The following is a 57671-nucleotide window of genomic DNA, read 5'->3' on the forward strand; positions in this document are numbered from 1 at the left end:
GCGATCATCGCGATCGGGTTGGCAATGCCCTGGCCGGCAATGTCGGGTGCCGAGCCATGCACCGGCTCATAGAGCGCCTTGCGCTTGCCGCTGACACCATCCGGYGCGCCGAGCGAGGCCGAGGGCAGCATGCCGAGCGAGCCGGTGAGCATSGCSGCCACGTCCGACAGCATGTCGCCGAACAGGTTGTCGGTGACGATGACGTCGAACTGCTTGGGCTGGCGCACCAGCTGCATGCCGCCGGCGTCCGCCAGCATGTGCTCGAGCTGGACGTCGGAGTACTTCGCCTTGTGCGTCTCGGTCACCACCTGGTTCCACAACACGCCCGACTTCATGACGTTGCGCTTTTCCATCGAGCAGACGCGGTTGTTGCGGGTGCGGGCCAGCTCGAAGGCGACGCCGGCGATGCGCTCGATCTCGTAGGTGTCATAGACCTGGGTGTCGATGCCACGCTTCTGGCCGTTGCCGAGATCGACGATCTCCTTCGGTTCGCCGAAATAGACGCCACCGGTCAGCTCGCGCACGATCAGRATGTCGAGGCCTTCGACCAGTTCCGGCTTSAGCGACGAGGCGGCGGAAAGCGCCGGGTAGCAGATCGCCGGGCGCAGGTTGGCRAAGAGYTCGAGATCCTTGCGCAGRCGCAGCAGACCGGCTTCCGGGCGAACCTCGTAGGGCACCGCATCCCACTTCGGACCGCCGACGGCGCCGAACAGCACCGCATCGGCGGCAAGCGCCTTTGCCATGTCCTCTTCCGAGATCGCCTGACCGTGGGCGTCATAGGCCGAACCGCCAACCAGGCCCTCGTCCGTCACGAAGCCGGCACCAAGCTCGGCATTCATGTAGGCGATGATTTTGCGGACTTCCGCCATGGCTTCCGGGCCGATGCCGTCGCCGGGNCCCTCGTCCGTCACGAAGCCGGCACCAAGCTCGGCATTCATGTAGGCGATGATTTTGCGGACTTCCGCCATGGCTTCCGGGCCGATGCCGTCGCCGGGCAGAAGGAAGAGGTTGCGCACAGTCATGGATAGTCCTTCTCGCGGGGGGAAAACTCGGCCGCGTTCTAGCGCAACTTCGTATCGAGGGAAATCGGCGAAACGAAAGATTTGTGCGCGCCCGCGAGCGGAACGTTCCCTACGGAACAGCTGATCGGTCGAGGCACTGCGATCATGGCCCAGAAGCCGCGTACCTGCCTGGCCGTCGATCCCTCGAGGAGAAAAACATGCGCAATTTTGTTCACGCCGTCGCCGCCCATATCTGCGCCACGACCAAGAACCTGACCTTTACTTCCGGCAAGCGCTCAGCCGCGTCTTCCTATAGTTGGCTTAGCTTTCCTCTTGACTGAAACGGTGCCTCCGGATCGAATGCGGGTAACACAACTGGGAACCCGCCATGTCCGAGACGCTGCTGATTGGAGCCTTTCTCGCCGCCCTCTCCTACGTCCTTATTCCCGGACCGGCGTTTCTGGCGCTGCTCGGCATCGGCGCCGGCCAGGGGCGCAAGGCAGGCGCCTTGTTCATGGGCGGACACCTTGCCGGTGACGTTCTCTGGTCGACCCTGGCGCTGGTCGCAATCGTCGGCGCGCGCTCCGTCGGCACGACGATTTTCGATATCCTCGGTCTCTTCTGCGGCGCCTATCTCGGCTGGATCGGCTGGACGGCATTGCGCGCACGCCCCGCCGGCGAGAACCGCGCGCTCGTGACAGTCGAGCGTCCTTTGAGGCGCGGACTGATTTTTGGACTCACCAATCCCAAGGGCTATCCGGTAGCGCTCGCAACCTTCACGGCGCTGCTTGCCAGCTCGGCCAACGCGCTCGAGTTCGATGCGCTGCCGGCGCTGCTCGGCGTCTCGCTGATCGGATTTCTCGTGGCCGATCTGATCCTGATCGTCATCATCGGCACCTCCGTCGTGCGGCGTTTCTACCGACGCCACGAACTCGCGATCGTCCGGCTCTCCGGTCTCCTGTTCATCGGCTTTGCCGTTCAGGCGGTCTGGCACGCTGCCCCCGGGCTTCTCGGTTTGCGCAGGCCTTGACGGCAAGCCCCCTCACGACCACCTCCATTGCCTCCGCGTCCTGATGTCATAGATAAGCGACGCCCCTCCCCGGCCCCGCGTCGGACCGCATGCGAAAGGATTTCTGATGACCACCAGCACCCCGCTCAATCCCGCGCTCACCGCATGGACCGGCCACGAAGGCCTGCCGCGTTTCGACCTGGTGAAGGACGAGGATTTTGCTCCGGCGTTCGACGCGGCTTTCAGGGAACATGAGGCGGAGATCGACGCGATTGCCGAAAACCCGGCGGCGCCGACCTTCGAAAACACGATCATTGCGCTGGAGATCGCCGGTGACGAACTGTCGCGCGTATCCTCGATCTTCTGGAACAAGGCCGGCGCCGACACCAACGAGACGATCCAGGCGCTGGAGCGCGATATCGCGCCGAAGATGTCCCGGCACTATTCGAAAATTGGCATGAATGCGGCGCTGTTCAAGCGCATCGACACGCTGTGGGAAGGGCGCGCAGGGCTTGGCCTCGATCTTGAAGCGACGCGCGTACTCGAGCGCCACTGGAAGGGTTTCGTCAAATCCGGCGCCAAGCTCGCAAAGCCGGAGCAGGAGCGGCTGGCAGCGATCAACGAGAAACTCGCCGGTCTCGGCGCCAGGTTCGGGCAGAACGTGCTCGCCGATGAGAAGAGCTGGGTTCTGTTCCTAGAGAGCGAGGAACAGCTCGCCGGCCTGCCGGACTTCCTGCGCGACGCCATGGCGGCGGTTGCCGAAGACCGCGGCCAGAAGGGCAAGTATGCCGTCACCCTGTCGCGCTCGATCATCGAACCGTTCCTGACCTTCTCCGACAATCGCGAGCTTCGCGAGCAGGCCTTCCGCGCCTGGATCGCGCGCGGTGAAAATGGCGGCGACACCGACAATCGCGGGCTGATCGCCGAGATGCTGGCGCTGCGGGCCGAAAAGGCGAAGCTGCTCGGCTATGATAACTTCGCGTCGCTGAAGCTCGACGATACCATGGCGAAGACGCCCACTGCCGTGAACGGCCTGCTGATGCAAGTCTGGGAAAAGGCGGTTGCCCGCGCCCGCGAGGAAGAGGCCGAGCTTGCCCGGCTCGTTGCCGACGAGGGCCGCAATCACGACGTCATGCCCTGGGACTGGCGCCATTACGCCGAGAAGCTCCGCGCCGAGAAGTTCAATTTCTCCGAAGGCGAACTCAAGCCTTACCTGCAGCTCGAAAAGATCATCGAGGCCTGCTTCGATGTCGCCAAGCGTCTGTTCGGCATTACCGCGGCGGAGAAGAAGGGCATTGCCGCCTACCATCCCGACGTGCGCGTCTTCGAGGTCAAGGATGCATCCGGCAAGCTGGTGGCATTGTTCCTTGGCGACTACTTCGCCCGGTCTTCGAAGCGCTCCGGTGCGTGGATGAGTTCGTTCCAGTCGCAGCACAAGCTCAAGCTGAAGAATGGCGCCGAAGGCGAGCTGCCGATCATCTACAACGTCTGCAATTTCGCCAAGCCCGCCGAGGGCAAGCCGGCGCTGCTGTCGCTCGATGATGCCCGAACGCTCTTCCACGAGTTCGGGCACGCATTGCATGGCATGCTATCCAACGTCACCTACCCTTCGGTGTCCGGCACGGGTGTGTCGCGTGACTTCGTCGAGCTGCCGTCGCAGCTTTACGAACATTGGCTGACGGTGCCGGAGATCCTGAAGCGTTATGCGGTGCACTACCAGACCGGCGAGCCGATGCCGCAGGCGCTGCTCGACAAGGTGCTGGCGGCGCGAACCTTCAACTCGGGCTTCGCAACAGTCGAGTTCACGTCGTCCGCACTGGTCGATATGGCCTATCATACGGCCGCGGTGACGGCGGAACCGATGGCGCTCGAAGCCAAGAAGCTCGATGAGATCGGCATGCCGAAATCCATCGTCATGCGCCATCGCAGCCCGCACTTCCTGCACGTCTTCTCGGGCGACGGCTACTCGGCCGGCTACTATTCCTACATGTGGTCGGAAGTGCTCGACGCCGATGCCTTCGCCGCCTTCGAGGAAACCGGCAACGCCTTCGATCCGGCCATGGCCGCCCGCCTCAAGGACAACATCTATTCGGTCGGCGGCTCGATCGATCCGGAGGATGCCTACAAGGCCTTTCGCGGCAAACTGCCGAGCCCGGATGCGATGCTCGCGAAAAAGGGCCTGGCTGCCTGAGCCACGCGGAACTCCGATCACGCCATCCGGCGTGATCGGTTGTTCCAAAGTCCCCGCACTGTCTCGCAAGCAGCCTCGAAGTCGTCGTAATTGCGCAGACTGACAAGGGCGGCAGCCGCCGTCGTAATGATGGTGGTTTCCGCGCGCTCGTCGCGGGCAGCACCAGTCCAAACCGCCTGCCAGTATTCGCGGCTGCTCAAGCCGGTGCGCGGTTCGGCCGGCGGCGCGATTTTCGCGGGAATGATGACGTCGGAGGCTTCGCCGCCGACAAGGCGGAAAAGGGGCGTCTGGCGGTAGGGCGTGAACTCAGCGTGGTCGCGGGTGTTGCCGAGGATCGTCAACTCTCTCGTGCCGAGCAGCATGGCGATGTCGCGGCTGAGCGTGCGGCTCGAGGGATTGGCGACGCCGAGCAGGCTTGTCCGTCCGCCCATCGGATTGATGAGGTGTATGGCGGCGTTTAGCGGCATGCGCATCTCCATCAGCCGATAGAGCCCCAGCAAGCGATAGACCTGCGGCGCAAAGGCCGAGAGCGGCAGATAGGCGATGCCTGCCGACCGAAGCGCTGTCTTGGCGGCCGTGATCGACGTGCAAACCGGGATGCCGGCTGCGGAAGCGGCCACCTCCAGCTTGTGCCGATCCGTACCCTCTTCACCGTAGCTTCCATGCAGCACGACGCGATGCCCGGCATCGACGACAAGCCGTGCCGCATGCAGGAACCAGGGCGCAGTCTTCAATTTGGGCGAGAGGTAGCAGGGCCAATCGAGGTCGGCGATGCCGTTTCCCGGTTCAATTGCGCCGATATGGCGGCGCATGGCGCGCACGAAACCGGCCACCTCCACCGCCGTCGGTCCGCGATAATGCAGCACCGTCATCAGCGCACCGATCTGCACCGGGTCCGCTTCGCCGGCAAGGATGATCGCCAGCGCGTCCTCGGCCTCCTCTTTGCTCAAGGGGCGGCTGCGGCCGGCGCCGGTGCCGACAGTCGCGATGCAGCGAGCCAATCGTCGTTCAGGGGCGGCATCGTCGCCGATTTCGGCCAGCTTTGCGGCGAACTGTTCCGGTGCCGGCTCCCCCTCAAGCAGGCGGCTTGGCCGGACCGCCAGCGGTGGTGCGTCGGTCAGTGCCTGCCCTTCCCAGCCGGCGTGACCTGTCTGTGTGGGTGCGGACGCGGAGCCAGCGGCGCGTGCGTCAAGCAGGGCTTCGGTCTCTGCGGCAAGAGCGCGCACGCGTAGCCGCAGAGACTCGGCAAGCGGGGTCGGGCGCAGGCCATGACCTGTGCGCAGGAACAGCGGATCGGCATAGTCCTCACGCAATTGACCGAGCAAGCGGCTCATTGCCGAGGGCTGCAGACCGACGCTTGAAGCGGCACGGCTGACGCTGTTTTCGCGTAGCAGTGCGTCCAGCGCCAGGAGCAGGCGCAGCTTGCTCAGATCCGTCTGACGTTCGTTGGAGGCCGACGCGCCTCCTGTCACGCTCGCCGTTGCTTTCGCCATGGTTCCGTCCCGCCTTTCTGTCTCATCCGGCATATTCGCGGGCGCTGTTTTGCGTCGTTTCGTATTTGGAACGGTTCCAAAACAGCGTCGTTGACCGTCTCCCTCGCCAATAACTAAGTGGAGTTCATTACTCAAGATATATGCGGGGCGAAGATGATGAAGCGGATGGGGCCTGAGACCGAAACCGAGGAGCAGCGGCAAGGGGACCGCTGGAACCGGTGCGGCTCGGCCGGATGGTCACATCGTTTCGTCTGCGCCTGCCTCGCCGGCACGGCGCTGACGGTGCCGACGGAAGCCTTGGCACAGAAGGCCAAGGAAAAGGAGAAGGCGACCGAACTCGAGCAGATTGTGGTGACGGCGACCGGGTTCGAGCAAAACGTCAAGGATGCGCCGGCGAGCATCACGGTGATCTCGGGCGAAGACCTGCAAAAGCGGTCGTTCCGCGATCTCACCGATGCGCTTCGCGACGCGCAAGGGGTTGCGGTGACCGGTGTCGCCAACGAGCGCGACATCTTCATCCGCGGCCTGCCCGGCTCCTACACGCTGATTCTTGTCGACGGAAAGCGCCAGAGCACGCGTGACGCGCGCACCAATGGCAACTCCGGTTTCGAGCAGAGCTTCATTCCGCCGGCCGCCGCCATCGAGCGTATCGAGATCGTCCGTGGGCCGATGTCGTCGCTCTACGGTTCCGATGCCATGGGTGGGGTCATCAACATCATCACCCGCAAGGTCGCCGACAGCTGGACCGGCTCGTTTACCACCGACGGCACGATGCAGCAGCACAAGCAGTTCGGCAATTCGGGCCAAATGTCGTTCTATACCAGCGGGCCGATCCTGAAAGACACGCTCGGCGTACAGATCTGGGGCCGCGGCCTGAAGCGCAGTGAGGACAGGTTCCTTTCCGGCATCACCGGTTCGAAGGAACACGATCTGACGGCGCGGCTTTCCTATACGCCGAACGAGGATCATGACTTCTTCCTCGAAGGCGGGACCGCACGGCTTCGCCGCGATGCCAATGTCGGCAAGACGATCGAGCCTGGACCGCGCGCGGTCAGCACCTACAACGACAACGACCGCGATCACTGGTCGTTCTCCCATACGGGGCGCTGGGGACCGACGACGTCTGACTTCTCCATCCTGCAGGAATGGGCGGAGCGCCGGACCTACAACTACAGCCACGCAGACGGTCGCTTCGTCAAGCAGCCGCGCGCGCCCGAGGTGCGCAACACCGTCATCGACGGCAAGTTCACCACTCCCTTCGATCTCGGCGGCAGCCACACGCTGGTGACTGGCGGGCAATATTTCGAGGCGCGGCTTTCCGACAGAACCCGGGTCGACGCACGGGCTTGAACGAGACCTTCTCGGCGACGCAATGGGCGCTGTTTGCCGAAGACGAATGGCGCATGGTCGATGACTTCGCGCTGACTACGGGCTTGCGTCTCGATCATCATGAGGAATATGGCTACCACTTGAGCCCGCGCATCTACGGCGTCTGGAACGCGACCGACATGCTGACGGTAAAGGGCGGCATTTCCACCGGCTTCCGTGCGCCCGATATCCGCAGCATCGCGCCGGGTTATGCCTATACGACCGGCGGTGGCGGTTGCTCCTATGGTCCGACCGGCACCTGCGGCGTGATCATCGCCGACCCGAACCTGAAGGCCGAATCGAGCACGAGCTATGAAATCGGCGCGGTTTGGGACAATGGCGACGTCATTCTCGGCGGTACCTATTTCTATACGGATTTCCGGGACAAGATCTCCAACTCGATGGTGCTGGATTCGGCCGGCAATCCGGTGCGCTGGAGCGAGGACCCGAACTACCGCCTCTGGTACAACTACAATATCGACGACGCGATCATTCAGGGCGTCGAGCTGACCGCGACCTGGAATGCGACGCCGGATCTGACACTTCGCGCGAGCTACACCTACACGCAGTCCGAACAGAAGACCGGTACCTTTGCCGGCTTCCCGCTGGCGCGCACGCCGGAACACATGGCCAATCTCAGGGCTGATTGGTACACGCCGGTCGAAGGGCTAGAAGCTTGGGCTTCCGTCAACTATCACGGCGAAGAGATCGCCGCCGGTCCGCGCATCGGCACCAACGGCAAGCCGGTGACGATCAACGGCCAGCAAGGCCGCAAGTACGACGCCTATACGACGGTCGATATCGGCACGAAATATGATGTCGGCGAGGGCCTGACGCTGAACGCTGCGGTCTACAATCTCTTCGACAAGGAAGTCGAGCAGACCGATTTCAACACGGTTATGGAAGGCCGCCGCTTCTGGATGAGCCTAACGGCAACATTCTGATCGTCCGGCCGGTCCCTGCCCGGCTCCCGATCGAAAACAGACGGCGCCCGGAAGGCGCCGTCTGTCATTTCTCAAGCGCCGCTCTTTCTCAGGCGCTTTGGTCCACGCCGAGGGTCGATAGCAGGCTTTTCATTCTCTGGAGCGCCAGTTCCGGCCGGTCGAGCACATTGGCGCGGTCGGCGAGGCGGAAGATATCGGCGTAGTGCAGCACCCCGCGGGCGGACTGCATGCCGGCGGGCATGGTGAAGTGGCGCTGGTGGCCGTTCAGCCAGGCGAGGAGAACGACGCCGGCCTTGTAATACTGTGTCGGTGCCTCGAAGATCTTGCGGGACAGGGGCACGGTCGGCTCGATCACGCCGCGGAAGGTGGCGAGATCGTCCTTCGCCAGCGCCGCGAGTGCCTTGGAGGCGGAGGGCGCCACCGCATCGAAGATGCCGAGCAACGCGTGGCTGTACTTCGTGCCGTCGCCCTCGATCAGTTCGGCATAGTTGAAGTCGTCGCCGGTAAAGCAGAGCACGCCTTCGGGCAGGCGATTGCGCAGTGCCACTTCCTTGGCGTTTTCGAGCAGCGAAATCTTGATGCCTTCGACCTTGTCGCGGTTGGCTTCGATGATCGAGAGCACCGTATCGAGCGCCTGGTCGAAATTCTCCGAACCCCAATAGCCCCGAAGTTGCGGATCGAACATGTCGCCGAGCCAATGCAACACCACCTTGTGCCTGGTCTGGCCGAGGATGCGGCCATAGACGAAGCGATAGTCGTCGGCCGATTGCGCTACGCGGGCGAGCGCCCGGCTTGCCATCATGATCGCCCTGCCCCCCTCGCCTTCGACGAAGCCGACCTGTTCCTCATAGGCGGCAATCACATCGTCAAGCGAGCGCGCATCGGTGGGCGCAAGATGGTCGGTGCCGGCGCCACAGGCAAGATCGGCGCCCGCTACCTGCCGCGCATCGCTGAGCGAGCGGCGGATCAACTCCTGCGCGCCCGGCCAGGCAAGGCCCATGCCGCGTTGGGCGGTGTCCATCGCCTCGGCGATTTTGAAACCCAGGCTCCAGAGGTGATGGCGAAACGCCATCGTCGCATCCCAGTCGATCGCCGGGTTGCCCCAGGGATCGAGATCCTTGAGCGGATCCGAGACCACATGGGCGGCCGCATAGGCGATGCGGTTGAAGGTCGGCGGCGTGTTGGGCCGTTCAATCGGCGTTCCGGTCAGGCGATACTGTTCAAGCGAGCCGTCTTGGCGCGGCAGCGTCAGGCTTGTCATTGGGGTTGGTCTCCTCCGCGGACGTTTGCCTTGGAATACTTTGGATCGTTCCAAATGGCAAGCGGCAATGTTTTTCAGGCGAGGCGATCCTCCTCCAGACGATTGCGGATCTCCGATAATGTCATTTAAATTCAATTAAATAATCCGTCAAACCGCAGGTCGCTACGCTTCTCGAGGTGCCTTTTGCCTGCACCGAACGCGGCCGGACGTGAAAAAAGTGATCAGCCAACTCTTGACGAAATTGGAACGTTCCAATTATGAAAGAAGAAAGCAGGCAGAAGAATTCGGGAGGATGCTGTGGTCAAGGAGAGGGTAACGGTCATCGATATTGCGCACGCTGCCGGCGTGTCGAAGTCGACCGTGTCGCTCGTTCTTCAGGGCAGCTCGCTCGTCAATGAGGCGACGCGCGCCAAGGTGAATGCCGCCATCCGCGATCTCGGCTATGTCTATAATCGCGGCGCTGCCAATCTTCGGCAATCGAAGTCCAAGATCATCGGCATCGTCGTCAACGATCTCACCAACAGCTTCTTTGCGGAACTCGCCGTCGGCGTCGATGCGGTCGTGCAATCGGCAGGCTTCGTGCAGTTTCTTGCCAATACCGGCGAAAAGATCGAGCGCCAGCGCGAAGTGGTCGCGTCGATGCGCGAGCATGGCGTTTCCGGCCTGATCATTTCGCCGGCGCGTGGCACCGAAGCGGCCGATCTTGCGCCTTTGGTCGAGAGCGGCATTCCCGTCGTGCTCGTCGTCCGCGACATTGCCGGGGCAAATGTCTCTTCGCTGATCTCCGACAACCACGCTGGTGCCGTGGCCGCGGTGCGTCATCTGATCGAACGTGGTCACCAGCGCATCGCCTTCCTCGGCGGTTTTTCCGACACCGCCGTCTTCGAGGCGCGCATGCGCGGCTACCGCGATGCGCTCGTCGAGGCCGGCATGCCGGTTTCGGAATCGCTGATCATCGGTTCGGCGCCGTCGCGTGCCGGCGGGGTGACGGCGGTGGAGCAGGCGATGATGCTCGCCGACCGGCCGACGGCCGCACTCTGCTTCAATGATGCGGTCGCTTTCGGCGTCTGCGATGGCCTGAGGGCCCGGCGGCTTGAGCCGGGTGCCGATTTCGCCGTTATCGGTTTCGACGACGTGATCGAGGCGAAGACAGCAGTTCCGGCGCTGACGACGGTGTCCGTCGATCCACAAGGCATGGGCCAACGGGCGGCCGAGCTGCTGTTGAAGCAGATCAAGGCCGGTAAGGCGGAGCCGGAAGCGATCGTCGGTTCGGTTCGTCTCGTCGTTCGCCAGAGCTGCGGCGCAGCAGTCGAGAGAAAAAGGGAGGCACTGGCATGACACGGTGGGGTCTGATCGGCGCAAGCACGATTGCGCGCGAATGGGTGATCGGCGCAATCCGCGCCGCCGGAGGCGAGGTCGTCTCCGTCATGAGCACGAGCGCGGAGCGCGGCGCGGCTTACGCCGAGGAGAACGGCATCGCCAAGTCGGTGACCACTGTTGCCGAACTCGTCGGCGATCCCGATGTCGACGCCGTCTATGTCTCCACCACCAATGAACTGCATCGCGAGCAGACGCTGGCGGCGATCGCTGCCGGCAAGCATGTGCTCTGCGAGAAGCCGCTGGCGATGACGCTGGAGGATGCGCGTGACATGGTGAGCGCAGCGCAGGAGGCGGGTGTCGTTCTTGCTACCAACCACCACCTGCGCAATGCCGCCAGCCACCGCGCAATGCGCGATGCGATCGCCGAGGGCAGGATCGGCCGGCCGATTGCAGCCCGCGTCTTCCACGCCGTCTATCTGCCGCCGCATCTCCAGGGCTGGCGACTGGAGAGGCCGGACGCCGGCGGCGGCGTCATTCTCGACATCACCGTGCATGACGCCGATACGCTGCGCTTCATCCTCAACGACGATCCGATCGACGCCGTTGCCATCAGTCACAGTGCCGGCATGGGCAAGGAAGGCCTGGAGGATGGTGTCATGGGTGTCATCCACTTCCGCTCCGGCGTCATCGCACAGTTCCACGATGCCTTCACCACCAAATACGCAGAGACCGGTCTTGAGGTGCATGGCACCGAAGGATCGCTGATCGGCCGCAACGTGATGACGCAGAAGCCGACAGGCACGGTGACGCTGCGCAACGCCGATGGCGAGAGCGAGCTGACGCTCGACCACCGCAATCTCTACGAAACAGCGCTTTCCGCTTTCCATGCCGCTGCCCAGGGCAACGGCCGTCCATCTGCGACGGGCGAGGATGGCGTCTGGTCGCTGGCAACGGGCCTTGCCGTCGTCAAGGCGGCGGCCACCGGCCAGGCCGTGGCGATCGAAACGGGACTTTGAACTCATGTCGATGAACAAGCACATCTCGCCGGCCGAAGCGGCTGCCCTGATCCCGGATGGCGCGGTGGTTTCGGTCTCCTCGTCCAGCGGCCTCGGCTGCCCGGATCTGATGCTCAAGGCGATCGGCGAGCGGTTCGAGACGACCGGCCACCCACGCGACCTGACGACGCTGCATCCGATTGCCGCCGGCGACATGAGCGGCATCAAGGGCGTCGACTATATCGCCAAGAAGGGTCTGCTGAAGAAGATCATCGGCGGCTCCTATCCCTCGGGTCCGTCGAGTGCGGAACCGCCGTTGATCTGGCAGATGATCGGCGCTGACGAAGTGGCAGCCTACAACGTGCCCTCCGGCATCCTCTTCGACATGCACCGCGAGGCGGCGGCCAAGCGCCCGGGCGTGATGACCAAGATCGGCCTCGACACCTTCGTCGATCCGTCGCGCGAAGGCTGCGCCATGAATGCTTCGGCCGCGGCTGAGCCTGTGGTGAAGAAGGTCTCGTTCGAAGGCGAGGACTGGCTCTATTTCAAGGCGATCGCGCCGCAAGTGGCGATCATCCGCGCGACGACGGCGGACGAGCGCGGCAATCTCACCTATGAGCACGAGGGCGCCTATCTCGGTGGTCTCGACCAGGCGCTCGCTGCCCGCAACAATGGCGGCATCGTCATTGCCCAGGTCAAGCGCATCACCAAGGAAGGCTCACTGAAACCCCACGACGTGCGCGTGCCGGGCGTGCTGGTGGATTATGTCATCGTCGATCCCGACCAGAAACAGACGACCCAGACGCTTTACGATCCGGCGATTTCCGGCGAGATCTTCCGGCCGCTCGACAGTTTCCGGGTGCCGGAATTCAATATCCAGAAGGTCATTGCCCGCCGCGTGGCGCAGGAGCTTGAAGCCGGCAGCGCCGTCAATCTCGGCTTCGGCATTTCGGCCAATGTGCCGCGCATCCTGCTCGAAGAGGGGCTGCACGGTGCGGTCACCTGGGTGATCGAGCAGGGCGCTGTCGGCGGCGTGCCGCTGCTCGACTTCGCCTTCGGCTGCGCGTCCAATGCCGATGCCTTCATGCCCTCGCCCTACCAGTTCACCTATTTCCAGGGCGCCGGCTTCGATGCCTCGCTGCTCTCCTTCCTTGAGATCGATCGCAACGGCTCGGTCAACGTGTCGAAACTCTCTTTCCGCCCGCATGTGACGGCCGGCGCCGGCGGTTTCGTCGACATAACGGCACGGGCGAAGAAGATCGTCTTCTCCGGCATGTTCAATGCCGGCGCCAAGCTCGCGGTCGCCGACGGCAAACTGGTGATCGAAAAGGAAGGCAAGCTGAAGAAGCTGGTCAACGAGGTCGAACACGTCACCTTCTCAGGCCGTCGCGGTATCGAGCAGGGCCAGGACATCACCTATGTCACCGAGCGCTGCGTGATGAAGCTGACGCCCGAGGGCGTGATGCTGACCGAGATCGCGCCGGGGGTCGACCTGCAGGCGCATATTCTCGACCAGTCGGAATTCCCAATGATCGTTTCCGACAGACTGAAGACCATGGATGCGGGTCTGTTCCAGGATGCATTGCTTGGTCTTGAACTGCCGAAGAAGCCGGCGCGCCGGCTTCAGGGAGGCGACCGTGGCTGAGGGCCGTATCCGCATCGGCGTCGACGGTGCTGTCGCGATCATGACGATCGCCCGTCCGGAAAAGCTCAACGCTTTCGATATCGACATGCTGAAGGCGTTGGCATCGGCTTGCGACGAGATTGAAGCCGACCGCAATGTGCGTGTCGTCATCCTCACCGGCGAGGGCAAGGCATTTTCGGCCGGCGGTGACATCAAAGCCTGGGGCGGCATGGATGCGCCTGCCTTCGGGCATGACTGGGTACGGTTCGGTCATCGCGTGTTCGAGCGGCTGGCGACGCTGCGCATGCCCGTCATCGCCGCTCTTAACGGCCATGCGCTTGGCGGCGGGCTGGAACTGGCGGCGGCGGCCGATATCCGGCTGGCCGAAGCGCAGATCAAGATCGGCCTGCCGGAAACGAGCCTCGGCATGGTTCCCGGCTGGTCGGGCACGCAGCGCCTCGTCTCTCGCTTTGGCGCCCAGATCGTCAGGCGCATGGTGCTTGGCGGCGAGATGTTCACCGCCGAGGCTGCTCTGCGCGAAGGTCTGGTCGATGCCGTCGTCGAGACGGGCACGGTGCTGGCCGCTGCCCGCGATTACGCGGCGCGTGTCGCCAAGCGCGGGCCTGCGGCGCTTGAGATTTCGAAACTGATGCTCGCTTCGGCGAATGGCGAAGACAACGGATCCGCAGTCGAAGCGCTCGGCTCGATCCTTGTCGCCAAGACCGGCGACCTCAAGGAAGGTGTCGCCGCCTTCTCCGAAAAGCGTGAAGCCCAATTCAAGGGAGAATGGTAATGACCGTGCTCGTGAAACCCAAGCCGATCGAGGGCCAAAAGGTTCGCGCCTTCCAGATGCTGATCGACGGCAAATGGGTGGACAGCGCCGAGGGCCGTACGATCGAGCGCGTGGCGCCGGGCCACGGCGTCGTCGTCAGCCGCTATCAGGCGGGCACCAAGGCCGACGCCGAAAAAGCGATTGCTGCCGCACGCCGTGCCTTCGACGAGGGCACCTGGCCGCGCATGACCGCTTCGCAGCGTTCGCTGGTGCTTTTGCGCGCAGCCGATATCATTGCCGAGCGCGCCGATGAGCTTGCCTATCTCGATGCGATCGAATCCGGCAAGCCGATCAGCCAAGCCAAGGGCGAACTCGGCGGTGCCGCCGATATCTGGCGCTACGCCGCGGCTCTCGCCCGCGATCTGCATGGCGAAAGCTACAACACGCTCGGTGACGGTACACTTGGCGTCGTGCTGCGCGAGGCGATCGGTGTCGTCTCGATCATCACGCCCTGGAATTTCCCGTTCCTGATCGTCAGCCAGAAGCTGCCCTTTGCGCTGGCCGCTGGCTGCACCACTGTCGTCAAGCCGTCCGAGCTGACCTCGGCCTCGACGCTGCTGCTCGGTGAAATCCTCGAAGCCGCCGGCGTTCCCGCCGGCGTGGTCAACATCATCACCGGCACGGGGCCGGAGGTCGGCGCGCCAATGACGACGCATCCGGATGTCGACATGGTGTCCTTCACCGGCTCGACCGGCGTCGGCCGCCTGACCATGGCCAATGCTGCCCAGACGCTGAAGAAGGTCTCGCTGGAACTCGGCGGCAAGAACCCGCAGATCGTTTTCCCCGACGCCAATCTCGACGAATTCATCGATGCCGCCGTCTTCGGCGCCTATTTCAATGCCGGCGAATGCTGCAATGCCGGCTCGCGATTGATCCTGCACCGTGACATCGCCGACGAGGTGACGCGCCGCATCGCCGAGCTCTCGGCCAAGGTGAAGGTCGGCGATCCGCTCAATCCGGAAACCCAGGTCGGCGCAATCATCACGCCGCAGCATCTGGAAAAGATCGCCAGCTATGTTTCTGCTGCTTCGAAGGATGGCGCTGCGGTTGCCCATGGCGGCACCGCGCTCGATCTCGGCATGGGCCAGTTCATGGCTCCGACGATCCTTTCTTCCGTGCGCCCGGACATGGCGGTGGCGCGCGAGGAAGTGTTCGGCCCGGTTCTCTCGGTGCTGACCTTCGAGACGACGGAAGAGGCGATCGGCATCGCCAATGCGATCGACTATGGTCTTTCGGCCGGTGTGTGGAGCCGCGACTTCGACACCTGCCTGACGATCGGCCGCCGCGTGCGCGCCGGCACCATCTGGATGAACACCTTCATGGATGGCGCGTCGGAACTGCCCTTCGGCGGCTACCGCCAGTCCGGCCTCGGCCGCGAACTCGGCCGGCATTCGGTCGAGGATTACACCGAGACCAAGACGCTCAACATGCATATGGGGCCGCGTACCGGCTGGTGGATGCCGCGCTAAGGCTGAAACAGGGGAGGAGAGGACATGCGGACGATGGGGAGAACATTGGGGCAGGAGGCAGCGTCACGTGACGCCGCCTTGCGTACCGTGTTCGCCCGCTCAGCCGGCCGCGCCGAAGCTCGATGGGATCTGCGGACAGAGCAGCAGCTGCAGCTTGCTGACGTCGCTTTCTCCGCCGATCTTCTGCAGGAGCACCCGGCCCATGTCCTCGCCGGTCGCCGTCAGGTCCTCGTAGATCGTCTCGACCTGCGGCTGGATGGCGCTCAGGAGATGCGAGGTCTGCTTGGCGACGATGTCGTATTCGCGTCCGAGCGTCAGCCCGCAATCGCTCATGCCGGTGATGGTTGCGAGCGCGCAGACTTCGCCGCCGCACATGAAACTGTCCGGCGGATCGGGCTCGGCATAGCGCTGGCGCACGCGGTCGCGGATGGCGCCTGCCGGGCTGTCGAGATCGATGCCCGAGAGGATTTCGTAGGCGCAGCCCGCCTCGCGCACGGCGGTCATGAAGCCGTGCTGAAGATGGCCGGCAAAGGTGAAATCGGCGGGGCCACTGATCAGTGCGGGCTTGCGCCTGCCCTTGGCGATCAGGCGCTTCGTCGCCTGGTAGGAAAAGGTGAAGTTGTCGTAGTCGACATAGGGATGTGGGGTGGAAAGCTCCGTGCGCCCATGGGTGACGAAGGGAAAGCCGAGATCGGACAGCAATCGGACCCGGGGATCGAGCGGTTCCGTGCGCGAGAAGATCAGGCCATCGGCCATCGCGTTGCGGGTGATGTAGTTGACCGCTTCGACATTGGTCGAGTTCAGGAAGTTCGGCATGACGATCAGGTGGTAGGCCGTGCCCTGAAGTGCCTTGGCGATGCCACTCATGATCGAGGTGCCGTAGCCGAGGATTTCCTCGTGCGGGTCGAGCAGCACGCCGATGACATTGGTGCGGCCGGTCTTCAGGCGCTGGGCGGCGCGGTCGGGCGAATAGCCGATCTCGTCTGCGACCTCGCGCACTCGCTTGCGGGTATCGAGCGAGATCTGCGGCGCATCGGAAAGGGCACGCGAAACGGTGGTGACCGCAAGGCCGGTGATTTCCGCGATCGTGCGAAGGGTCGGCTTGCCGCGCTTGACGGCAGAACCAATGTCTTCGGCGTGGGCGGGCTTGGAGGGATCGGCCAATGCTAGTCTTTCTGAACGCGGGCGGGAGCGGTGTTTGTATCGTGGTGCGAGGGCTTAGGCAATCGAATCATGAAAACGTTTTAAATCTCGCATCGCGGCATGGTGTGCTGCACTGCAATAGCTAATGTGAGCTATATAATTCAGTAAATTCAAACGGTTCCGAAGGTGCTAAAATACAAAATGGCGGAATGCTTGACTTGCTGAATTTATAACGTTTTAAATGGCCAGCCGCTGGCTGAAGCGGCGCGAATTCCGGGGTGGAGGAGGTTCCGCCTCGTTAACTTGCAAACGGGAGGAAAACGATGCGCAAGTTGATGACGACGACGGCCGTTGTGGCGCTGATGATGGCGGCCACCGCCGCGCGCGCAGCCGAAAATGTGGAAGTTCTGCACTGGTGGACATCCGGTGGCGAAGCCGCCGCACTCGACGTTCTGAAGAAGGACCTGGAAAGCAAGGGCATCACCTGGACCGACATGCCGGTTGCCGGCGGTGGCGGTACGGAAGCGATGACGGTTCTGCGCGCTCGCGTCACCGCAGGCAACGCTCCGACCGCCGTGCAGATGCTCGGCTTCGACATTCTCGACTGGGCCAAGGAAGGCGCACTCGGCAACCTCGACGAGACCGCTTCCAAGGAAGGCTGGGACAAGGTGATCCCGACCGCCCTGCAGCAATTCTCGAAGTATGACGGCCACTGGATCGCAGCGCCGGTCAACGTGCATTCGACCAACTGGGTCTGGATCAACAAGGCCGCCCTCGACAAGGCTGGCGGCAAGGAGCCGACCAACTGGGACGAACTGGTTGCCCTGCTCGACAACTTCAAGGCCCAGGGGATCACCCCGATCGCCCATGGCGGCCAGCCCTGGCAGGATGCGACGATCTTCGACGCCGTCGTGCTTTCGCTCGGCACCGACTTCTACAAGCAGGCTTTCATCGATCTCGACCCGGCAGCGCTCGGCGGCGACAAGATGAAGGAAGCCTTCGACCGCATGACGAAGCTGCGCTCCTATGTCGACGACAACTTCTCGGGCCGTGACTGGAACCTCGCCTCCGCCATGGTCATAGAGAACAAGGCCGGCCTGCAGTTCATGGGCGACTGGGCCAAGGGCGAATTCCTGAAGGCCAAGAAGGTGCCGGGCACCGATTTCGTCTGCATGCGCTTCCCGGGTACGCAAGGGTCCGTGACCTTCAACTCCGACCAGTTCGCGATGTTCAAGGTTGCCGACGACAAGGTTCCGGCCCAGCTCGCCATGGCTTCGGCGATCGAAAGCCCGACCTTCCAGTCGGCCTTCAACGTGGTCAAGGGCTCGGTCCCGGCCCGCACCGACGTTCCGGACACGGACTTCGACGCCTGCGGCAAGAAGGGCATCAAGGACCTGGCAGAGGCCAACACCAACGGCAAGCTCTTCGGCTCCATGGCCCATGGCCATGCCAACCCGGCTGCCGTGAAGAACGCGATCTACGACGTCGTGACGCGCGAGTTCAACGGCGAACTGACGTCCGAAGAGGCCGTCAAGGAACTGGTCTCGGCCGTCGAGGCCGCGAAGTAACGGGCTCGCTCCGGGGCGCACTCTAGGCGCCCCGGACACCCCATTCCGACATGCAGGCGCCGTCGAACCGCCGTGGCCAACAGGACACGGGGAGGGGCGCTTTGATACCCAGAACCTCGCGCGGATGCCGATATCAGGGATTTCCCGACGGCCGCGCCAGAAGTGGTGAACGTTCATGGATAGCCGCAGTCGCCTGCAGGACCTGATACCGAAGCTGGTGCTTGCCCCGAGCTTCCTCATCGTCCTGATCTTTGTCTATGGCTTTATTGCCTATACCGGCTTTCTGTCGATGACGGACAGCAAGATGCTGCCGTCCTACAATTTCGTCGGGTTAAGCAATTATTCGAAGCTGTGGGCGCTGCCGCACTGGTGGCGGGCGGTGAGCAACCTGGCGATCTTCGCCGCGCTCTATATCGCCATCTGCTCCGTGCTCGGCCTTGGGCTGGCAATCCTGCTCGACCAGAAGATCCGGGCCGAAGGTTTCCTGCGGCCGATCTACCTCTACCCGATGGCACTCTCGTTCATCGTGACCGGAACGGCCTGGAAGTGGTTCCTCGATCCCGGCATCGGCCTTGAGAACACCATGCACCTCTGGGGCTGGGAGAGCTTCTCGTTCAACTGGATCAAGGACCGCAACTACGCGATCTACTGCGTCGTCATTGCCGCGGTCTGGCAGTCGACCGGCTTCATCATGGCGATGTTCCTTGCGGGCCTTCGCGGCGTCGACAACGAGATCATCAAGGCAGCGCAGATCGACGGCGCCAAGACCTCGACGATCTATCGCCGGATCGTCATTCCCCTGATGCGGCCGGTGTTTCTTTCCGCATTCGTGGTGCTCGCGCATCTGGCGATCAAGGCCTACGACCTGATCATCGCGCTTACCGGCGGCGGCCCCGGCCAGGCGACCGAACTGCCGGCGACCTTCATGTATTCCTACACCTTCACCCGCAACCAGATGGGCATCGGCGCGTCCTCGGCGATCATCATGCTGGTGATGATCTTCTCGATCATCGTTCCCTATCTCTATTCCGAAATCCGGGGAGCACGACGCTGATGAGCGCTCCGAGCCCAGACAACATCATTTCGCACAACCGCCTCACCCGCGCGTTGATCTACACCGCGCTGATCCTCTTTGCGCTCTATTCGCTGTTGCCGCTCTACGTGATGCTGGTGAACTCGGTGAAGCCGCTCGACGAGATCCGCCAGGGCGGCATGCTCAACCTGCCGCAGACCTTTACAGTCGAGCCGTGGCTTCAGGCCTGGTCGACGGCGCAGATCGGCGTGCAGCCGACCGGCCTGAAACCCTTCTTCATCAACTCGATCCTGATGGTCGTGCCGGCCGTGGCGATCTCGACGATCATCGGCGCACTCAATGGCTATGTGCTGACGAAGTGGCGCTTCCCCGGTGCCAACATCTTCTTCGGCATGCTGCTGCTCTCATGCTTCATCCCGTTCCAGATCGTGCTGATCCCGATGGCACGCATCCTCGGCATCCTTGGGATAGCCGGTTCGATCTGGGGCCTGATCTTCGTCCATGTGATCTACGGCATCGGCTTCACGACGCTCTATTTCCGCAACTACTACGAAGCGTTCCCGACCGAGCTGGTGCGCGCAGCGCAGATCGACGGCGCCAGCTTCTTCCAGATCTTCTGGCGCATCCTGTTGCCGTCCTCCGGTCCGATCATCGTCGTCTCGGTCATCTGGCAGTTCACCAACATCTGGAACGACTTCCTGTTCGGCGCGTCCTTCTCAGGCCCCTATTCGACGCCGATGACGGTCGCGCTGAACAACCTCGTTTCGTCCTCGACAGGCGTCAAGGAATACAACGTCCACTTCGCGGGCGCGATCCTCGCCGCCCTGCCAACGCTCATCGTCTACATCGTGTCCGGCCGCTACTTCGTTCGCGGGCTGATGTCGGGCGCCGTGAAAGGATAAGCTCATGTCTTTCTTGAAAATCAGCAACCTGCGCAAATCCTATGGCTCGCTCGAGATCCTGAAGGATATCAACCTGGAGATCGAAGAAGGCGGCTTCCTGGTGCTGGTCGGCCCCTCCGGCTGCGGCAAGTCCACACTTCTCAACACCATTGCCGGTCTGGAGCCGATCACATCGGGCGAGATCGCCATCAACGGTCGCTCGGTTGCCGATCTGCATCCCTCGAAGCGCGACATCGCCATGGTGTTCCAGTCCTACGCGCTCTACCCGAACATGACGGTTGCCGGAAACATCGCCTTCGGCATGGAAATCCGCGGCGTGCCGAAGGAGGAGCGCGAAAAGGCGATCAAGCAGGTCTCGGAAATGCTGCAGATCGGCCATCTGCTCGATCGCAAGCCGAGCCAGCTCTCGGGCGGCCAGCGCCAGCGCGTCGCCATGGGCCGAGCGCTGGTGCGCAACCCGCAGGTCTTCCTGTTCGACGAGCCGCTCTCCAACCTCGACGCAAAGCTGCGCGTCGACATGCGCACCGAAATCAAGCGGCTGCACAACCGCATGAAGACGACGATCGTCTACGTGACCCACGACCAGATCGAGGCGATGACGCTGGCGACCAAGATCGCGGTGCTGAAGGACGGCGTGCTGCAGCAGTTCGGGACGCCGGCCGAGATCTACAACAACCCGGCCAACATGTTCGTCGCCGACTTCATGGGCTCGCCGGCGATGAACCTGCTGACGGCGCGGATCGAAAAGAGCGGCTCCGACATTGCGGTCACGCTGACGCGTCCGAATGCCGAGCCGCTGAAGCTTGCGGTGCCTCAGGCCAACGGCGCACTGTCTGCCTATGCCGGCAAGGACGTCGTCTTCGGCATCCGTCCGGAAGCGCTGACCGATCCTGATGGCGCCGACCGCAATGCCAAGGTGGTCGCCGAGGGCGAGTGCCTGATCGAGGTGGTCGAGCCGGCCGGCTCCGATACCTTTGCGGTCACCCGTCTCGGCGGCAAGGAAATCGTTGCCCGGCTGAGAGCCGATGCCCGCATCGCGCCCGGGCAGACCTCGCGCCTTGCCTTCAATCTCGACAAGGCGGTGTTCTTCGATCCGCAGAGCCAGCAGCGGATCGCGTAACCAACGATGCAGGAGCAGCCGGACATCGTCATTATCGGGTCGGGGATCGGCGGCTCCACGCTTGCGGCGGGGCTTGCCGGCTCCGGCGCCCGCATCGCCATCCTCGAGCGTGGCGACCGCCTGCCCGATACGCCGGAGGCGCGCAGCTACAGCTCGATCTTCGTCAAGGGCCACTTCCGCCCGAGGGAGATGTGGCGCGAACCCGACGGCACCGAGTTCAACCCCGGAAACTTCTACTTCGTCGGCGGCAATTCCAAGCTCTTCGGTGCGGTGCTCCTGCGATACCGGGCCGAAGATTTCACCGAGATGCAGCATCTCGGCGGCGTTTCGCCGGCGTGGCCTTTCCCTTACGAGGAGCTGGAGCCCTGGTACGGCAAGGCCGAGCAGCTGTTCGAGGTGCGCGGCGAATTGGGCGACGACCCGACGGAGCCGTTCCACAGCTCGCCTTACACTTTCGGCCCGGTGCCGGACGAGCCGGCGATTGCGCGGGCCCGTGCAGAGCTGAAGGCGCAGGGGCTCAATCCGGCAACGCTGCCGCTCGGCGTCGACATCGACGCCTGGCTTGCCGGCGGGCGCACGCCCTGGGACGGGTTTCCGAACACCGGCAACGGCAAGATGGACGCTGAAACCGCATCGCTCGCTTCCGCACTGAAGGATCCCAATATCGAGCTGATCACCTCGGCGCATGTCGACACGCTGGAGGCGGGACCCGGCGGCCGGATCGAGGCGATCCACTACACCCACAGGGGCGAGAAGAAGAAGCTGTCGCCGAAGCTGGTAATCCTGTCGGCGGGCGCGATCAATTCGGCCGCCATCCTCTTGCGGTCCGGCGACGGCAAGGGGCTCGCCAACGCCTCCGACCAGGTCGGCCGCAACTTCATGAACCACAATTGCAGCGCCATGCTGGCAATCAACCCGTTCAAGCGCAACGACAGCATCTACCAGAAGACGCTGATGCTGAACGACTATTACCTCACCGGCAGCAGGGATGGCCTGCCGCTCGGCAACGTCCAGCTGCTCGGCAAGATCAACGGCGACATCCTCAAGGCCAATGCGCCCCTCTGGGCGCCGCGGTTTGCCTTCGATTTCATGGCCGGCCATGCGGTCGACTGGTACATGATGACGGAGGACCTGCCGAACCCGGAAAGCCGCATCATGGTCGACGGCAACGGCATCATCATGCAGTGGCGACGCTCGAACACGGAGGCGCTGTCCGGGCTCGAAGCGAAGATGCGCGCGCATTTCAAGGCAGCCGGCTATCCGATCGTGCTGTCCCAGGCTTTCGACAAACGCACGCCGTCACACCAGTGCGGCACGGTGCGGATGGGCAAAGACCCGAAGCATGCGCCGCTCGACACCTACTGTCGCGCCTACGACCACCCGAACCTCTTCGTCGTCGACGCGAGCTTCCTGCCGACATCGGCGGCCGTCAATCCGGCGCTGACCGTTGCTGCCCAGGCGCTCAGGGTCGCCGACCATATCGCCACTAGGGAGTTTCGATCATGACGTCATCGACGCGCCCCGTCGCCATCGTCACCGGCGGCCGCCGCGGCATCGGTCTCGGCGTCGCCCGTGCGCTCGCCCGCGAGGGCTTCGATATTGCGCTCACCGGCCTCGGTGCGGCGGACGCGACGACCGCCCAGACGCTGTCGGAACTTTCCGGCGACCACGGCCGGGCGATCTACATCGAAGCGAACCTTGCCGATATCAGCGGCCATGCGGCGACTGTCGAGCGTGTTCGCGCCGAGCTCGGTCCGATCCGCTGCCTCGTCAACAATGCCGGCATCGCCTCGGTGATGCGGGGTGATTTCCTCGATCTGCTGCCGGAAAATTTCGACACGATCGTCGCCACCAACCTGCGGGGAACGGTATTCTTCACCCAGGCCGTGCTCGTCTCGATGCTGACGGATCCGGCTGATGTAGCACCGCGGTCGATCATCAACATCACCTCGGTTTCGGCAACGATGACGTCGCCCGAGCGGCTCGACTATTGCATGACCAAGGCCGGCCTTGCCGCCTTCAGCCAGGGGCTGGCGCTCAGGCTTGCCAATACCGGCATCTCGGTTTTCGAGATCCGGCCGGGTATCATCCGCTCCGACATGACCGCCGGCGTCTCGGCGAAATACGATGGCTTGATTGACGGCGGGTTGGTGCCGATGCGGCGCTGGGGCGAGCCCGATGACATCGGCAATATCGCGGCCGGGCTTGCCGGCGGCAAATTCGCCTTTGCCACCGGCTCGGTCATCCAGGCGGATGGCGGGCTTTCGATCGGCCGTCTCTAGGAAACGCGCAGGATTATTGAGGCTCGCAAGCGGGCAGGATTTGAATTGAACACGTCGAAAATTTGGAACGTTCCAAATTGGTGACGGCGGAGGGAAGACAGGGAATGAGCTACGACTACATCATCACCGGCGCCGGCCCGGCCGGCTGCGTTCTCGCCAATCGCCTCTCCGAGGATCCATCGGTCCGTGTCCTTTTGCTGGAGGCCGGTGGCGGCGACTGGAATCCGCTGTTTCATATGCCGGCCGGTTTTGCCAAGATGACCAAGGGCGTTGCCAGCTGGGGCTGGGAGACCGTGCCGCAGAAGCACATGAAGGGCAGGGTGCTACGCTATACCCAGGCCAAGGTCATCGGTGGTGGCTCGTCGATCAATGCCCAGCTCTATACCCGCGGGAACGCCGCCGACTACGACCTCTGGGCGTCCGAAGACGGCTGCACCGGCTGGGACTATCGCAGCGTGCTTCCCTATTTCAAGCGCTCAGAAGACAACCAGCGCTTTGCCGACGACTATCACGCCTATGGCGGCCCGCTCGGTGTCTCGATGCCCACGGCGGCGCTGCCGATCTGCGACGCCTATATCCGCGCCGGTCAGGAACTCGGCATTCCCTACAATCACGATTTCAACGGTCGCCAGCAGGCGGGCGTCGGCTTCTATCAGCTCACCCAGCGCAATCGCCGCCGCTCGAGCGCATCGCTTGCCTATCTTTCGCCGATCAAGGATCGCCGCAATCTGACGGTTCGCACCGGCGCGCGCGTGGCGCGGATCGTGCTTGAGGGTACACGTGCCGTCGGCGTCGAAGTCGTCACCGGCAAGGGCAGCGAGATCATCCGGGCGGAGCGCGAGGTGCTGGTAACTTCCGGCGCCATCGGTTCACCCAAGCTCTTGTTGCAGTCCGGCATTGGGCCTGCCGATCACCTGAAATCGGTGGGTGTCGCGGTAAAACATGACCTACCGGGTGTCGGCGGCAACCTGCAGGATCACCTCGATCTCTTTGTCATTTCCGAATGCACCGGCGACCACACGTATGACGGCGTCGCAAAACTCCATCGTACGCTATGGGCTGGCCTGCAATACGTGCTCTTCCGCTCGGGCCCGGTGGCGTCGTCGCTGTTTGAGACCGGTGGCTTCTGGTATGCCGATCCGAACGCCCGCTCGCCCGATATCCAGTTCCATCTCGGTCTCGGCTCGGGCATCGAGGCGGGCGTCGAAAAGCTGAAGAATGCCGGCGTGACGCTGAACTCCGCCTATCTGCATCCGCGCTCGCGCGGAACGGTGCGGCTTTCCTCCTCCGATCCGGCGGCAGCGCCGCTGATCGATCCCAACTACTGGGAGGATCCGCATGATCGCAGGATGTCGATCGAAGGCCTGAAGATCGCCCGCGAGATCATGCAGCAGGCGGCGCTAAAGCCCTTCGTGCTGGCGGAGCGCCTGCCGGGCAATTCGGTCGTCAGCGACGAGCAGTTCTTCGACTACGGCTGCGCCAACGCCAAGACCGACCATCACCCCGTCGGCACCTGCAAGATGGGCACGGACGCGATGGCGGTGGTCGGGCTCGATCTCAAGGTGCGTGGCCTTGAAGGCCTGCGCGTCTGCGACAGCTCGGTGATGCCGCGCGTTCCCTCTTGCAACACCAACGGGCCGACGATCATGATGGGGGAGAAGGGCGCCGACATCATCCGCGAGCGCCAGCCCCTGCCGCCGGCGATCTTCGCCCACGAACGCAACGACAGCCGCCCGCGCGCCCGCGCCGATATCCGTTGAGGTCCCCATGATCCGCCATTGTGTCTTCATTCGCTTCCGCCCCGAAATCTCCAGCGAGGAGAAGGCGGTGATCTTCGGGGAGATTGCCGCGCTGAAGGCCCGGCTACAGGGATTTCTTGCCGCCCATATCGGCGCCAATGTCAGCCCGGAAGTGGGCATGGACAAGGGCTTTGCCGAAGGCTTCATCGTCGACTTCACTGACGCGGCGGCGCGCGATGCCTATCTGGAAGACGAGGAGCACCGCAAGACCGGCGCCAAGATCGTTGCTGCGGCCGAGGGCGGCATTGCCGGCATCTTCGTCTACGATCTCGAAATCGCCGGCTGAGGACGCCATGATCGATGCGCGCCTCTTCCTGACCCGGCTTTTCGAGGAAGCCGTTCGAGCCGCCGATCCTTATGAGGCGATCAAGGCGCATCTGCCCGCCCCGCCGAAAGGGCGGACGGTGGTCGTCGGCGCGGGCAAGGCGGCAAGCCAGATGGCCGCCGCCTTCGAGAAGCTCTGGAAGCATCCCTTCTCCGGAACGGTCGTCGCCCGTCATGGACCGATCGAACAGTGTGAGACGATCACTGTGCTGCAGTCGGCTCATCCGGTGCCGGATGAGGCGGGGCTTGCTGCCTCGGATGCCTTGCTGAAGGCCGTGGCCGGTTTGACGGCGGACGATCTGGTCATCGCGCTGATTTCCGGTGGCGGCTCGGCCCTGCTCCCGGCGCCGCCTGAGGGTTTGACGCTCGCCGACGAGATCGCCGTCAACAAGGCGCTGCTTGCCTCCGGCGCGCCGATCTCGGCTATGAACGTCGTTCGCAAGCACGTGTCGCGGATAAAGGGCGGGCGGCTCGCTGCAGCCGCCTTTCCGGCGCGTGTCGTTAGTCTGGTCGTTTCGGACGTACCCGGCGACAACCCGGCCTTCGTCGCTTCGGGGCCGACCGTTCCGGATCGCAGCATGGCGGCCGAGGCGCTGGAGATCGTTGCCCGCTATCGCATGGAACTTCCCGACCAAGTGGTGACGCATCTGCGCTCGGAGGCCGCTGCAGCGCCCGATCCGGACAATCCGCGGTTTGCCGCGCATGAGTGTCACGTCGTTGCTTCGGCAAGCGTTTCGCTCGAAGCGGCGGCGGCCAAGGCGCGCGAACTCGGCATCGAGGCGCATATACTCTCGGACGCGATCGAGGGTGAAGCGCGCGATATCGGTCGCATGCATGCAGCGCTTGCCCGCGAAGTGGCGCTGAGAGACCGGCCGTTTGGCAAGCCGGTCGTACTGCTTTCCGGTGGTGAGACGACGGTGACGATTTCGGGCAAGGACTACGGCAAGGGCGGGCGCAACAGCGAGTTCCTGTTGTCGCTGGCGCTCGATATCGACGGCGTGTCGGGGATCGATGCGCTTGCCGCCGATACGGACGGCATCGACGGCTCCGAAGACAATGCCGGTGCCTTTGCAAATGGGCAGAGCATTGCCCGCATGCGGGCGGCTGGCATCGATCCACGTCTACATCTTACCCGGCACGACGCCTGGTCGGCCTTTGACGTGAGCGGCGATCTCTTCGTGCCCGGACCGACCGGAACCAACGTCAACGATTTCCGGGCGCTGTTGATTCGTTAGGACGCGCCTCGCGCGTAGAGACGTTAGCCGGATTCAGGTGTGCAATCGAAATGCAGACGCCGCCGCCGAGATCTTCGGCGGCGGCGTTGCCTTGTCGTGCGTCGCTTGGGCTTACTTGGCGCGCTTCAGCGCATCGCCGAGGATCGAGACGATCTCGCCAAAATGTTTCTCTTCGGCGATCAGTGGCGGCGAGAAGGCTATGATGTCGCCGGTGACGCGGATCAGCAGGCCCTTCTCGAAGCAATCGACGAAGACGTCGTAGGCGCGGGCGCCGATTGCGCCGTCGCGCGACTGCAACTCGATGCCGGCGATCAGGCCGATCGTGCGGATGTCGATGACATGAGGCAGGCCCTTCAGCGAGTGCATGGCGTCGTGCCAGGCGTCCTGCAGCTCGACGGCGCGGGTCATGAGGCCCTCGTCGCGGTAGATGTCGAGCGTGGCGATACCGGCAGCGCAGGCGGCCGGATGGCCGGAATAGGTGTAGCCGTGGAAGAGCTCGATCGCGTTTTCGGGCCCATGCATCAGCGCGTCATGCACCTTGCGGCTGGCAAAGACCGCGCCCATCGGGATCGCACCGTTGGTGAGACCCTTGGCCGCCGTCACCATATCCGGGGTTACACCGAAGAAGTCGGTGGCAAAGGCGGCGCCGAGGCGTCCGAAGCCGGTGATGACTTCGTCGAAGATCAACAGGATGCCGTGCTTGTCGCAGATGGCGCGCAGACGCTCAAGATATCCCTTCGGCGGGATCAGCACGCCGGTTGAGCCGGCGACCGGCTCGACGATGCAGGCGGCGATGGTTTCGGCGCCATGCAGCGCCACCAGCCGCTCGAGATCGTCGGCAAGCTCGGCGCCGTGTTCCGGCTGGCCCTTGACGAAGGCGTTCTTCGCGGGGTCATGCGTGTGGCGCAGGTGGTCGGAGCCAGGAAGCTGCGGGAAGACGCGGCGGTTGTTGAGGATGCCACCGACCGAAATGCCGCCGAAGCCGACACCGTGATAGCCGCGTTCTCGGCCGATCAGGCGCGTGCGGGTGCCCTGGCCGATCGCGCGCTGATAGGCGATCGCCATCTTCAGGGCCGTGTCGACCGATTCAGAACCCGAACCGGTGAAGAAGACGCGGTCGAGCTTCTGGCCTTCCGGACCCGGCGCGATTTCGGCGAGGCGCTCGGCAAAATCGAAGGCAATCGGATGGCCCATCTGGAACGAGGGCGCAAAATCCATCGTCGACAGCTGGCGCTCGACGGCAGACGCGATCTGACGGCGGCCATGGCCAGCGTTGACGCACCAGAGCCCGGCAGTGCCGTCGAGGATCGTGCGGCCGTCGGTGCTGGTGTAGTGCATGCCCTCGGCGGACGCGAGCAGGCGCGGAGCCTGCTTGAACTGCCGGTTGGCGGTAAACGGCATCCAATAGCTGTCGAGAACGGGGGCGTTGGGTTTGGTGTGCTGGTTCATGGCATCCTCCTGAGTTCGGCGATTGACGCCATGATTTGATTTGCCAAACAAGTCCTTTTCTGCTGTCAGTTAAGTCATTGAAATTTATTGTACCGTTGTAGCGTGTTTGCGCTATTTCGAACAACCTGAACACCAAGGGTTCGGATCATATGACCGTCGATATCGGAAGCCGGCTTCGTCATCTCCGCCTGATGCACAATCTGTCGCAGCGCGAACTGGCCAAGCGCGCCGGCGTCACCAATTCGACGATCTCGCTGATCGAGTCGAACGCCTCCAATCCTTCCGTCGGTGCGCTGAAGCGTATTCTCGACGGCATTCCAATCGGGCTTGCGGAATTCTTCTCCTTCGAGCCGGAACGACCGCGCAAGGCGTTCTATGCGGCGGAGGAACTGGTCGAGATCGGCAAGGGGCCGATTTCGTATCGCCAGATCGGCGAAAACCTCTTCGGCCGCAGCCTGCAGATCCTGAAAGAGGTCTATCAGCCGGGCGCCGATACCGGGAAAGTGCCGCTGGTGCATGACGGCGAGGAAGGGGGCATCGTATTGTCGGGCCGCATCGAGGTCACCGTCGACGATGAGCGGCGGATCCTGGGACCGGGGGATGCCTATTATTTTGAAAGCCGGCGGCCGCATCGTTTCCGCTGCGTTGGGCCGGTGCCTTGCGAAGTGATCAGCGCCTGTACGCCGCCGACGTTCTAGGAGCGGACGGCGCCTCGGCGCCGTCCGGAGTTCGTCAAGAAAGCCGAGCGCAGGCGTCGGCGATGCGTTTGAGCGCTTCCTTCAGTTCCGCTTCCGAGGTCGCATAGGAAATGCGGAAGAACGGCGAGAGACCGAAGGCCGAGCCCGGAACAACGGCGACGTGGGCGTCGTCGAGGAGGTAGGCGCAGAAGTCCGTATCCGTTGCGATTGCCTTGCCCGAGGGCGTGACCTTGCCGAGCATGCCGGCGCAGCCGGAGAAGGTGTAGAAGGCACCTTCCGGGACGCGGCAATCGAGGCCGTCGATGGCATTGAGGCCGGTAACGACGAGATCGCGGCGGCGCTGGAAGCTGGCGGTCCGTTCCTTCAGGAACTCCTGCGGACCAGTCAGCGCGGCAACCGAAGCGGCCTGGCTGACGGAGGAGGGGCAGGAGGTCGCCTGGCTCTGGACAACAGCCATCGCCTTGATCAGGTCGCGCGGACCGCCGGCATAGCCGATGCGCCAGCCGGTCATGGCATAGGCCTTGGAGACGCCGTTGACCGTGAGCGTGCGGTCCTTGAGGCGGGGCTCGAGCTGGGCCGGGGTGACGAAGCGGAAGCCGTCATAGACGATGTGCTCGTACATGTCGTCGACCAGCAGCCACACATGCGGATGCTTGAGGAGCACGTCGAGCAGCGGCCGGTAGTCGCTCGCGCTGTAGGCGGCACCCGACGGGTTCGAAGGCGAGTTCAAAAGCACCCAGCGCGTCTTCGGCGTGATTGCGGCCTCGAGCTTGTCGGCGGTCAGCCGGAAGCCGGAGGAGGCGTCGCAGGGGATCAGAACCGGCTTGCCTTCGCAGATCTGGACGATATCCGAATAGGAGGTCCAGTAGGGCGTCGGGATGACCACCTCGTCGCCCGGATTGATCGACGCCATCATGGCGTTGAACAGGATCTGCTTGGCGCCGGTCGAAACCGTGATCTCGTCCTGCTCGTAGGCAAGGCCGTTTTCACGCTGGAACTTTTCGCGGATCGCCTTCTTCAGTTCCGGCGTGCCGTCGAGGGCGGTGTACTTGGTGTCACCGCGCTTGATCGCCTCGCAGGCGGCGTCCTTGACGAAGTCGGGCGTGTCGAAATCCGGTTCGCCCGCACCGAGGATGATGACCGGCTTGCCTTCGCGCTTCATCGCTTGCGCGCGAGCGCCGATCTTCAGGATTTCGGACACCCCGATCGAGGAGATCCGCGAGGCGGGCTCAAAGCCCGCCTCCTTGACCGTTGCGTTGATGGTCATGGTCTCTACCTACCTGGGTGCGCCGATTATTCGATGTCGAACGACACGCCCTGCGCCAGCGGCAGGGCCTTCGAATAGTTCACCGTGTTGGTGGCGCGGCGCATGTAGGCCTTCCACGAGTCCGAACCGGATTCGCGGCCGCCGCCGGTTTCCTTCTCACCGCCGAAGGCGCCACCGATTTCGGCGCCCGAGGTGCCGATGTTGACGTTGGCGATACCGCAATCCGAGCCATCGACGGCGAGGAAGCGCTCGGATTCCTGCATGTCGCGGGTGAAGATCGAGGACGACAGGCCGGCTGCGACCGCATTGTGGTCGGCAACGACGGCGTCGAAGTCGCTGTACTTCATGACGTAGAGGATCGGCGCGAAGGTTTCTTCGAGAACCGGTCCGGCCTGCTTGGGCATTTCGACGAGAGCGGGCTTGGCGTAGTAGCCGTTGTCATAACCGAGCTCGACGCGCTCGCCGCCAGTGACGGTGCCGCCATGCGACTTGGCTTCGGCGATTGCCTTCTGCATGCCGTCGAAGGCAGCCTTGTCGACGAGCGGGCCGACGAGGGCGGTGGTTTCGAGCGGGTTACCGACAGAGACCGAACCGTAGGCCTTCTTCAGGCGCGGAACGAGCTGGTCGTAGACGCTTTCATGCACGAACAGGCGGCGCATGGTGGTGCAACGCTGGCCGGCGGTGCCCATGGCGCCGAAGGCGATGGCGCGCAGCGCCATGTCGAGATCGGCCGACGGGCAGACGATGCCGGCATTGTTGCCGCCGAGCTCGAGGATGGCGCGGGCAAAGCGCTTGGCGAGGCGCGGACCGACGTCGCGGCCCATGCGGGTCGAGCCGGTGGCCGATACGAGCGGAACCTTGGGGTTGTCGACGAGAACTTCACCGACGGTGCGGTCACCGATCAGGACCTGCGACAGGCCTTCCGGCGCATCGCCAAAGCGGGCGAGCGCGCGCTCGAAGATCGCCTGCGAGGCAAGCGCCGTGAGCGGGGTCTTTTCCGACGGCTTCCAGACGACGGAGTTGCCGCAGACGAGCGCCAGTGCGGTGTTCCACGACCAGACGGCGACCGGGAAGTTGAAGGCGGAGATGACGCCGACGACACCAAGCGGGTGCCAGGTTTCCATCATGCGGTGGCCGGGACGCTCGGTGGCGATCGTCAGGCCATAGAGCTGGCGGGAAAGGCCGACTGCGAAATCGCAGATGTCGATCATTTCCTGCACTTCGCCGAGGCCTTCGGAGGTGATCTTGCCGGCTTCGATCGAAACCAGGCGGCCGAGGTCTGCCTTGAAGGCGCGCAGTTCTTCGCCGAGCAGGCGGATCAGTTCGCCGCGCTTCGGGGCGGGAACCAGGCGCCAGGCCTTGAAGGCTTCATGCGCCTGGTCGATCTTGGCGGCGGCTTCAGCGGCCGAAACCGTCTTGAGGGCCGCGATCTTCTCGCCGGTGACCGGGCTATAGGACGGCATGTCGCCGCCGGTGTAGAGTTCCTTGGCGACGCCCATCTTTTCGAGAAGCGCCGCGGCTTCCTTGGTCACGTCGACTTTCTTGGTTGCGATGTTCATGGTCTGACTCCCGTTTTATTGGTTTAGATCATTCGTTGGAGCGAAATGTCGGCGGAAGACCGCACACACTTTCCTCATTCCGCTCTGGCCTATCCGAAACGCACACTGCCGAGCTTTCCCGGCGAGGTCAGCGTCTTCAGGCCCGCGGCCATGTCCTTGAGTTTGTCTGGTGTATAAAAGTCGTAATAGGCCTGATTGCGGCGGCCGATCGCATGTTCCGCGCTGAAGCTGCCGTGATATTCCTCGACGGCGACGGCGAAAACCCATTCGCGTAGCCGGGGTTCGAAAGTCTCGTCCTTGAGAAGATCGCTGTTCTTCGGCACGACGAGGTTGAAGTGCACGCCGCCGTCGCCGATATGGCCGAAATCGCAGACGGTCACGTCGGGGAATTTCGAGGGCATTTCGGCCTTCATATGGTCGCAGAAGGCCATGATGTCACCCCGGCGGAAGGAGACATCGAAGGCGATCAGCTTGCCCAGGTGCTTGACGCCCTCAGACAGCGCGTGGCGTAGCGCCCAGATTTCGTGCGGCGGACCGACGAAGGCGTCGGCGAGCGGTGCCTCCTCCATCTCCCAGATTTCGGCCAGCGCCGTTTCCAGCACGGCGTCGAGCGACTGTTCGCCTTCGCGCGGTGCCCAGGTGCGGCTGATCTCGGCGAGAATGACGTAGTCGGGGACTTGGCCAGCCTGGAACGGGTTTTTCAGCGACGGCACGTGGGCAAAGGCTGCCTTGACGGCATTGCTCGACATGCCCTCGAAGGCCGAAAGGTAGGCGCCGAGGCGTTCTTCCATGGCGCGCAGCAGCGGCATCACATGGGCGCCGCTCGCCGGAACCAGCAGTGCCGTTGCCGTCTGCTGCGGCAGGCGCTCGAGGTTGAGCACGCATTCGGTGACGATGCCGAAGGCGCCCGAGGTGCCGACGAAGATCTGCTTCCAGTCAACGCCGGTGTTGTTCTTGCGCAAGTCGCATTGCAGGTCGAGCACGGTGCCGTCCGCGTCGGCCAGCACCACCTTGAGGCCGAGCGTGTTTCGGCGCACGTCGCCGTATTTTAGGAAGCGTGAGCCGCCGGTATTGGTGGCGATCATGCCGCCGATGCGCGGGTCGGCGCCGAGATCGATCGGGAAGAACAGGCCGTGCTCTTCCAGCCGCCGGTTGAGATCGGACAGCCGGAAGCCGGCGTCGAGCCGAACCGAGCGGTTGTCGAGGTCGAGTTCGAAGCGTTTTGCCAGCCGGTCGAGGCTGAGGATGGCTTCGTCGCCCGACTGATCCGGCGTCGAGCCGGAGACGAGGCCGGTGTTGCCGGACTGCGGGATCAGCGCGATGCCGTTGGTGACGCAATAGGCGACAGCGGCGGAAACCTCTTCGGTCGTCGCCGGCCGCAGCACGAGCGGCGTCCGGCCGCGATCATAGCGCGCGCCGGTCTCGTAGGCTTCCAGGTCTTCCGGACGCGTGACGACACCCTTGTCTCCAAGGATGTCGGTGAGCGCGTCGATGTGCAGTTGGTCGATCATCAGGGAAGCATCATTCCGCAGCGATGGCGCCGGTCAAGGCCTGAATGCAGCTTTCGATCGAAGCCTGCTCGATACCGGCATAGTGATCGAACTCGTTGAGCACGGTCGCACCGAGATCGGCCTCGAAGCGCTTCTGGTTCGGGCTGGCGACGAAATCCTGCTGCGCCCCGTCGCCGAGGTTCGACTGGAAGATGCCAGCGGCGCTGACCGGCAGGAAGTCTTCATAGACGATCGCGTCGAACTGGACGAGGCCAGCGGCGATCAACGCTTCGATGTCGTGCTTGCTGGAGACGCCGGCCTTGCGGCCTTTTTCCGTCAGCGAATAGCTGAAGTAGCCGAGCCCGGCTTCGCGGATGCCTGCCCAGGTGTCCGGGAAAGGCTCGAAAGCCCCGGCAAGTGCCGCTTCGTATTCGCGCGCGTTGGAACCGTCGGCCGCCGGGCGGACGATCTTGCGCGAGGCGTCGAGCAGTTCGTCGTAAAGCGCGCGGCCCTTGGGTGTCAGCGCGATGCCGCGCTGTTCGATCTCGCCGAAGCGGGCGGTGTGCGAGCCTTCCTTCCAGGTGCCGTCGGCATCCTTGAAGGAAACCGGCTCTTCGAGCGCCTTGAACGAGGTCTGGCGCAACAGGATCGGGCACTTGCGGGTCGGCGGGCCCTCGACGACGGCCTTCGGGGCAATCGCGTATTCCGGCATCAGCGCCTGCACCTTGTCGATGTCGAGCGTGCGCGGCGTCAGGTGGTTGATGTGTGGGCCCTTGAAGGAGACGACGTCGGCGATCAGGCGATGGGCGTCATGCAGGCGCTTGTACATGTCGGGGCTGACATTGGCCTTGTCGTGCCAACGAAATGTTTCGAGCACTTCCGAGACGAAGCGCTCTGCATCCACCTTGTCGAGACCGCCGTCGCGCTCGGCCTTTTCCGTGAGTTCGACGGCGCCGGCGGTGAAGATCTGGCGCGCGGCCAGAATAACTTCGGCTTCGGCACGCAGCGTTTCATCGGCGATGAGGTCGAGACGGAGCAGCGAGGTGAAGACGCGGAACGGATTACGCTTCAACGCGGCGTCGCCGACCGGGCGGAAGGCGGTCGAATGCACGGGAACGCCAGCGGTCGAGAGATCGTAGTAGCCGACCGGGTACATGCCCATGACGGCGAAGACGCGGCGCATCATAGCGAGTTCGGCGGGGGTGCCGAGCCGAATCGCGCCGTGGCGCTCCTCGGAGATGCGGTCGAGCGAGTCCGTCGCGTCGAGGCGCTCCTTCAGCTTGGGGTCGGCGGCGAGCGTATCGTCGTTGACCTTGGCGACCAGCTCCATCAGCGTGCCGTAGGCCGGCACCTCTTCGCGGTACATGACCGACATGGCTGCGGAAAAGGCCGAGCGGATGTCGTCGGCGGATACGAAACTATTCTCTTTCACTGGGGCTCGCCTCGCGCTATGGGTGAAGGACAAGGTCATTCTCATTTCGGATCATATCCGATCGAACTGGCCATTGATCGCGTTGCTTCTGACTATGTTGATGCGAGGGCGGAATGAAGTTGAGCCGAAGACTGGTTCCCGACGTGACGACGCTGCAGGCGTTCGAATGCGCGGCGCGACACGGCAGCTTCACGCAGGCCGCAGCCGAGTTGAACCTCACGCAGAGCGCCGTCAGTCGCCAGATCAAGGATCTCGAAAACCAGCTCGGGGTGCTCTTGTTCGAGCGCGTGCGTCAGCGGGTGATCCTGTCGGATGCCGGGCAGAAGTTTCTGCCGGAGGTGCGTCGCCTGCTCAACCAGACCGAGGAACTGATGGTGCGGGCGATGGCGTCTGCCAGGGCGGATTCAACGCTCTCGATCGCGTCATTGCCGACTTTCGGCAGCCGCTGGCTGGTACCGCGTCTTCCCGATTTCCTCAAGCGCCATCCGGACACGGTGATCAACATCGCCTCGCGCTCTGCGCCGTTCGATTTCGAGGAGCAGAATTTCGATCTGGCTATCCATTACGGGCAGCCGGTCTGGGCGCGCGCGACCTGCAGTTATCTCTGCAGTGAGATCATCGTGCCCGCCGCAAGTCCCGCCATGCTGGCAACCCATCCGGTTGCCTCCCCTGAAGATATCGTCACGGGGCCGATGCTCCATCTCGCCACGAGGCCAAAACTCTGGGCGCAATGGTTCGAGGCCAACGACATGGACGGGCGCGGCGCTTATCGCGGCAACCGTTTCGATCAGTTTTCCATGGTGATCGAGGCGGCGACCGCCGGGCTCGGCTTTGCTCTTTTGCCACGCTACCTGATCGAGCAGGAAATTGCCGCCGGCACGCTGCAGATCGTGCTCGACCGGCCGATGCAGACGGAAAACAGCTATTACCTCGCCGTGCCCGAGGGCAAGCTAGAAAACCCGATCAGCCTGGCGTTTCGCGAGTGGATCACCGAGCAGGTGGGCTGACCTGTGGTGCTTTTGTCGAAAATTCGTGGGAACCTTCCTCGCCCCATCACGTTTCGCCTCGTCTGCCACCCGCGATGAAGCTTGAAAGAGGGCATTTGAAAGAGTTGTATCGAAGTGCCACTGGGGGCGCGCACAGCGGCCGGTTCCGGCTTGATTCGGCTGTGCGCAAAACGTCCGATCTTGTATGAGCAATCCTTGCAAGCTGTTGGCACCACGGCTAAAAAATGCCATTTTCATGCATCACCGCGGCCTTGAAAACCAATGCGCCGCCGGCTTTGCGATCTCCGATGCCCAGTCGAGGGCGGTGCCTGTTACCGCCAGATCCCGGTTTCCCGGGAAATGACGGTGGATGGGAGGACACATGACCGTGTCTAGCAACGCGCCGGCTCAGCCTGATTTCTCAGGACCGCAGCCAACCCGGCACCCCGACGAGGGCCGGGCCGATCAACCCCGGTTGGATTCAGAACCCGTACCCATGCAGCTCCAAACTACGCCGCCCACCTCACCGCGCGAACCGGAAGCGAAGCAGATCGATTACAACGATTCGATCCGCTCCACCTTCTTTTCGATGGAGGACCTCCGGCAATGCGGCGAGGATCTCGCGGCCAAGGGTGTCTCCTCGCTGCCGGGCTTCTTCCCGTTCGAGTTCCGTCCGCGGCATCGCGAGAACGAGAACGAGATCCTGCGCGTCTACCGGGCGACGGCCGCGGACGTCGAGGCCGGGGCAACGATCACGCCGGCCGCCGAATGGCTGCTCGACAACCATCACGTCGTCGAAGAGGCGATCCAGGAAGTGCGGCGCGATTTCCCGCGCCGGTTCTATCGCCAGCTCCCGACGATTTCGGTTTCGGGCACGGTGATCCCGCGCACCATGGCGCTCGCCTGGCTCTACGCTGCCCACACCCACAGCACGGTGACCCGCGAAAGCATCACGGCGATGGTCGAGGGCTTCCAGAAGCACGAGACCTTCAAGATCGGCGAACTTTGGGCCTTGCCGTCGATCCTGCGCTTCGTGCTGATCGAGAACCTGCGTCGGATTGCCATCCGCGTTGAACGCTCGCGCGGCATGCGGCGCAAGGCAAACGACGTCGCCGACCAGATCATTCGCCTCAGCGATCCGGAAAAGTCGCGCACGCTGCTTGCGGAATCGGAAGCGCTGGCGGCCGACAACACCTTCGTCGCGCAACTGCTCTACCGCATGCGTGACGGGTCGCAGACCTCGGGCGCCGTGATCGGCTGGATCGAGGATCAGCTCGAGAAGCGCGGCAGCGATGTCGAAAGCGCGCTGGTCGCCGAGCAGAACCGTCTGTCGTCCGGCAATGCGACGATGAGCAACATCATCCGCAGCCTGCGCGAGATCGACGACACCGACTGGGCCGTCTGGTTCGAAAGCGTCAGCAAGATCGATGCGGCGCTGCGTGAAGGCTCCGATTATGCGGCGCTCGATTTCGGGTCGCGCAACAAGTACCGCGACACGATCGAAAAGCTGGCGCGCCGTTCGGGGCACAGCGAATTCGAAGTGACGCAAATCGCCATCCAGATGGTGCGCGAGGCGGAAGTCGTGGCCGAGACGGAAGCGCCGCTGCAGCAGCCGAATGTCGGATCCTTCCTCGTCGGCAAGCAACGCAAGCTTCTGGAAAAGAAGATCAGCTACCGGCCGTCGGTGCTGCAGACCATCATTCGCCTCAGCCGCAGGCTCGATTGGTTTGCGATCGCCGGGCCGAACATCCTTCTGACCATCCTGGCGATGATTGCCGTCTACTCCTTCGTCAGCCCGATGGCGATCCCGAGTGGCGCGAAGCTGATCATGCTGCTGCTTTTCGCGCTGCCGGCCTCGGAAGGCGCGATGGGCCTGTTCAACACGCTGGTGACGCTGTTCGTCAAACCGTCGCGACTGGTCGGCTACGAGTTCCTCGACGGGATCCCCGAGGACGCCCGAACGCTCGTTGCGGTGCCGTGCCTGATTTCCAAGCGCGATCACGTCGACGAACTGGTGCGCAATCTCGAGGTTCACTATCTCGCCAACCCGCGCGGTGAGATCTACTTTGCACTGGTCAGCGACTGGGCTGACAGCAAGGACGAGGAATCGAGCACCGACGCCGATGTGCTCGATTATGCCAAGCGCGAGATCGCTCAGCTCTCGGCGCGTTATGCCTATGACGGCAAGACCCGATTCTACCTGCTGCATCGCCGCCGCCTGTATAACGAGCAGGAAGGCGTGTGGATGGGCTGGGAGCGCAAGCGCGGCAAGCTGCACGAGCTGAACATGCTCTTGCGCGGTGACCGCGACACCTCGTTCCTGCAGGGCGCCAACACGGTGCCGGACAACGTTCAGTACGTGATGACGCTCGATTCCGACACGCGCCTGATGCGCGATGCGGTGACGAAGCTCGTCGGCAAGATGTACCATCCGATCAACCGTCCGGTTGTCGATCCGAAGACGCAGAACGTGATCGCCGGCTACAGCCTGCTGCAGCCGCGCGTCACGCCGTCGCTGACGACGGGCAGCGAAGCCTCCGCCTTCCAGCGCATCTTCTCCTCCAACCGCGGCATCGACCCTTACGTCTTCACCGTTTCGGACGTCTACCAGGACATTGCCGGCGAAGGCAGCTTCACCGGCAAGGGCCTCTATCATGTCGACGCCTTCGAGGCGGCGCTGAAGGGGCGCATCCAGGAAAACGCCGTTCTCAGCCACGACCTGCTCGAAGGGTCCTACGTGCGCTGCGCGCTGGTGACTGACGTCGAACTCGTCGAGGACTTCCCGACCCGCTACGAGGTGGAAATGTCGCGCCAGCATCGCTGGGCGCGCGGCGACTGGCAGCTGCTGCCCTATATCTTCAATCTGTCGAACGGGCTGTCGATGCTCGGACGTTGGAAGATGTACGACAACCTGCGCCGCTCGCTGATCCCGCTTGCCTGGCTCGTCGCCTCGGTCATGGGCTGGTACTACATGGAGCCGACCGAAGCGCTGATCTGGCAGATCGTGCTGATCTTCAGCCTGTTCGTGGCGCCGACGCTGTCGCTGATCAACGGCCTCCTGCCGCGCCGCAACGACATCGTTGCCCGAGCGCACCTGCATGCGGTGTTGAACGAAGTCCGTGCCGCCAACGCGCAGGTCGCGCTGCGCATCGTCTTCATCGCCCACAATGCGGCGATGATGGGCGACGCCATCGTGCGTTCGCTCTACCGCACGTTCGTCAGCGGCAAACTGATGCTGGAATGGCGCACGGCCGCGCAGGTGCAGAGCGCCGGCCACGGCACCATTGGCGACTATTACCGCGCCATGTGGGTTGCGCCGGCGCTGTCGGCGATCTCGCTGGCCCTTGCGGCGATTTCCGACACCGGCCTGCCCTTCATCGGCATTCCCTTTGCGCTGCTGTGGGCCCTGTCTCCAGCCGTTGCCTGGTTCGTCAGCCAGTCGGCCGAAACCGAAGACCAGCTCGTCGTTTCCGATGAGGCGATCGACGAGATGCGCCTGATCGCGCGCCGCACCTGGCGATACTTCGAGACCTTCGTCACCGCCGAGCAGCACTTCCTGCCGCCGGACAACTTCCAGGAAACGCCGCAGCCGGTTCTCGCCGAGCGGACGTCGCCGACGAATATCGGCGTCTACCTGCTCTCCGTCATGTCGGCGCGCGATTTCGGCTGGATCGGCTTCGAGGAGACGATCAACCGGCTGGAACAGACGATCGCCACCATCGACCGGATGCCGAAATATCGCGGCCACCTGTTCAACTGGTACCGGACGAATACGCTCGAAACCATGGAGCCGCGCTACATTTCGTCGGTCGACAGCGGCAATCTGGCCGGTCATCTGATCGCCGTGTCGTCAATGTGTCGCGACTGGGCCGAAGCGCCGTCGGCGCATGTCCAGGGCAGTCTCACCGGTATCGGCGACGTCGCTGCGATCCTTCAGGAGGTGCTGCGCGACCTGCCCGACGACCGCAAGACGGTGCGTCCGTTGCGTCGCCTGATCGAAGAACGCATCGTCGGCTTCCAGAACGCGCTCGCCGCGATCATGCGCGAACACGAGTTCGCTTCGATCCGCGTGATCAACCTGGCCGTTCTGGCGCGCGACATGCACAAGCTCACCGTCAATCTCGACCATGAGGTGCGCACGCCGCAAAGCAGCGAAGTGACGAAGTGGGCCAACTCGCTCGTCACCACCTGCGAAGCCCATATCGCCGATGGCGTCTTCGATCTCGGCGCAATCGAATCGCTGCGCCAGCGCCTGCTGGTGATGAAGGACCGGGCACGCGACATCGCCTTCTCGATGGATTTCGGTTTCCTGTTCCGTCCGGAGCGGCGCCTGCTGTCGATCGGCTTCCGCGTCAACGCCAACGAGCTCGACGAGGCCTGCTACGACCTTCTTGCGTCGGAAGCCCGTCTCACCAGCCTGTTTGCCATCGCCAAGGGCGATCTTCCGACGGAGCACTGGTACAAGCTCGGCCGGCCGATCGTGCCGATCGGCGCACGCGGTGCGCTGATCTCCTGGTCCGGCTCGATGTTCGAATACCTGATGCCGCCTTTGGTCATGCAGGAGCGTCAGGGTGGTATCCTCAACCAGACCAACAATCTGGTCGTGAAGGAACAGATCAACCACGGCCGTCGCCTCGGCACGCCGTGGGGCATCTCGGAAGCCGCCTTCAACGCGCGTGACCACGAGCTCACCTACCAATACACCAACTTCGGTGTGCCGACGCTCGGTCTCAAGCGTGGTCTCGGCCAGAACGCGGTCATCGCGCCCTACGCCTCGATCCTCGCCTGCATGTACGATCCGAAGTCGGCGCTCGCCAACCTCGGGCGTCTCCGCGAGGTCGGCGCGCTCGGCGCATACGGCTACCACGACGCCGTCGACTTCACGCCGACGCGCGTGCCTGAGGGCCAGAAGTGCGCGGTGGTTCGCAACTACTATGCCCACCACCATGGCATGTCGATCGCGGCTGTCGCCAACGTCGTCTTCAACGGCCGCCTGCGCGAGTGGTTCCACGCCGATCCGGTGATCGAAGCCGCCGAACTGCTGCTGCAGGAAAAGGCGCCGCGCGACATTCCGATCATGAATGCTAAGCGCGAGCCGGAATCGGTCGGCAAGGGCCAGGACGATCTCCTGCGCCCTGAGGTCCGCATCATCGAGAACCCGCTTTCGCAGGACCGCGAGACCGTGTTCCTCTCCAACGGCCATTACTCGGTGATGCTGACGGCCAACGGCGCCGGTTACGCCCGCTGGAACGGCCAGTCGGTTACCCGCTGGAAGCCGGATCCGGTCGAGGACCGTACCGGTACCTTCATCTTCCTGCGCGATACGACGACCGGCGACTGGTGGTCGGCGACGTCGGAGCCGCGACGCGCGGCCGGTGAGAAGATGCTGACGCGCTTCGGCGACGACAAGGCGGAATTCGTCAAGACCGTCGGTGATCTCACCAGCGAGGTGGAATGCATCGTCGCCACCGAACACGATGCCGAAGGGCGCCGGGTCATGCTGCTCAACACCGGCACCCAGGACCGCTTCATCGAAGTGACCTCCTATGCCGAGCCTGTGCTTTCGACTGACGAGGCCGACAGCGCACACCCGGCGTTTTCGAAGATGTTCCTGCGCACGGAAATCAGCCGCCGCGGCGATGTCATTCGCGTCAGCCGCAACAAGCGCAGCTCCGGCGATCCGGACATGGAAGTGGCGCATCTCGTCACCGACAATGCCGGTAGCGACCGCCATACGGAAGCCGAGACCGACCGTCGCCGCTTCATCGGCCCGGGCCGCACGCTTGCCGAAGCCGCTGCCTTCGATACGGATGCGGTGCTTTCCGGCACGGACGGCTTCACGCTCGATCCGATCATGTCGCTGCGCCGGGTTGTGCGCGTACCCGCCGGCAAGAAGGTCAGCGTCGTCTTCTGGACGATCGCCGCCCCGAGCCGCGAGGAGGTCGATCGCGCGATCGATCGCTACCGCCATCCGGAGACCTTCAACCAGGAGCTCATCCACGCCTGGACCCGCAGCCAGGTGCAGATGCGCCATGTCGGCGTGACCTCGCAGGAAGCGGCAAGCTTCCAGATGCTCGGCCGCTACCTCGTCTATCCGGACATGCATCTGCGCGCCGATTCGGCGACGGTTCAGGCCGGCCTCGATTCTCAGTCGAAGCTCTGGCCGCTGGCGATTTCGGGCGACTACCCGATCTTCTGCCTGCGCATCAATGACGACGGCGATCTCGGCATCGCCCGTGAGGCGCTGCGCGCCCAGGAATACCTGCGCGCCCGCGGCATCACCGCCGATCTCGTGATCATCAACGAGCGCGCCTCGTCCTATGCCCAGGACATGCAGCACGCGCTCGACTCCATGTGCGAGAACCTGAGGCTTCGCGGTCTCTCGGACGGTCCGCGCCAGCACATCTTCTCGGTGCGCCGCGACCTGATGGAGGCGGAGACGTGGTCGACCTTGCTGTCGGCCTCGCGCGCGGTCTTCCATGCCCGCAACGGCACGATCTCCGACCAGATCGCCCGCGCCAACTCGCTCTATTCGCCGGCACCGGTGAAAGGCTCCGAAAAGAGCGCCGAGTTCTCAGGCCCGCTGCTGGCAGCGCCGCAGGAGGACGCGGATGCCGCTCCGGCGGAAATCAAGGGCGATGGCCTTTCCTTCTGGAACGGCTTCGGCGGTTTCGCCGATGGCGGTCGCGAATACGTCGTGCGCCTGCGCGGCGGCGAAGCGACGCCGCAGCCCTGGATCAATGTCATCTCCCATGATGCTTTCGGCTTCCACATCTCAGCCGAGGGTGCGGCCTATTCCTGGAGCCGCAACTCGCGCGACTACCAGCTGACGCCCTGGACCAATGATACGGTCGTCAACCGGCCGGGCGAAGCCATCTTCATCCGCGACATGGCAAGCGGCACGGTCGCCACGCCCTATGCGGCGCTCTCGCGCCGCCGTTCCGTCGTCTTCGAGACGGCGCACGGGCTCGGCTATTCGATCTTCCGCAGCACCCAGGACGACCTTGAGATCGAGGTCGTCCAGACGGTGCATCGCAACCTGCCGGCCAAGCTCGTCCGCGTGTCTGTCCGCAACCGTGCGGCGTCGGCGCGGCAGTTGAGGCTCTATGGCTACAACGAGTGGGTACTTGGCAACAACCGTGCCCGTTCGGCGCCCTTCGTCCTTTCGAAATGGGACGAGACGGCCGAGGCGCTGGTGGCGACCAACCCTTACAGCATCGATTTTGCCGGCCGATCCGCCTTCTTCGCCGTCGATGGCGGCGATGCGGCCGGCTACACAGCCAGCCGCCGGGAGTTCCTGGGCGCGATCGGCGGCATTCTGGCGCCGCAGGCGGTCACTTCTGGTGCCGATCTTTCGGGCTCCGTCGATGTCGACGGCGATCCTTGCGCGGTGGTCGCAACGGACATTTCCATCGAGCCCGGTGCCGAACGGCAGGTCACGTTCATCCTCGGCGATACCGATACGGACGATCAGGTTCGAGCCATCATCGGCGAACTGCGTGAGACCGCGTTCGACACGGTGCTTGAGGCGAACAAGACGTTCTGGCGCGAATTCACCGACATCGTGAAGGTGGAAACGCCGGATCCGGCCTTCAACGCCATGATCAACAACTGGCTGCCCTATCAGAGCCTCGGTTGCCGCATCATGGCGCGCTCGGCCTTCTATCAGGCAAGCGGTGCCTTCGGTTTCCGCGACCAGTTGCAGGATACGCTGGCGTTCCTGATCCATCGTCCGGAACTCGCCCGGGCACAGATCCTCAACGCTGCCTCCCGCCAGTTTACCGAAGGCGACGTGCAGCATTGGTGGCTGCCGGGAACAGGCGCTGGCGTGCGCACGATGATCTCCGACGACGTCGTCTGGCTCGCCCATGCCGTGACCCGCTATTGCACGGTGACCGGCACGTCCGATCTCCTTGCCGAGAAGCTTGCCTTCATCACTGGCCCGGCGCTCGAAGCGGGGCAGCACGACGCCTTCTACAAGCCGGAGATTTCCGAAGAGGTCGGCGACGTCTACGAGCATTGCGCCCGTGCACTCGATCTTGCGATCAAGCGGACCGGTGAGAACGGCCTGCCACTGTTCCTTGCCGGCGACTGGAACGATGGCATGAACCGGGTGGGCGAGAAGGGGCAAGGCACGAGCACCTGGCTCGGCTGGTTCCTCGCCGGCACGCTGCGTGGCTTCCTGCCCTTCGCGCGCGAGCGCAAGGACGAGGCGCGCATCACGCGCTGGGAGGCGCATCTCGAAGCGCTCAAGAAGGCGCTCGCGACCGCCGGCTGGGATGGCGACTACTACCGTCGCGGCTATTACGACGATGGCACGCCGCTTGGCACGAGTGAGGCTCTGGAGTGCCGGATCGATTCGATCGCTCAGTCCTGGAGCGTGCTTTCGGGCGAAGGCGACGAGCAGCGTTCGCTGAAGGCGATGGACGCAGTCATGGCTGAACTGGTCGACCCCGACCAGCGCATCGTGCGGCTGTTCACACCGCCGCTCGAGCGGACGTCGCAGGATCCGGGCTACATCAAGGCCTATCCGCCGGGCGTGCGCGAGAATGGCGGGCAATATACTCACGCCGCCACCTGGGTCGCCTTGGCCTTTGCCGAACAGGGCAGGGCGGAAGAGGCCTGGCGGGTCTTCCAGATGCTGAATCCGATCTCGCATGCCGAAAACCGCGAAGCGGCGGAACACTATCGCGTCGAGCCCTATGTCGTTGCCGCCGATATCTACGGCGAAGGCGATCTGGCGGGGCGTGGCGGCTGGACCTGGTATACGGGATCTGCCGGCTGGCTCTACCGTGTCGGCGTCGAGGGCATCCTCGGTATTCGCCGGCAGGGCGACAGGCTGGTCATCCGTCCGGTGCTGCCGGCAGCCTGGAACGGCTACTCGGCCGAAGTGACGCTCAATGGCGCGCGGCACAAGATTTCGGTCGAACGCGACAAGAAAAGTGGCGAGCCGATCGTCAGCGTCAACAATAGTGTCACAAAAAACGCGCATGAAGGCATTTTGCTGTAACGGCCGGCATTGAAGACAGGATGAAACCGGCTTTGTTCCCGCAAGGGCAAGGCCGGTTTTTCTTTGCGGATTTGCCGGCGGCGCGACCTCGACGGCTGAGCGTCGTGCAGGAATTCAAAGTCCTACAGCGACCTTTGCGCGTCTGATAAGACGCGCGGCGCTGTAGATTTCGTGAGCGGGGTGCCGGGCGGGAAACCGCCTGCAGATGGCCTCCCGCTCTCCTTCATGGTGCCGGGCATCGCGCGAAAGGCGGGACGTCGGTACCCGTTTCAACAGGGATGGGGCAGGGGCGCCAAATCCTGGAAAACGGACCGCATGCTGCAAAAGACTTTTCAGGGTGGCGTCGACCCGATGTCCGCCCGATTGGTTCCGAAGGAGCGTGACACACGCCTTGATGTGTTCAGGGCGCTGTGTCTTCTGACGATTTTCGTCAATCACGTTCCCGGGCAATATCTCGAATACCTGACCCACAAGAACTTCGGCTTTTCCGATTCCGCTGAAGCTTTCGTCTTAATCTCGGGCCTCTCGGTCGGGATCGCCTATGGCGGCAAGTTCGTCTCCGGCGGTCGGCTGGCCATGCCGCTCAAAATCTGGCGCCGGGCCCTGGCGCTTTACGTCGCCCACATCATGACGAGCATCGTAACGCTGGCGATCTTTGCCGGCGGCGCGATCTACTTCGGAAGGCAGGACCTGATCGGCGAGATCAACATCCGCCCGATGGTGGAGCAGACGGAGCAGGGCATCGTTGCCATGGTGCTCTTGGGACATCAGCTCGGCTACAACAACATCCTGTCGATGTATGCGGCGCTGTTCCTGCTGCTGCCGGGCATCCTCTGGCTGAACGGCGTCAGCAAGAAACAGCTGCTTCTGCTCTCGGCCGCGCTGTGGTTCGCCGCGGGCATCTTCAAGTTCGTGCCGTCGAACTTCCTCGACGAGGGCTACTGGTTTCTCAATCCCTGGTCCTGGCAGTTCCTGTTCGTCATCGGCGTGGTGATGATGACCTATGTGCGCAACGGCGGATCGCTGCCGCGCTGGCCCTGGCTGGTCATGCTGTCCTGTGCCTATCTTGCCGTTTCCGCCGTCTGGGTCTTGTTCTCGTTCTGGAGCATCGACCTCTCCTTCGGTCTTCCGGCCGTTCTGACAGGCTTTGATAAGACCTTCCTGTCCACGCCGCGATTGCTGCATGTGCTGGCGCTCGGCTACGTCATCGCGGTGACGCCTCGGATCAGCAACCTCGCCAAACTCGACCGCGACCATCCGCTGGCGGTGGTCGGCCGGCATTCGCTACCGATCTTCATCTTCGGCACGATCCTGGCGATGTCCGGCCAGGTGCTGCTGTTCGTGACAGGGAAGAACCCGGTCTTCGGCAGCCTCTTCGTGCTCGCCGGCATCGGCCTGCACTTTGCCTATGCCTATTATCTTGAATGGCTGCGCGGCATCGCGTCTGCCAAACCGCTAAGGGCGGCGTAGCAAGCGCCGCCCTTGACCGTGCGTCAGCATCAGGTTCGGGAACCCAGCGCCAGGCGGCAGGCAAGCCCCGTGAACACGCCGGCGAGAAGGTATTGCGGCAGTTTCGGGAAACGCCGGAAGCCGGAAAGTCTTGCGCGCAGATGGCCGCCAACAAGGATGACAGTGCCGTTCACGAGCAAGCCGATCCCGTTCAGGATGGTCGCAAGCAGAAGCATCTGCAGGACCATCGACCCGCCATTCGGGTCCACGAACTGGGGAAAAAGGGCCAGCACGAACAGCGCCATCTTCGGATTGAGCAGGTTCGTCATCAGTCCCTCGCCGAAGACCCGCCGGCGTGAGAGCCGCTTGAGCGTCGACGTCGGGGACGCGCCCGAGGGATGCGAACGTACCGTCTTCCAGGCGAGATAAAGCAGATAGGCGCAGCCCGCCCAGCGCACGATCTCATAGGCAACCGGTACGGTGAGGAAGAGCTGCGAGAGGCCGAGCGCCGCCGCGAGCGCATGGCAGTAGGTGCCAAGCGCGATGCCGGCATAGGTGAGAAACCCGACGGCACGGCCCTGGCTGAGGCTGCGAGACGCAATCAGCAGCATGTCAGGGCCGGGCGTTGCGGTCAGCACGAGGCTTGCGGCGGCAAACAGAGCGATGGTGGAGATATCCGGCATTGGTGATTCCCTTGGAATTGAAGCCGGAATTCCCGTCTACCAACAATTTGGCGAATGACAAGACTTCCTGATGCGGCGCTTGTCCAAAAAGAAAAGCCACCCGCGGCTAACCGCGGGTGGCTTGATGTACGATTTGCCTGACGTCGGGCGAGCGTTACGCTGCCGTGTGGCTCATGCGGACGTCGTCGTCCGTCAGGATGCCGCTGGCGCGGAGCAGGGCTGCAAAGCGGCCGTTGCTCTGGCTGAGCTCGTTGAAACCGCCCATCTCGACGATCCGGCCCTGGTCCATGAAGACCACCAGGTCGGCCTCGCGCACCGTCGACAGGCGGTGGGCGATGATGAAGGTCGTGCGGTTCTTGCGCAGCGCATCGATCGCATCCTTGACGCGGTTCTCGGTCTCGACGTCGAGCGCGCTGGTCGCCTCGTCGAGCACCAGGATCGGCGCGTTCTTGAGGATGGCGCGAGCGATGGCCACACGCTGGCGCTCGCCACCCGACAGACGGTTGCCGCGCTCGCCGACGACCGTATCGTAACCGGTCGTGCGGCCCTCGATGAAGTCGCAGGCAGCAGCCGCTTCGGCGGCAGCCATGACTTCCTCGATCGTCGCGTCGTCACGGCCAAGCCGGATGTTTTCCGAGATCGAGCGGTTCATCAGGCCCGCATCCTGGAAGACGGTGGCGATCGAACGGCGCAGCGACTTGCGCGTTACCTTCGAGATGTCGTTGCCGTCGATCAGGATCTGGCCGTCGCGCGGATCGTGGACGCGTTGCAAGAGGTTGACGAGCGTCGTCTTGCCGGCACCCGTCGGGCCGACGATGGCGATCGTCTGGCCGGCCTTGGCGGTGAACGAGACGTTGTGCACGCCCTGGTTCGTGTTGGCAAAGTCGAAGGAGACGTTGCGGAACTCGACCTCGCCGACAACCGGCGGCAGCTCGGTCGCGCCGGCCGGCTCGTCGCGTTCGCGCACGGCGTCTTCGAGGGTGAAGAAGTCCTCGAGCTTGGCACGAGCTTCGAAGATCTGCGTGACGAAGGCTTTCATCTGGTCGAGGCGGCCGATCAGCAGGTTGGCAAAGCCGATGAAGGCGATGACTTCGCCGACGCCGAGTTCGCCGCGCTGCACCAGCACGGTACCGATCACGAGGATCGCCATCATCGAGATGGTCGAGGCGACGCGGTTCAGCCCGCTTGCGAGTGCCCACCAGTCGAGTACCGGGAACTGGGCCGAGATCAGCCGCTCGGTGAACTTCTTCAGCTCGCGGGTTTCAGCCTCGATGCGGTTGTAGCTGTGCACAACCGAAACGTTGCTGATCGCGTCGGAAACGTGCGAGAAAACCGTGTGGTAGTGGTTCTCGACCGAAGCCTGGCCCTCCTTGGTGCGGCTCATGACCACCTTGCTGATCACCACATAGAGCGCGCCGAGTACGACGAGCACGAGCGACAGGCGCACGTCCATGGCAAAGGCGGTCGGAACGAGCAGAACGAGGGCTACGGCGGTCGCCAGATGCTGGCGCATGAATTCGAGCCAGAGACCGAAGAGGGTTTCGCAGGCGCGAAGCAGCGTGTGCAGGGCGTTGGACGTGCCGCGCTGGCTATGCCAGGCAAGCGGCATGGAAACGATGCGGCCGAAGGCTTCCGTCAGGAGCGTGGCGCGGCGGCCATGGGCCAGCCGGTCGGCCTCGCGGGCGACGAGCACGAAGGCGACGGTGTTGAAGACGCCGAGGCCTGCCCACATGAGCAGCATCGGCGTGACTTCGCCCTTCGACGAGATGGCGTCGATGATACGACCGAACAGGATCGGTTCGGCAATTGTGATCGCTGCCAGAACGACGTTGGCAAGCACGATCGCTGAGACGCGAAACTTGTGAACCGCAAGATACTGGAGCGCTCTTGCATACACCTGGAACAATGACACTGTCTCACCCCTTCCGGGTACCGGATTTGACGCGCCGCAGACCTTCTGCGGCGGATGCACCCGCGTCCTCGAGGTTCTCCATGGCGAGCATTGAAGCCTCGCGCCGTTAGAGCACTCGGGGCCGCGCTGAGACGGTCTTTTGCGGCAATGGGAAGCCGTAGCCGGACGCAGGACAGCCACTCGTTTTCCCGTTTCGCTCGTCTGTGAGCTTGGCGAGAATATTCATAGTCTGCTATCTGTCGTGCCAACTCCGATTTCTTGCATATTTCGCATAAGACCGGGCGTGGTATGACGGATTATCGCGGGTGCAACATGAATGGTCGCTGAACGGTGCCTTTATGTCCGGATTCGGAAATGCGACCATATGCATCGACCTGGAAGGTGATCCATGAACATTACGCTGCTCGTACAGTTTCTCGCGCTTCTGGAGGAGATGAAGACACGCGAAGAAATCATCCCTGAATTCGAGCGCCTGCTCGATCGCTGCGGCTTCGACTTCTACGGCGTCGTGCGCCAGCCCAAGCCGCATGACAACCCGCTGAGGCTGCTGCTTGCCGGTCGCTGGCCCGAGGGCTGGCCGCAGATCTATATCCGCAAGAAGTTCGTGGTGATCGACCCGACCATCCGCTATCTCGGCCATGCCCAGCGCGGTTTCCGCTGGCGCGATACGCTGTTTGCTTTCCGCTCCGATCCGCATCGCAAGCGCATGGAAAGCATGATGATCGAGGCCCGCAACCACGGTCTCTACGACGGCTACATCTTCCCGGTGCACGGCCGGCGCGGCCTGCTCGGCAACCTGACGGTCGGCGGCCGCGTCGTCGACTTGAGCCCTGTCGAGATCAGCCTGTTCGACTCGATCGCCAAGCGGCTGTTCTGGAAGCTCTTGGACCTGACCGACCCCGAGGTTTCGGCCGAGCTCGGTTCGCGCGTCGAAGTGCAAATGACGCGGCGCGAAATGGAAGCCCTCAATTATCTCGCCGACGGACTGACCTCCAACGACATCGGCAAGGTGCTGGATATTTCGAGCCACACGGTCGATTGGTACATGAACGGAATCCAGGAAAAGCTGAAGGCCAAGAACCGCCACCACGTCGTGGCGATCGCCTTCCGTCTCGGCCTGATTTCCTAAAGTCGAAAGGCATTCGGTTTCCTGTCGCATCTGAAATTGCGCTCTGCCCGGTGACCCGCTAATACTTTATTTCGCGGGTGCAGCATTTCCCGCAATATCAAGTCATTGAGGAGACCGACTTGCCTATCTCGAAGATCCTTGTTGCCAACCGTTCTGAAATTGCCATCCGCGTTTTTCGCGCTGCAAACGAACTCGGTCTGAAAACGGTCGCGATATGGGCGGAAGAGGACAAACTCGCGCTGCACCGCTTTAAGGCGGATGAAAGCTACCAGATCGGCCGCGGCCCGCATCTTGCGCGCGACCTCGGCCCGATCGAAAGCTACCTGTCGATCGAGGAAGTAATCCGCGTCGCCAAACTCTCGGGTGCCGACGCCATTCATCCGGGCTACGGCCTGCTGTCGGAAAGCCCGGAATTCGTCGATGCCTGTGACGCCGCCGGCATCATTTTCATCGGTCCGCGCCCGGCGACGATGCGTCAGCTCGGCAATAAGGTCGCAGCCCGCAACCTCGCCATTTCCGTCGGCGTTCCGGCCGTGCCGGCCACCGATCCGCTGCCAGACGACGAAAAGGAAATCCATCGCCTGGCCGCCGAGATCGGCTACCCGGTCATGCTCAAGGCCTCCTGGGGCGGCGGCGGACGCGGCATGCGCGCCATTCGCGATCCGAAGGATCTGATCCGCGAGGTGACGGAAGCCAAGCGCGAGGCCAAGGCCGCCTTCGGCAAGGACGAGGTCTATCTCGAAAAGCTGGTCGAGCGCGCCCGCCACGTCGAAAGCCAGATCCTCGGCGACACCCACGGCAATGTCGTGCATCTGTTCGAGCGCGACTGCTCCATCCAGCGCCGTAACCAGAAGGTCGTCGAGCGCGCGCCGGCGCCCTACCTCTCCGATGCGCAGCGGCAGGAACTGGCCAACTACTCGCTGAAGATCGCCAAGGCGACCAACTACATCGGCGCCGGCACCGTCGAGTATCTGATGGATGTGAACACCGGCAAGTTCTACTTCATCGAAGTGAACCCGCGCATCCAGGTCGAGCACACCGTCACCGAAGTGGTGACCGGCATCGACATCGTCAAGGCGCAGATCCACATTCTCGACGGCGAGGCGATCGGCACGCCGCAATCGGGTGTGCCTGACCAGGCTGACATCCGCCTCAACGGCCACGCGCTGCAGTGCCGCATCACCACGGAAGATCCGGAGCAGAACTTCATTCCCGACTACGGCCGCATCACCGGCTATCGTTCGGCGGCCGGTTTCGGCATCCGTCTCGACGGCGGCACGGCCTATACCGGCGCCTACATCACCCGCTACTACGATCCGCTGCTGGTGAAGGTCACGGCCTCGGGCAGCACGCCTCAGGAAGCGATCAGCCGCATGGACCGGGCGCTGCGCGAATTCCGTATCCGCGGTGTGGCGACCAACCTCACCTTCCTCGAGGCGATCATCGGCCACGAGCAGTTCCGCAACAACACCTACACCACCCGCTTCATCGATACGACGCCGGAACTCTTCCAGCAGGTCCGGCGCCAGGACCGTGCGACGAAGCTCTTGACCTATCTCGCCGACGTCACCGTCAACGGTCATCCGGAGGCCAAGGGCCGTCCGAAGCCGCCGGCGGATGCGGCCAAGCCCGTCGTGCCATTCATCCAGGGCGAAATCCCCGCCGGTACCAAGCAGAAGCTCGACGCGCTCGGCCCGAAGAAATTCGCCGAGTGGGTGCGCGGTGAAAAGCAGGTTTTCCTGACCGATACGACGATGCGCGACGGCCATCAGTCGCTGCTTGCGACCCGCATGCGTACGCATGACATCGCCCGCGTCGCCGGCACCTATGCTCGTGCCCTGCCGCAGTTGTTCTCGCTCGAATGCTGGGGTGGTGCGACCTTCGACGTTTCCATGCGCTTCCTCACCGAGGACCCGTGGGATCGTCTCGCCCGCATTCGCGAGGACGCGCCGAACCTGCTGCTGCAGATGCTTTTGCGCGGCGCCAACGGCGTCGGCTACAAGAACTACCCCGACAACGTCGTGAAGTACTTCGTCCGCCAGGCGGCGAAGGGCGGCATTGACGTCTTCCGCGTCTTCGACTGCCTCAACTGGGTCGACAACATGCGCGTGTCGATGGAGGCCGTTGCTGAAGAGAACCGCATCTGCGAGGCGGCAATCTGCTACACTGGCGACATCCTGAACTCGGCCCGCCCGAAGTACGATCTCAAGTACTACACGGCATTGGCGGCCGAGCTCGAAAAGGCCGGTGCGCACATGATCGCCGTCAAGGACATGGCGGGCCTGTTGAAGCCGGCCGCCGCGCGCGTGCTGTTCAAGGCGCTGCGCGAAGCGACGGATCTGCCGATCCATTTCCACACGCACGACACCTCGGGCATTGCGGCTGCAACCGTGCTTGCCGCGGTCGATAGCGGCGTCGATGTGGTCGATGCGGCGATGGATGCGCTTTCCGGCAACACCTCGCAGCCCTGCCTCGGCTCGATCGTCGAGGCGCTGCGCGGCTCGGAGCGTGATCCGGGCCTCGATCCCGAATGGATCCGCCGCATCTCCTTCTATTGGGAAGCAGTGCGTTACCAGTACGCCGCCTTCGAAAGCGACCTCAAGGGACCGGCGTCGGAAGTCTACTTGCACGAAATGCCGGGCGGTCAGTTCACCAACCTCAAGGAGCAGGCCCGTTCGCTCGGGCTGGAAACCAAGTGGCACCGCGTTGCCCAGGCCTATGCCGATGCCAACCAGATGTTCGGCGACATCGTCAAGGTGACGCCGTCCTCCAAGGTGGTCGGCGACATGGCACTGATGATGGTCTCGCAAGACCTGACGGTCGCCGACGTCGAGAACCCGGCCAAGGATATCGCCTTCCCGGATTCGGTCGTCTCGATGCTGAAGGGCGATCTCGGTCAGCCTCCGGGCGGCTGGCCGGAAGCGCTGCAGAAGAAGGCGCTGAAGGGCGAGAAGGCTTACACCGCCGTTCCCGGCTCGCTGCTGCTGCCGGCCGATCTCGACGCGGAGCGCAAGGCGATCGAGGACAAGCTCGAGCGCAAGGTCGACGACTTCGAGTTCGCCTCCTACCTGATGTACCCGAAGGTCTTCACCGATTACGCGGTCGCGGCCGACACCTATGGTCCGGTCAGCGTGCTGCCGACGCCGGCCTATTTCTATGGGCTTGGACCGGGCGAGGAGCTGCAGCCGGAGATCGAGCGCGGCAAGTCGCTGGTGATCCTGCACCAGGCCAAGAGCGAGCCGGACGAGAAGGGCATGGTCAAGGTGTTCTTCGAACTCAACGGCCAGCCGCGCCTGATCAAGGTACCGGACCGCAACCGCAGTGCGACGAGCGCCGTGCGCCGCAAGGCCGAAGGCGGCAACGCTGCCCAGCTCGGCGCTCCGATGCCGGGCGTCATCTCCACGGTCGCGGTTCATCCGGGCCAGGCGGTTAAGGCCGGTGACGTGCTGCTCTCGATCGAGGCGATGAAGATGGAAACGGCGCTGCATGCCGAGAAGGACGGCACGATCGCCGAAGTTCTGGTGCGCGCCGGCGACCAGATCGACGCCAAGGACCTGCTGATCGTCTTCGACGCGTAAGCGTTTGCCACACGGACAGACAAAAACGGCCGGATGCGAATCCGGCCGTTTTTTGTTTTGCGATGGATCAGACGACGGCTGCTTAGCGCCTAGGCCAATGGAACCGGTCCCAATGCTTCCCTTCAGATCTCGTAGTCGTGCGGAGCGCTGAGCGAGGCAATGAACTTCTTCGTTCGCTCGCGCTCGGGCGCCGAGAAGATCGTCTTTGGCGCGCCGCTTTCGACGATGAGGCCGCCGTCGAGGAAGATCACCTTGTCGGCAACGCGCGAGGCGAGCCGGAGGTCGTGGGTGGCCATGACCATGGTGGTGCCTTCGCGGGCAAGCCGGCTCAGGACTTCGACCACTTCTTCCGCCAGTTCAGGGTCGAGCGCCGAGGTCGGCTCGTCGCAGAGAAGCACGCGCGGCGAAGGGGCAAGGGCACGGGCGATCGCCACGCGCTGCTGCTGGCCGCCGGAAAGTGTTGCCGGCCAGGCGTCGGCCTTGTGCGCCATGCCGACCTTTTCGAGCAGTTCCGTTGCCCGGGTCTTTGCCCTGTCCGCCGGCCATTTCAGCACGGTGACGAGGCCTTCCATGACATTGCCGAGTGCGGTCTGGTGCGGGAAGAGCTGGAAGTTCTGGAACACCATGCCGGTCTGCCGGCGCAGACGCTGGATCGCCGTCCAGCCGATCTTGCGGCCAGGGGCGAATTCAAGCTTCTCGTCGCCAAGCTTGATCGATCCGGAGGTCGGGATCTCCAGAAGGTTGATGCAGCGCAGCAGCGTGCTCTTGCCGCCGCCGGACGGGCCGACCAGCGCGGTCACAGTGCCCTCGGCGAGCGTCACGGAAATATCCTTCAGCACGAGATTGTCGCCGAAGCGCTTTTCGATGTGGGAGAGCTCGATCATGTGCGTGCCTCCAGGAAGCCGCCATAGCGGGCGAAGCGTCGCTCCAGCCTGACCTGCAGGGCGGAAAGCACGGAGCTCATGGCAAGATAGATCAGCGCCGTCTCGATGTAGAGGATCAGCGGCTCGTAGGTGGTGGCGACGATGCGCTGCGCTGTCTGGAACATCTCGGGCACAGTAATGGCGGCGGCAAGCGACGTGTCCTTCACCAGCGAGATGAATGTGTTCGACAATGGCGGCACGGCGACGCGGGCTGCCTGCGGCAGGATCGTGCGGCGCATCGCCTGGCTCCAGCTCATGCCGATCGAATAGGCTGCCTCCCATTGTCCGCGCGGGACCGACGAAATCACCGCGCGAATGATCTCGGAGGTGTAGGCGCCGACATTCAGCGAGAAGCCGATGAGCGCTGCGGTGAAGGCGTCGAGCAGGATGCCGGCGCTCGGCAGGCCGTAAAAGATCACGAACAGTTGGACCAGCAACGGCGTGCCGCGGATCACCCAGACGTAAAAGCGCGCGATCCAGGCGACCGGTGCCGGCCCGAAGAGCCGGGCGACGGCGGTGACGAGCCCCAGGATCAGGCCGAAGATGAAGGAAAGCAGCGTCAGGGGGATGGTAAAGGTCAGGCCGGCCCAGAGCAGGGACGGCAAGGATTCCAGCATCAGTGGGAGCCAGGTGGTCAAGGGCGAGCCTTTCAAAAAGCGCGATCCGCCCCGGGGTCCGGAACGGATCGCTTTTCATAGCCGAGAATGGCCGGCTGAGAAACCGGCCGAGGGCCCAGTGATCGGGTTACTTCGAGACGTCGGCGCCGAAGTACTTCTGCGAGATCTTGTCGTAGGTGCCGTCGGCCTTGATGTCGACGAGCGCCTTGTTGATCGCCTCGAGAAGCTCCGGCTCGCCCTTGCGGATGATGATGCCGGAGAAGTCGGCATCGGCCTGCTCAGCGGCGATCTTGACCGGGGCGTCGGGCTTCTTCTTCTTGAAGTCGAGGAAGGAGAGGCTGTCGTTGATCGTCGCGTCGGCACGGCCGGTCAAGACGAGCTGGATCGACTGGTCGAAGCCGTCGGTGCCGACGAGTTCGGCGCCGGACGCGGTTGCGAGCTTGCCGAAGTTGCTGGTCAGCGACTGGGCCGACTTCTTGCCCTTGAGATCGGCAAAGCCCTTGATCTCTTCGTTGTCCGACTTGACGATCAGCACAGCCTTGGAGGCGATATAGGGTTCGGAGAAGTCGTACTTCTTCTTGCGCTCCTCGGTGATGCCGACCTGGTTGATGACCGTGTCGTAGCGGTTGGCGTCGAGGCCGGCGATCAGGCCGTCCCACTTGCCTTCGAGGAATTCAGCCTTGACGCCGAGCTTCTCGGCGACGGCGTGGCCGATCTCCACGTCGAAGCCGACGAGCGCGCCGGAGGCGTCGTGATAGGTGAACGGGGCATAGGTGCCCTCGGTGCCGATCTTCAGGACACCGGCAGATTTGATCGCATCGAGGTTCTCGCCGGCTTCAGCGGAGCCAAGTGCGGCAACCTGCATCAGAGCGGCGGCAAACAGCGTGGGGAGGAGTTTCATCGTGATTTTCCATCTTCTTTCTTGCCCGGCCCGTCGTCCGGATTGAGCGGACAATCGCATAAAAAATCGGCGATCTGAGCGTATAAAACACCAATTCCTGAGCGTTTTGATGAAGAATTTTCCTCGAATTGACCCCGATTGCGCGCAAAAGCCACGGTTTGTCGAAATTCGCGCGCCCCTCCGATTTGGGCGCCGCGCCGGCTTGAAAACGGTTTCAAAAGTTGCTATGCGCATTTATGGCGATTCATGCACGTTTATGCACGGTTGGTGAAAATGTCAGGGGAACTCCTTCTTCGTGAGCGAAAGACGCTGATCCAGGAGCGGTTGAAGGCCAATGGCCGGGTGCTGGCTGCTGATCTTGCGGCCGAGCTCAGCGTTTCCGAAGACACGATCCGCCGCGATCTCCGGGAAATGGCGGCGGCAGGACTGTGCGAGCGCGTCTATGGTGGCGCACTTCCGGTCGCGCCGGCGGCCCACAGCACATTGCGAGAACGGGTGGCGATGGCGCCGGAACGCAAGGCGGCGCTGGCGCGCACGGCGGTCGGCCTGATCAAGCCTGATATGACCGTGTTCCTCGATGCCGGCTCGACCAATCTTGCGATCGCGCAACTGATCGAGCCGGAGCTGCCGGTCACCGTCGTCACCAACACACCGCTGATTGCCGTCGCGCTCATGGAGAAGCCGGGCGTCGATCTGATCCTGCTCGGCGGCCCGCTCAACCGTGCCGTCGGTGCGGCGATCAGTGCGCGGGCGCAGCGCGACGCGGAACTGCTGCGGCCCGATCTCTGCTTCCTTGGCACCTGCGGCGCCGATGCCGCTGCGGGCCTGACGGCGATCTATTTCGAGGATGCGGAATTCAAACGGCTCATTGCGCTGCGCAGCCGGCGCCTGGTTGTCGCCGTCACCAGCGACAAGCTCGGTACGGCCGCCGCGCACGGGGTTGTCGATATCAATGACAAGGTGACGCTGCTGCTCGAGGCGGATGCGTCGGCCGAGCATCGGTCGGCCTTCGAGGCGACAAGGGCAGAGGTCCTGATGGCGGGAGAGACGGAATGACGACGATCACGCATGTGGCGCTCTGGACGCGGGACCTCGAGGCGATTGCCAGCTTCTGGTCGTCCTTCTTCGGCGCCGAAGTCGGCGAGATCTATGAAAGCCGACGGCGGCCGGGCTTTCGCTCGCGGTTCCTGACGCTTGGCGACGGGCCGGCATTCGAGATCATGGAAGGCCCCTGGGTTGGGCCGGCCGATCCGGCTGAAGAACGTACCGGCCTTGCCCATGTGGCGCTGTCGCTCGGCAGCGAGCAGGCGGTCGAGGCGATGGCCGCGCGCGCCGAGGCTAAGGGCATTCTGGTCGCAAAACCGCGATGGACCGGCGATGGCTTCTATGAGGCTGTTGTTCGCGACCCCGATGGAAATCTGATCGAAATCACAATTTGAGCCGGGCGACCCGGCACAGAGGCAAGACCATGGACCAACGTTCTCCTTCCGCGACCGTCCGCCAGGGCTACATGACCCGCAACCGGCTGGCGGTTTCGCTGCTCTTCCTATTGAACGGCTTCGTCATCGGCAGTTGGGCGCCGAAGATCCCGGAATTCAAGGACCGGCTCGGCATCAGCGAAAGCGTGCTCGGCCTGTTGATCCTGATGTTCGGTATTGGCTCGCTGGTGCTCATG

40 protein-coding genes and 1 pseudogene (1 of these 41 running past the window's edge) are annotated in these 57671 nt (G+C 63.5%); 27 read left to right on the forward strand and 14 right to left on the reverse strand.

What is annotated here, in order from left to right; all coding sequences use genetic code 11:
* Positions 1-896 (reverse strand): 3-isopropylmalate dehydrogenase (gene leuB / locus ASD01_RS23665; protein ID WP_244495301.1); only part of this gene is annotated, 896 nt, incomplete at both ends.
* A 323-nt stretch (positions 897-1219) separates the two neighbouring features.
* On the opposite strand from leuB, the gene ASD01_RS37305 reads away from it, so the two are divergent.
* The 3 genes from ASD01_RS37305 (at position 1220) to ASD01_RS23680 (ending at position 4201) form a co-directional block, all read left to right on the forward strand.
* Entirely contained in the window at positions 1220-1342 is a 123-nt protein-coding gene (locus ASD01_RS37305; RefSeq protein WP_256385288.1) for a hypothetical protein, read from the forward strand.
* 47 nt (positions 1343-1389) lie between these two features.
* Complete coding sequence (locus tag ASD01_RS23675) at positions 1390-2031, forward strand: LysE family translocator (RefSeq protein ID WP_034803056.1); 642 nt, start codon at positions 1390-1392, stop codon at positions 2029-2031.
* A 106-nt stretch (positions 2032-2137) separates the two neighbouring features.
* Complete coding sequence (locus ASD01_RS23680) at positions 2138-4201, forward strand: M3 family metallopeptidase (protein WP_034803053.1); 2064 nt, start codon at positions 2138-2140, stop codon at positions 4199-4201.
* Between the two features lie 17 nt (positions 4202-4218).
* On the opposite strand, the gene ASD01_RS23685 is transcribed toward ASD01_RS23680, so the two are convergent.
* On the reverse strand, positions 4219-5694 hold the full coding sequence (locus ASD01_RS23685; RefSeq protein WP_082572986.1) for a glycosyl transferase family protein: 1476 nt from the start codon (positions 5692-5694) through the stop codon (positions 4219-4221).
* Between the two features lie 276 nt (positions 5695-5970).
* Here ASD01_RS23685 and ASD01_RS23690 point away from each other — a divergent pair.
* Positions 5971-8006: pseudogene (locus tag ASD01_RS23690) on the forward strand (TonB-dependent receptor domain-containing protein).
* A gap of 88 nt (positions 8007-8094) precedes the next feature.
* On the opposite strand, the gene ASD01_RS23695 reads toward ASD01_RS23690, so the two are convergent.
* Complete coding sequence (locus ASD01_RS23695) at positions 8095-9267, reverse strand: dihydrodipicolinate synthase family protein (RefSeq protein WP_034803050.1); 1173 nt, start codon at positions 9265-9267, stop codon at positions 8095-8097.
* 297 nt (positions 9268-9564) lie between these two features.
* Here ASD01_RS23695 and ASD01_RS23700 point away from each other — a divergent pair, with 297 nt between their 5' ends.
* Genes ASD01_RS23700 through ASD01_RS23720 form a run of 5 tightly spaced genes read left to right on the forward strand, consistent with a single transcriptional unit; the run spans position 9565 to position 15507 of the window.
* Positions 9565-10605 (forward strand): LacI family DNA-binding transcriptional regulator, encoded by a 1041-nt coding sequence (locus ASD01_RS23700; protein ID WP_034803047.1) that lies wholly within the window; start codon positions 9565-9567, stop codon positions 10603-10605.
* Positions 10602-11603 carry a Gfo/Idh/MocA family protein gene (locus tag ASD01_RS23705; RefSeq protein WP_060529992.1) on the forward strand — a complete coding sequence of 334 codons (1002 nt, stop codon included), beginning with the start codon at positions 10602-10604 and terminating at the stop codon, positions 11601-11603. The genes ASD01_RS23700 and ASD01_RS23705 overlap by 4 nt, the downstream gene beginning before the upstream one ends.
* 4 nt (positions 11604-11607) lie before the next feature.
* A complete protein-coding gene (locus ASD01_RS23710; protein WP_156623698.1) occupies positions 11608-13227 on the forward strand; it encodes an acyl CoA:acetate/3-ketoacid CoA transferase in 1620 nt (539 codons plus the stop codon).
* Positions 13220-13999: an enoyl-CoA hydratase/isomerase family protein gene (locus tag ASD01_RS23715; RefSeq protein WP_034803042.1), complete on the forward strand. Its 780-nt coding sequence runs from the start codon at positions 13220-13222 to the stop codon at positions 13997-13999. The genes ASD01_RS23710 and ASD01_RS23715 overlap by 8 nt, the downstream gene beginning before the upstream one ends.
* On the forward strand, positions 13999-15507 hold the full coding sequence (locus ASD01_RS23720) for an aldehyde dehydrogenase family protein (protein WP_034803039.1): 1509 nt from the start codon (positions 13999-14001) through the stop codon (positions 15505-15507). The genes ASD01_RS23715 and ASD01_RS23720 overlap by 1 nt, the downstream gene beginning before the upstream one ends.
* 99 nt (positions 15508-15606) lie before the next feature.
* Here the strand turns inward: ASD01_RS23720 and ASD01_RS23725 are convergent, their stop codons facing one another.
* On the reverse strand, positions 15607-16671 hold the full coding sequence (locus tag ASD01_RS23725; protein WP_034803036.1) for a LacI family transcriptional regulator: 1065 nt from the start codon (positions 16669-16671) through the stop codon (positions 15607-15609).
* Positions 16672-16985: 314 nt separating this feature from the next.
* On the opposite strand from ASD01_RS23725, the gene ASD01_RS23730 reads away from it, so the two are divergent.
* From ASD01_RS23730 to ASD01_RS23770, 9 genes are all read left to right on the forward strand, one after another.
* Entirely contained in the window at positions 16986-18218 is a 1233-nt protein-coding gene (locus ASD01_RS23730; protein ID WP_370689582.1) for an ABC transporter substrate-binding protein, read from the forward strand.
* Positions 18219-18393: 175 nt separating this feature from the next.
* Positions 18394-19272, forward strand: coding sequence for a carbohydrate ABC transporter permease (locus ASD01_RS23735; RefSeq protein WP_034803019.1), 879 nt, complete (start codon positions 18394-18396; stop codon positions 19270-19272).
* Positions 19272-20153, forward strand: coding sequence for a carbohydrate ABC transporter permease (locus ASD01_RS23740; protein ID WP_034803016.1), 882 nt, complete (start codon positions 19272-19274; stop codon positions 20151-20153). The genes ASD01_RS23735 and ASD01_RS23740 overlap by 1 nt, the downstream gene beginning before the upstream one ends.
* Before the next feature lie 4 nt (positions 20154-20157).
* A complete protein-coding gene (locus tag ASD01_RS23745) occupies positions 20158-21273 on the forward strand; it encodes an ABC transporter ATP-binding protein (protein ID WP_034803014.1) in 1116 nt (371 codons plus the stop codon).
* Between the two features lie 6 nt (positions 21274-21279).
* Entirely contained in the window at positions 21280-22779 is a 1500-nt protein-coding gene (locus ASD01_RS23750; RefSeq protein ID WP_060644526.1) for an FAD-dependent oxidoreductase, read from the forward strand.
* A complete protein-coding gene (locus tag ASD01_RS23755; protein WP_034803008.1) occupies positions 22776-23555 on the forward strand; it encodes a 3-ketoacyl-ACP reductase in 780 nt (259 codons plus the stop codon). The genes ASD01_RS23750 and ASD01_RS23755 overlap by 4 nt, the downstream gene beginning before the upstream one ends.
* A gap of 104 nt (positions 23556-23659) precedes the next feature.
* Positions 23660-25315: a GMC family oxidoreductase gene (locus tag ASD01_RS23760; protein WP_034803005.1), complete on the forward strand. Its 1656-nt coding sequence runs from the start codon at positions 23660-23662 to the stop codon at positions 25313-25315.
* Between the two features lie 7 nt (positions 25316-25322).
* Positions 25323-25640, forward strand: coding sequence for a Dabb family protein (locus ASD01_RS23765; RefSeq protein ID WP_034803002.1), 318 nt, complete (start codon positions 25323-25325; stop codon positions 25638-25640).
* A gap of 7 nt (positions 25641-25647) precedes the next feature.
* Positions 25648-26913, forward strand: a complete 1266-nt coding sequence (locus ASD01_RS23770) for a glycerate kinase type-2 family protein (RefSeq protein ID WP_034802999.1) — start codon at positions 25648-25650, stop codon at positions 26911-26913.
* Between the two features lie 111 nt (positions 26914-27024).
* Here ASD01_RS23770 and aptA read toward each other — a convergent pair whose 3' ends face one another.
* Positions 27025-28362, reverse strand: a complete 1338-nt coding sequence (aptA, locus tag ASD01_RS23775; RefSeq protein WP_034802996.1) for an omega-aminotransferase AptA — start codon at positions 28360-28362, stop codon at positions 27025-27027.
* A 149-nt stretch (positions 28363-28511) separates the two neighbouring features.
* Between aptA and ASD01_RS23780 the strand changes: the two genes are divergently transcribed.
* Positions 28512-29060 carry a cupin domain-containing protein gene (locus ASD01_RS23780; protein WP_034802993.1) on the forward strand — a complete coding sequence of 183 codons (549 nt, stop codon included), beginning with the start codon at positions 28512-28514 and terminating at the stop codon, positions 29058-29060.
* A 34-nt stretch (positions 29061-29094) separates the two neighbouring features.
* On the opposite strand, the gene ASD01_RS23785 is transcribed toward ASD01_RS23780, so the two are convergent.
* From ASD01_RS23785 to hglS, 4 genes are all read right to left on the reverse strand, one after another.
* On the reverse strand, positions 29095-30327 hold the full coding sequence (locus ASD01_RS23785) for a pyridoxal phosphate-dependent aminotransferase (RefSeq protein WP_034802990.1): 1233 nt from the start codon (positions 30325-30327) through the stop codon (positions 29095-29097).
* Between the two features lie 26 nt (positions 30328-30353).
* Entirely contained in the window at positions 30354-31886 is a 1533-nt protein-coding gene (amaB, locus tag ASD01_RS23790) for an L-piperidine-6-carboxylate dehydrogenase (RefSeq protein WP_034802987.1), read from the reverse strand.
* Positions 31887-31975: 89 nt separating this feature from the next.
* Positions 31976-33397 (reverse strand): FAD-binding oxidoreductase, encoded by a 1422-nt coding sequence (locus ASD01_RS23795; RefSeq protein WP_034802984.1) that lies wholly within the window; start codon positions 33395-33397, stop codon positions 31976-31978.
* Between the two features lie 10 nt (positions 33398-33407).
* Complete coding sequence (gene hglS, locus ASD01_RS23800; RefSeq protein WP_034802982.1) at positions 33408-34808, reverse strand: 2-oxoadipate dioxygenase/decarboxylase HglS; 1401 nt, start codon at positions 34806-34808, stop codon at positions 33408-33410.
* A gap of 113 nt (positions 34809-34921) precedes the next feature.
* Here hglS and ASD01_RS23805 point away from each other — a divergent pair, with 113 nt between their 5' ends.
* The 3 genes from ASD01_RS23805 to ASD01_RS23815 all read left to right on the forward strand — a co-directional run bounded on the left by ASD01_RS23805 (position 34922) and on the right by ASD01_RS23815 (position 46274).
* Positions 34922-35815 (forward strand): LysR family transcriptional regulator, encoded by an 894-nt coding sequence (locus ASD01_RS23805; protein WP_034802979.1) that lies wholly within the window; start codon positions 34922-34924, stop codon positions 35813-35815.
* Between the two features lie 361 nt (positions 35816-36176).
* A complete protein-coding gene (gene ndvB, locus ASD01_RS23810) occupies positions 36177-44804 on the forward strand; it encodes a cyclic beta-(1,2)-glucan synthase (RefSeq protein WP_034802977.1) in 8628 nt (2875 codons plus the stop codon).
* A gap of 315 nt (positions 44805-45119) precedes the next feature.
* Entirely contained in the window at positions 45120-46274 is a 1155-nt protein-coding gene (locus ASD01_RS23815) for an OpgC family protein (RefSeq protein ID WP_060644527.1), read from the forward strand.
* A 29-nt stretch (positions 46275-46303) separates the two neighbouring features.
* Here ASD01_RS23815 and ASD01_RS23820 read toward each other — a convergent pair whose 3' ends face one another.
* Both ASD01_RS23820 and ASD01_RS23825 read right to left on the reverse strand, forming a co-directional pair.
* Entirely contained in the window at positions 46304-46936 is a 633-nt protein-coding gene (locus ASD01_RS23820; protein ID WP_034802973.1) for a LysE family translocator, read from the reverse strand.
* A 154-nt stretch (positions 46937-47090) separates the two neighbouring features.
* Positions 47091-48848 carry a glucan ABC transporter ATP-binding protein/ permease gene (locus tag ASD01_RS23825; protein ID WP_034802972.1) on the reverse strand — a complete coding sequence of 586 codons (1758 nt, stop codon included), beginning with the start codon at positions 48846-48848 and terminating at the stop codon, positions 47091-47093.
* Positions 48849-49236: 388 nt separating this feature from the next.
* Here ASD01_RS23825 and ASD01_RS23830 point away from each other — a divergent pair, with 388 nt between their 5' ends.
* Positions 49237-49977, forward strand: coding sequence for a helix-turn-helix transcriptional regulator (locus tag ASD01_RS23830; RefSeq protein WP_034802969.1), 741 nt, complete (start codon positions 49237-49239; stop codon positions 49975-49977).
* A gap of 119 nt (positions 49978-50096) precedes the next feature.
* Entirely contained in the window at positions 50097-53555 is a 3459-nt protein-coding gene (pyc, locus tag ASD01_RS23835) for a pyruvate carboxylase (protein ID WP_060644534.1), read from the forward strand.
* A gap of 122 nt (positions 53556-53677) precedes the next feature.
* On the opposite strand, the gene ASD01_RS23840 is transcribed toward pyc, so the two are convergent.
* The 3 genes from ASD01_RS23840 to ASD01_RS23850 form a co-directional block, all read right to left on the reverse strand.
* On the reverse strand, positions 53678-54439 hold the full coding sequence (locus ASD01_RS23840; RefSeq protein ID WP_034802963.1) for an amino acid ABC transporter ATP-binding protein: 762 nt from the start codon (positions 54437-54439) through the stop codon (positions 53678-53680).
* Positions 54436-55116, reverse strand: coding sequence for an amino acid ABC transporter permease (locus ASD01_RS23845; RefSeq protein WP_090426316.1), 681 nt, complete (start codon positions 55114-55116; stop codon positions 54436-54438). Before ASD01_RS23845 ends, ASD01_RS23840 begins: the two co-directional genes overlap by 4 nt.
* 106 nt (positions 55117-55222) lie before the next feature.
* Positions 55223-55996: an amino acid ABC transporter substrate-binding protein gene (locus ASD01_RS23850; protein ID WP_034802957.1), complete on the reverse strand. Its 774-nt coding sequence runs from the start codon at positions 55994-55996 to the stop codon at positions 55223-55225.
* A gap of 273 nt (positions 55997-56269) precedes the next feature.
* On the opposite strand from ASD01_RS23850, the gene ASD01_RS23855 reads away from it, so the two are divergent.
* The 3 genes in view from ASD01_RS23855 to ASD01_RS23865 are tightly spaced (at most 29 nt apart) and all read left to right on the forward strand, a layout consistent with a single transcriptional unit that may run on beyond the window.
* Positions 56270-57052: a DeoR/GlpR family DNA-binding transcription regulator gene (locus tag ASD01_RS23855; RefSeq protein WP_090426332.1), complete on the forward strand. Its 783-nt coding sequence runs from the start codon at positions 56270-56272 to the stop codon at positions 57050-57052.
* Positions 57049-57435, forward strand: coding sequence for a glyoxalase/bleomycin resistance/extradiol dioxygenase family protein (locus ASD01_RS23860; protein ID WP_034802951.1), 387 nt, complete (start codon positions 57049-57051; stop codon positions 57433-57435). Before ASD01_RS23855 ends, ASD01_RS23860 begins: the two co-directional genes overlap by 4 nt.
* 29 nt (positions 57436-57464) lie before the next feature.
* Positions 57465-57671, forward strand: the beginning of a protein-coding gene (locus tag ASD01_RS23865) for an MFS transporter (RefSeq protein WP_034802948.1). Its footprint extends 978 nt past the window's final position; the window shows 207 of its 1185 coding nt (coding positions 1-207); its start codon is at positions 57465-57467; its stop codon lies off the right edge, out of view.

The sequence above is a fragment of the Ensifer sp. Root423 genome, from assembly GCF_001426275.1.
In the GTDB taxonomy this organism is placed as follows: Bacteria; Pseudomonadota; Alphaproteobacteria; order Rhizobiales; family Rhizobiaceae; genus Ensifer; species Ensifer adhaerens.

Excerpts from the sequence above, each read along its gene's own strand:
- ASD01_RS23745 (WP_034803014.1), top strand. The coding sequence starts at position 20,158 with ATGTCTTTCTTGAAAATCAGCAACCTGCGCAAATCCTATGGCTCGCTC.
- ASD01_RS23730 (WP_370689582.1), top strand. The coding sequence starts at position 16,986 with ATGACGACGACGGCCGTTGTGGCGCTGATGATGGCGGCCACCGCCGCG.
- ASD01_RS23765 (WP_034803002.1), top strand. The coding sequence starts at position 25,323 with ATGATCCGCCATTGTGTCTTCATTCGCTTCCGCCCCGAAATCTCCAGC.
- ASD01_RS23780 (WP_034802993.1), top strand. The coding sequence starts at position 28,512 with ATGACCGTCGATATCGGAAGCCGGCTTCGTCATCTCCGCCTGATGCAC.
- ASD01_RS37305 (WP_256385288.1), top strand. The coding sequence starts at position 1,220 with ATGCGCAATTTTGTTCACGCCGTCGCCGCCCATATCTGCGCCACGACC.
- ASD01_RS23755 (WP_034803008.1), top strand. The coding sequence starts at position 22,776 with ATGACGTCATCGACGCGCCCCGTCGCCATCGTCACCGGCGGCCGCCGC.
- ASD01_RS23720 (WP_034803039.1), top strand. The coding sequence starts at position 13,999 with ATGACCGTGCTCGTGAAACCCAAGCCGATCGAGGGCCAAAAGGTTCGC.
- ASD01_RS23750 (WP_060644526.1), top strand. The coding sequence starts at position 21,280 with ATGCAGGAGCAGCCGGACATCGTCATTATCGGGTCGGGGATCGGCGGC.
- ASD01_RS23830 (WP_034802969.1), top strand. The coding sequence starts at position 49,237 with ATGAACATTACGCTGCTCGTACAGTTTCTCGCGCTTCTGGAGGAGATG.
- ASD01_RS23840 (WP_034802963.1), bottom strand. The coding sequence starts at position 54,439 with ATGATCGAGCTCTCCCACATCGAAAAGCGCTTCGGCGACAATCTCGTG.
- ASD01_RS23710 (WP_156623698.1), top strand. The coding sequence starts at position 11,608 with ATGTCGATGAACAAGCACATCTCGCCGGCCGAAGCGGCTGCCCTGATC.
- amaB (WP_034802987.1), bottom strand. The coding sequence starts at position 31,886 with ATGAACATCGCAACCAAGAAAGTCGACGTGACCAAGGAAGCCGCGGCG.
- ASD01_RS23805 (WP_034802979.1), top strand. The coding sequence starts at position 34,922 with ATGAAGTTGAGCCGAAGACTGGTTCCCGACGTGACGACGCTGCAGGCG.
- aptA (WP_034802996.1), bottom strand. The coding sequence starts at position 28,362 with ATGAACCAGCACACCAAACCCAACGCCCCCGTTCTCGACAGCTATTGG.
- ASD01_RS23740 (WP_034803016.1), top strand. The coding sequence starts at position 19,272 with ATGAGCGCTCCGAGCCCAGACAACATCATTTCGCACAACCGCCTCACC.
- ASD01_RS23820 (WP_034802973.1), bottom strand. The coding sequence starts at position 46,936 with ATGCCGGATATCTCCACCATCGCTCTGTTTGCCGCCGCAAGCCTCGTG.
- ASD01_RS23855 (WP_090426332.1), top strand. The coding sequence starts at position 56,270 with ATGTCAGGGGAACTCCTTCTTCGTGAGCGAAAGACGCTGATCCAGGAG.
- ASD01_RS23680 (WP_034803053.1), top strand. The coding sequence starts at position 2,138 with ATGACCACCAGCACCCCGCTCAATCCCGCGCTCACCGCATGGACCGGC.
- ASD01_RS23860 (WP_034802951.1), top strand. The coding sequence starts at position 57,049 with ATGACGACGATCACGCATGTGGCGCTCTGGACGCGGGACCTCGAGGCG.
- ASD01_RS23695 (WP_034803050.1), bottom strand. The coding sequence starts at position 9,267 with ATGACAAGCCTGACGCTGCCGCGCCAAGACGGCTCGCTTGAACAGTAT.
- ASD01_RS23815 (WP_060644527.1), top strand. The coding sequence starts at position 45,120 with ATGCTGCAAAAGACTTTTCAGGGTGGCGTCGACCCGATGTCCGCCCGA.
- ASD01_RS23850 (WP_034802957.1), bottom strand. The coding sequence starts at position 55,996 with ATGAAACTCCTCCCCACGCTGTTTGCCGCCGCTCTGATGCAGGTTGCC.
- ASD01_RS23685 (WP_082572986.1), bottom strand. The coding sequence starts at position 5,694 with ATGGCGAAAGCAACGGCGAGCGTGACAGGAGGCGCGTCGGCCTCCAAC.
- ASD01_RS23675 (WP_034803056.1), top strand. The coding sequence starts at position 1,390 with ATGTCCGAGACGCTGCTGATTGGAGCCTTTCTCGCCGCCCTCTCCTAC.
- ASD01_RS23735 (WP_034803019.1), top strand. The coding sequence starts at position 18,394 with ATGGATAGCCGCAGTCGCCTGCAGGACCTGATACCGAAGCTGGTGCTT.
- ASD01_RS23705 (WP_060529992.1), top strand. The coding sequence starts at position 10,602 with ATGACACGGTGGGGTCTGATCGGCGCAAGCACGATTGCGCGCGAATGG.
- ASD01_RS23795 (WP_034802984.1), bottom strand. The coding sequence starts at position 33,397 with ATGATCGACCAACTGCACATCGACGCGCTCACCGACATCCTTGGAGAC.
- ndvB (WP_034802977.1), top strand. The coding sequence starts at position 36,177 with ATGACCGTGTCTAGCAACGCGCCGGCTCAGCCTGATTTCTCAGGACCG.
- ASD01_RS23770 (WP_034802999.1), top strand. The coding sequence starts at position 25,648 with ATGATCGATGCGCGCCTCTTCCTGACCCGGCTTTTCGAGGAAGCCGTT.
- ASD01_RS23785 (WP_034802990.1), bottom strand. The coding sequence starts at position 30,327 with ATGACCATCAACGCAACGGTCAAGGAGGCGGGCTTTGAGCCCGCCTCG.
- ASD01_RS23760 (WP_034803005.1), top strand. The coding sequence starts at position 23,660 with ATGAGCTACGACTACATCATCACCGGCGCCGGCCCGGCCGGCTGCGTT.